Here is a 57,671-nt window from a genome sequence, read left to right on the forward strand (position 1 = left end):
CATTCTGCTCCTTACGTTAATGCGCACCGAGGCAAAACCTTTGTTGTTATGTTAGGTGGTGAGGCGTTAACGAATAGTCATTCTCGTGGCATTCTTAACGATGTGGCTTTGTTGCACTCACTAGGCATTAAAGTGGTATTAGTTTACGGTGCCAGACCTCAAATTGATGACGGCCTGAAAATGGCCGGTATTGCACCGGCTTATCATAATGGTGTGCGCATAACCGACGAAGATACCTTAAAAGTTATTAAGCAAGTTGCCGGAGCAACCCAATTTGATATTACTGCTAGATTGTCGATGAGCTTGGGCAATACCCCAATGCAAAATGCGCAAATTAACTTGGTGAGTGGTAATTTTGTGATTGCTCAACCATTAGGTGTTGATGATGGCGTGGATTTTTGTTTAAGCGGTAAAGTGCGCCGGATTGATACTCAAGGGTTAAAGCGTCAGTTAGACAACAACTGTATTATATTAATGGGACCAATAGCGGCATCTGTTACCGGTGAAAGCTTTAATTTAACTGCTGAAGAGGTTGCCACTCAGGTCGCGATAAAATTGAAAGCCGATAAAATTATCGGGTTCAGTGAAACCAATGGCTTGCTTGATGAACACGGCAACGCCATTGCTGAATTAATGCCAAATCAAGCGACGGCGCATTTGGAAGCAATGGAGCAAAATGGTTCTGCTTGCACAGGAACGACAGCCTTTATTAAAGCCAGTATTGATGCATGTAAAAATGGTGTACCTCGTTGTCATTTGGTGAGTTATCTAGATGATGGTGCGTTGCTACAAGAACTATTCTCGCGTGAAGGGATTGGTACTCAAATAGTGACTGAAAGCGCCGAGCGATTACGTCGTGCCACTATTGGCGATATTGGTGGCGTGTTGAATCTGATCCGTCCTTTAGAAGAGCAAGGCATTTTGGTTAGACGTTCGCGTGAACAACTTGAAATGGAAATTGAGCAATTTATGCTGATTGAGCGTGACAATCTGGTTATTGGTTGTGCGGCTTTATATCCATTTGAAGAAGATAATGCAGGTGAATTTGCCTGTTTAGTGGTTCATCCTGATTATCGTGATGCTGACCGTGGAAGTGTGTTACTGAATAACATTATCGGCCAAGCTAGAGTGCGCGGTTACAGTCGTTTATTTGCATTAACGACTCGTAGTATCCATTGGTTTTTAGAGCATGGGTTTAATATTGTTGAAGTTGAGGCATTGCCGAACAAGAAGAAGCAATTATATAACTATCAACGTCGCTCAAAAATTTTGGCACTTGATTTGTAAGTTTGAGCCTGAGTTAATAACACGCTTTATAATGCCGGATATTCCGGCATTTTTTGTGCTTGATTAATAACTGATGAAGATGCGTGTTGACATAATATGTCGAAGCTGGCAGTTTAATCATCAATAACTATCTTATTGGATTATTCCGTTATGCACACTGTTTTCTTGAGTACTTTAGGCACGACAGCGTTATATAGCTTAGTTGGCTTGCTTGTTGGTCTGTTACTAATAGTAACCATAGTCTTGATGAAACCTATGCCAAAGAATGCAAAGTATGCGGCAATGGGGATTCTGACTGCGGTATTAGGCTTATTTACTCTAACGTTATATCAGTCATATAACAGTCAAATCCATTGGGACGAACAAACAATTGTGTTTGATGTGCCCTTATATGGCCAGTCTTTAAGTTCTGAAGATATTTTCTTACAGCAAGCTTACCTTGCTGATTTAAATCAACAAACCGAATTGCAGCCTAAGTGGCGCTCCAATGGTATAGGCTTGCCAGGGTATTCATTAGGTTGGTTTAAGTTGAACAATGGAGACAAAGCATTATTGTCAGTCACCGAGCAACAACAAGTGATTGTAATACCGACTAACCAAGGCTACTCAATCATGGTCAGTGTTGAGCAACCTCAGAATGCACTAGAAAAGTTACACGCAGCTGATTCTATGTAGCTTTTTGTCGTATTGAGCGTTGTTGTAGCATGTCGCCTACAAACACCACTAACGCTAACCAAATAAAGCCAAAGGTAATGCCTTTTTCAATATCAAAGGGTTCGTTAAACAGGCTTACCGCCAAAATAAACATAATACTTGGGCCGATGTATTGGAAAAATCCCAACACTGATAACGGAATGCGTACAGCGGCCCCTGCAAAGCATAACAGTGGCACAGTAGTGATAATACCTGCGGCAATTAAAGTGAGGTTGAGGCTAGTAGAATTAACCAACATGCTGCTAGTTGATGATTCAAGAGTCATCAGTAAATAAATGATTGCGATAGGGAACAGTAAGGCTGTTTCAACTAACAACCCAGTTTTAGCATCAATATTAACTTTTTTACGCATCAAGCCGTAAAAGCCAAAGCTAGCGGCTAATGCTAATGAAACTAACGGAATAGAACCAAAAGAAATCAGCTGAATTAACACCCCCACAAAGGCTAGAGTTACTGCTATCCATTGGAGCTTTCTGAGTTTTTCACCCAAAAACACCATGCCTAAAAGCACATTGAATATTGGGTTAATGAAGTAGCCTAAACTAGCATCTAACATATGATCATTATTAATTGCCCAAATGAAAATGAGCCAATTTGCGGCAATCAGTAGTGATGTAACGATTAATACGCCAATTTGCTTAGGACGTTTGAGTACTTGACGTAAGCGGCCAAAACCGCCAATAAAGCGCATCAACACCAGCATAAAAATGAATGACCAAATAACCCGATGCATCAAAATTTCAAAAGGAGATACTTGGGTCAGCAATTTGAAATAAAGCGGAGCAATGCCCCAAATGACATATGCACATACGGCAAGCAGCATACCTTTGCGGTATTCTAAATCAGGCATAGTAGGTCACAGATTCTCAATAAAAAAATGAGTTGCGATTGTAGGCTTCACAGGTCAGTGACTCAAGCTATATTCGGTATTTTGTTTAAAACGTCGCTGTAAACTTTTGAGGTGAATTATCCCACCATGTATGTGCCTGTACCAAACGCGATGTGGGTGCCTTGCTCATTATGCAGCTCCATACGACAGACTGATACTCTATTACCAGAGCGAATCACACTGCCTGTGCCTGTAAACACTTCGCCACGGCCAGGTCTTAAGTAGTCGATACGCATATCAATGGTGCCTAAAGTGGTCAGGCGTTGTTGTAATTCTTCAATTTTCCAGTCATCTTTACTGGCCACTAAACCTGCAAATACGGTTAAACCACCAACAACATCGAGTAGTGTTGCAGTCACGCCGCCATGTAAAATATTGTGGTGAATATTGCCTATAAGCTCAGGTTTCATGTTGATCACCACTTCAACCCCGTTAATGTCATAACGTTTAATATCTAATCCTAATAGATTGTGAAACGGTACATGGTTATCAAATATATCAGCCACTTGTTGTAATATTTTTTGTTGAACTGCGGTTGTCATATTTCACCTTATCATCCTGATATTAGAGTATTGAATCTAACGTTAATTGAAGCAGGCTTCAACCATAGTGTTTTATCATCGAGGTATTAAGTGGTATCACTTCATTAGACTGTTTACACTGTCATTTCATAAATCCTCGTCCCCATCATTTCATGAATTCCCGAACCCCGTCATTTCATGAATGCTCGAACGTCGTCATTTCAGCAATGATCCTGGGCTGAAATCTGCTGTTGGTTGTTAAATTGTAAAAAACAGACCCTCGATAAAAGATCTCGAGGGTGATGGTACTCGAGATGACAGTTGGGGTTATGCTCATTTCAAAAAGGTACAGACCTAATCATTTCATGAATTCCCGTCCCCCATCATTTCATGAACTCCCGAGCGTCGTTATTTCATGAATTCCCGAACGTCGTCATTTCAGCAATGCTCCTGGGCTGAAATCTGCTGTTAGCTGTTAAGTCGAAAAAACAGACCCTCGATAAAAGATCTCGAGGGTGACGGTAGATGGGGTACTCGAGGTGACCGTAGGCTCACAAGAGGATCGCGTAATAATGGTTCCAAGAAGAAGCCTCATTTCAGTAACCTAAGAACATTCACCACATCATGAATACCAGAACACCGTCATTTCATGAATGCTCGAACGTCGTCATTTCAGCAATGCTCCTGGGCTGAAATCTGCTGTTAGTTGTTAAGTCGAAAAACCAGACCCTCGATAAAAGATCTCGAGGGTGACGGTAGATGGGGTACTCGAGGGTGACGGCTGGGGATATGCTCATTTCATGAATGCTCGAACGTCGTCATTTCAGCAATGCTTCTGGGTTGAAATCTTTCGTTGAGAATACTTTTGCCAAGACTTATGAGTATGGGTGCTTTAGAATAGCCTATTCACTTTTTCACTCATTGACGGATAAGCTGTTTTTTCTGATGACATTACAATCGCCGCAGACACCTCAACAAGATTTACTTGCCAGCCAGTTACAGCAAGTGTTTGGATATCGTGATTTTCGCGAGGGTCAACGAGAGGTTATTGAGCAAGCATTGGCAGGGCAAGACACCTTGGTGATCATGCCGACTGGTGGTGGTAAAAGTATGTGTTATCAGCTCCCTGCTTTACTTATGTCAGGGGTAACCATTGTTGTTTCGCCGTTAATTTCTTTAATGAAAGATCAGGTCGACAGCTTAAAACAAAGTGGTGTTAATGCTGCTTATCTAAACTCGTCTTTACCCCGTGAAGAAAGCGCTGCTATTTTACGCCAACTGCATCAAGGCTTGATCAAGCTGTTATATGTGTCGCCTGAAAGGTTACTTAGAGCTGATTTTATTGAACGCATGCACGAACTGCCTATTGGCTTATTTGCCGTAGATGAAGCGCATTGTATTAGCCAGTGGGGGCATGATTTTCGCCCAGAATATGCAGCATTAGGGATGTTAAAACAGCAATTTCCGCATATTCCATTAATGGCACTGACCGCGACAGCTGATCAAGCCACTCGGCAAAGCATTTGTGAGCGATTAAATATTACACCATATGTTTTATTATCCAGTTTTGACCGCCCAAATATTCGCTATACCGTTGCGGAAAAATTGAATGCCGCGAATCAGTTACGTCAATATTTACAATTGCAAAATGGCACCAGTGGCATTATTTATTGCAGCAGTCGCCGCAGGGTAGATGAAGTTGCTGAAAGGCTAAGATTACAGGGTTTTAATGCCCAAGCTTATCATGCTGGTATGAGCCAAGAAGACCGAGCCGATATTCAAGACAAATTTCTTAAAGATCGGGTAGACATTGTGGTGGCCACAGTGGCTTTTGGTATGGGAATTAATAAATCGAATGTACGCTTTGTGGTGCATTATGATATCCCTAAAAGCATAGAGGCTTATTACCAAGAAACCGGTCGAGCAGGCCGAGACGGTCTAGATGCCGAAGCATATATGTTGTTTGACCCCGCCGATATTGGTCGGGTGCGGCATTTAATTGAGCAGTCTGAACCAGGGCCACAACAACAAGTTGAGTTTCATAAATTACATACCATGGCAGCCTTTGCCGAGGCACAAACGTGTCGTCGCCAAGTGTTACTGCATTATTTTGACGAAAGTGCCTCTGAGCCTTGTGGTAACTGTGATATATGCCTAGACCCGCCTAAGCGCTATAACGGCACAGAGGATGCTCAAAAGGTTTTATCTTGTGTTTATCGGCTACAACAACGTTTTGGTATGCATCATGTTATTGACGTGTTGAGAGGCTCTAAAGCCGCCAATGTTGTTGATAGAGGCCATGATAAATTATCAACATGGGGCATAGGTGCCGATAAATCAGCTGAATATTGGCTCAGTGTACTCAGGCAACTAATCCACTTAGGGTTAGCAAGCCAAGATATTACCCGTGGTTCGAGTATTCGCTTAAACCCATCTGCAAGACCTATTCTTAAAGCAGAAATGGCATTAATGCTTGCTGAGCCAAGAATTAAGTTACTTGATGTCAAACGTAAAAGTAGTTCTCGTGTGGTGCAACAGTACGATAGAAAGCTGTTTGCTAGGCTGAAACTACTTAGGCGTGAACTTGCAGAAGAGCATGATATTCCACCTTATTTAGTCTTTAATGATGCAACACTTGCCGAAATGTCAGCCATGCTGCCCACTAGCCCCGGAGAAATGTTAGCGGTAAATGGCGTAGGCCAAATTAAGCTAGACCGATTTGGTGGTGAATTTTTAGATGAAATTAGTGATTACCTCGCCAAAGGCTAACTGGATCTATTTTTTTGCTTTTGATAGTGGGTCAAAATATTTAATTCAGCGCGTTTCACTAATGATTGTAAGTTATCGGGTTGCTGTAAAGTTGCTACACCAAAATTTAACGGTGTATTTTGGTAACTTTTAATAATATCGCTTAATTGCTCCAATACTTTCTTAGCGCCGTTTTCTGTTGCGAATGGCAATATAATCGCCATTTTTCCAGTGTCCAGACGCCAAATGTGATCTTGTTCACGTAAGGATTTTTGTATTTTTGTTTGCATCAATCCTAAATCAACTGTGCGAATATGACGAGTATTGAGCAATAGGAGTGTTAAAGGATATTGGCTGTATTTTGCTTGTGTTAATGCCGCCTCAATTTGCATCATCGGATCAGTCATATCTGCGATGGTACTTTCCAGCTTGGGTTTGCGGTTAATAAAAACCATGTACGACGCTAATAAAGCCAGTACCCCGACACTCAGCAAAGCAATATTTTGCGCTTTGTAAGATAGCGTATCTTTTTCAACTGAGTGCTGATTAGTGTTTGGTGCTGAACGGCTAGCATTAAAAAAAGCAAGTTGAGCATCGGCCATCATTTCATGTGCTTTTTGGCTTGCATCAAACTTTAACGTTTGCTGCCGAAATGCTTGTTCATAGTTGTTATTTTGCACATAAAAATCACTGAGTACCTGATGAAAGTCGACTAAGTCATGATACTGTCGCTCAAGATTCGCCTTGGTGATAATGCTATTCATTAACGCAAACGCTTGATCTTGTTTATTTTGTTTAAAATAAATCATTGCCAAGGTACGGTTTGCACGCATTAAGTTGGTATTCTCGTCAATACTGCTAAAGTGATTAATGCTTTTGGTAATGGCTTGTAGTGCTTTATCTAAATGCCCTAAATGCATCTCAATAAACGCTTCTTGAGCGTTAAAGTGAGCAACATACAGTAAATTATGGGTTTCTATTTCAATTTCTTGAGACTTTCTTAAATATTGTTCTGCAGCCTCAAGGTCGCCTAAGGTTAAAGATATTCTTGCCAAGAAATGGGCGATCATTACCCCTACAGTACCATTAGACTGTGAGTCATCTTCTGCCTTTTTGGCATACTCAAATGCGCTGGCAGTATTGCCTGAAGAATACATTAAGTTACTGGTTATTAGGTTTAAATAGGATTTTGGTGCTAAAAACCAGGAGGAAGGCTGTGCTTTGGCGGTAGGGTACAATGCCGTTGCTAGGCGCATCCCCTCAGCAGCTTGGGTAAAATGGCCTAAATCACTATCTCTTATGGCCTTAGTCATCAATGCCAATAACAGGGCTTGGGGTTGGTCATATTGTTGTGCTAATTGAATCGCTTCTTCGTTGGCGAAGTGGCTTAATAATGACTGTCCCTTCTGCTGTAATGCTCTGGCTTCACATTCTACAAAATAGGCTTTGGCATGGTCCAACTGCAATTTTACGGCTTGTTGAGCTCCTTGTTTTGCAATCGATAACGCTGAATCAACATCACCAAGATTAATGTTATTGAGACAACTTATGAATGATAATTGCAACCTATAACTATCAGACAATGGATTGTTCACATGTGCTGATTCAAGTTGTTCAATGAGTTGTTGTGCACTTTTAGCATATTGTGGCGATAACCAAGCAATAAAACTGAGCTTTTCAGCAAGGGTTTTAGCTTGGTAAACCTCTTCAGGTAGCGTAAAACGCTCTGTGTAGGCGTGAACTTTGCTAGTGAGACTAATATTGATTATCCCAAAAAATAACGCTAATACTGGATAAGCATATCGACCATATCGCAACAAGTTCATGACGTCCTATATAAGTATCTGAAATAAAAAACATACATTTTGAGTATACCGATGTTGCTTTGGTTTTGGCATTAAATAAATGTATCAATTATGATTGAGTTACCATCAGGTGTTGAGTTTTTACTCTACACCGACTGTCGAATAATTTAAATGATTATTCATTATAATTAACCTGCATATTACTCAACTAGGTAAAAAGAGGGTTGACACTGAGGCGCTACCAAGGTAATTATTAACCACAGACAAGTTTGATACTTTCAAATATAAGAATAGATATTTAAAAATAATGAATAGAATTTATGTACTACTAGGCCTCCTTCTCCTCATTCGCAATTTTTGCGCGGAGCCTGTTGTGCTACACATGAAATAATATTTTCATCAGTCACAAACCCCGCGCACTATGTCGCGGGGTTTTTTGTTTATATGCATTAAAGAATTGTTTCTAATGCTAATTTGGTTGAAAAACCAACAGTAATAATGGAGTTAAGTCAATGTCGGACAGAGTCATAATTTTTGATACCACATTACGAGATGGTGAACAGGCACTTGCAGCCAGTTTGACTGTAAAAGAAAAACTTCAAATTGCATTGGCATTAGAGCGTCTAGGTGTTGATGTCATGGAAGTGGGGTTTCCTGTTTCTTCTCCAGGTGACTTCGAATCAGTGCAAACGATTGCTAAAACCATCAAAAACAGCCGTGTTTGTGCATTATCGCGTGCTTTAGAGAAAGACATTGATGCTGCGGCGCAAGCATTATCAGTCGCTGACCAATTTAGAATTCACACTTTTATTTCAACCTCTACAATTCATGTTGAAAGCAAGTTAAAGCGCAGCTTTGACGATGTATTAGATATGGCAGTGGGCGCAGTTAAATATGCTCGTCGTTTTACCGATGATGTTGAGTTTTCTTGTGAAGATGCGGGTCGTACCCCTATAGATAATTTATGTCGTATGGTGGAGTCGGCCATTAAAGCCGGTGCCAGAACCATTAATATTCCAGATACTGTTGGTTATACCGTGCCAAGTGAGTTTGGTGGCATTATTCAAACCTTATTTAATCGAGTTCCTAACATCGACCAAGCTGTCATCTCAGTGCATTGTCATGACGATTTAGGTTTATCTGTTGCCAATTCTATTGCCGCTGTTGAAATGGGTGCGCGCCAAGTTGAATGTACCATTAACGGTATTGGTGAGCGTGCAGGTAATTGTTCTCTTGAAGAAATTGCCATGATTTTATCTACTCGTAAGGGGCTTTTAGATTTAGAGTGCGGCATTAATGCTAAAGAGATTCACCGCACTTCTAGCCTTGTGAGTCAGTTATGTAATATGCCGATTCAGGCCAACAAAGCCATTGTGGGGACGAATGCGTTTTCTCACTCATCAGGTATTCATCAAGACGGCATGTTAAAAGCCAAAAATACTTATGAAATCATGACCCCTGAAAGCATTGGCTTAAATCGTAATAACTTAAACATGACCTCGCGTTCGGGTCGTCATGTGATTAAACACCGTATGGAAGAAATGGGCTATTTAGCCACTGATTACGATATGGATGTGTTATATGAGCAATTTTTAAAACTAGCCGATAAAAAAGGTCAGGTGTTTGATTATGACCTAGAAGCTCTAGTGTTTATGGAGTCTCAATCTCAAGACGATGACCATTATGAGTTACAGCATTTAATGGTGCACTCTGACTCTACTGAAGGCGTGGCTACCGCGACCATTCGCATGACCGTTGATGGTGAGCAACACACTGAAGCTGCGACGGGTAATGGCCCTGTTGATGCTGCTTATAACGCGATTGCCCGTGCAACAGGTCGAGAAATCAATATCACTAATTATAAATTAGGTGCTAAAGGTGAAGGCCAAAACGCATTAGGGCAGGTGGATATTACTGCTAAATATAATGAGCAGAATTTTCATGGTGTTGGCTTAGCAACAGATGTTGTAGAAGCCTCGGCACAAGCCTTAGTGCATGTAATGAACTTAGTTTATCGTGCTGACAAAGTGGCTGATTTTAAAGAACAGATTCATAAAAATAGGGAGTTAGGTGGGGTATGAGTTATAAAGTAGCAGTATTGCCCGGTGACGGTATTGGTCCAGAAGTGATGGCAGAAGCACGTAAAGTGTTAACCGAAGTGGAGCAACGCTTTGGTTTGGATATGCAATTTACTGAATATGATGTGGGTGGAATAGCGATTGATAATCACGGCTGCCCGTTACCTGAATCTACACTAAAAGGCTGTGAAGCCGCAGACGCTATTTTATTTGGTAGCGTAGGTGGGCCCAAGTGGGAAAAGCTGCCGCCAAATGACCAACCAGAGCGTGGGGCGCTGTTGCCTTTACGTGGTCACTTTGAACTATTTTGTAATTTACGCCCAGCAAAATTACACACAGGCTTAGAGCATATGTCGCCATTAAGAAGTGACATATCTGCTCGCGGGTTTGATGTGTTATGTGTGCGTGAGCTAACCGGTGGAATTTATTTTGGTAAACCTAAAGGGCGTCAAGGTGAGGGCGAAGCTGAAGAGGCTTTTGACACCATGCGTTATAGCCGCCGTGAAATTAACCGTATCGCTCGCATTGCATTTGAAGCTGCTCAAGGGCGTAGCAAAAAAGTCACTTCGGTTGATAAAGCTAACGTGCTTGCCTGTTCTGTGTTGTGGCGTGAAGTCGTGGAAGAAGTGGCTAAAGATTTTCCCGATGTCACTTTAGAGCATATTTATATCGACAACGCGACCATGCAGCTTTTACGTCGTCCAGATGAGTTTGACGTTATGTTATGTTCAAATCTATTTGGCGATATTATTTCTGACGAAATTGCCATGCTAACGGGTTCAATGGGGCTGTTATCATCAGCCAGTATGAACAGTACAGGTTTCGGTCTATTTGAGCCAGCTGGTGGCAGCGCACCAGATATTGCAGGCCAAGGTATTGCCAACCCAGTGGCACAAATTTTATCTGCCGCATTAATGTTGCGTCATAGCTTTAAAGAAGAAGACGCTGCAAGCGCGATTGAGCGTGCGGTAAGTAAGGCGTTAGCCGCAGGTTATTTAACAGGTGAGTTATTATCTGCAGATAAGCGAGACCAAGCAAAATCAACCAGTCAAATGGGTGATTATATTGCTAATGCAATTAAAGAGGGTGTGTAAGCAATGTCAGCAAAAACCTTATATGAAAAAGTATGGGATGCCCATGTCGTTGCTAGTCCAGAAGGTGAAGCGCCGATAATTTATGTGGATCGTCATTTAGTGCATGAGGTGACCTCTCCTCAAGCCTTTAGTGGTTTAAAAGTGGCGGGGCGTCAATTACGTGCGCCGCAAAAAACCTTTGCGACCATGGATCATAATACTTCGACTAAAAGCGCTAGCTTAGATGCTCTTAGCCCAATGGCGCGAATTCAGGTAGAAACCCTAGCGCAAAACTGTAAAGATTTTGGCGTGCGTTTATATGATATTCATCACCCAAATCAAGGTATTGTGCATGTAATGGGGCCTGAGTTAGGCATTACATTACCGGGTGCGGTGATTGTATGTGGTGACTCGCATACAGCTACCCACGGTGCGTTTGGCGCGTTAGCATTTGGTATTGGTACCTCAGAAGTTGAGCATGTATTGGCAACCCAAACCTTGCGCCAGTTGAAAGCCAAAACCATGAAAGTTGAAGTTCGTGGACAGGTTACCGACGGCGTTACCGCTAAAGACATCGTATTGGCCATTATTGGTAAGTTAGGTATGGATGGTGGCACAGGCTATGTAGTTGAATTTTGTGGTGAGGCCATTGAGGCTTTATCAATGGAAGGCCGCATGACTTTATGTAATATGGCCATTGAAATGGGGGCTAAAGCCGGTATGGTTGCCCCTGATCAAACCACATTTGAGTACTTAAAAGGTCGTGAGTTTGCGCCTAAAGACGGTGATTGGGAGCAAGCGGTAGACGCTTGGTCACAGCTTAAAACTGATGCGGGAGCGCAATTTGACGCTGAAGTTGTGTTAGAAGCTAAAGACATTGCGCCGCAGTTAACGTGGGGGACTAACCCCGGTCAAGTGGTCGCCATTGATGCTGAAGTGCCTCATCCAGAAAATGAGCCAAACGCCACTGAGCGCAATAGCATGATTAAGGCTCTTGAGTATATTGGCCTGCAATCTGGCACCAAAATGACCGATATTAGTATTAATAAAGTGTTTATTGGCTCTTGTACTAATTCACGCATAGAAGATTTACGCTCAGCCGCTGCGCAAGCTAAAAACCGCAAAGTGGCCGAGGGGGTTACTGCCATTGTGGTTCCGGGGTCAGGCCAAGTTAAGCTGCAAGCAGAAGCAGAAGGGTTAGATAAAATCTTCATTGATGCTGGCTTTGAATGGCGTTTACCAGGGTGCTCAATGTGTTTAGCCATGAACGATGACCGTTTAGAGGCGGGTGATCGCTGTGCCTCAACCAGTAATCGTAACTTTGAAGGCCGCCAAGGTCGTGGTAGTCGCACTCACTTAGTGAGTCCCGCAATGGCCGCCGCCGCTGCTATAGCGGGTCACTTTGTTGATATTCGTAAACCGTACTAGACCAAGATAGGAGATAAACATGCAAGCATTTACTGCTCATACGGGTTTAGCGGTTGCGATTGATAGCGCTAATATTGATACAGACCAAATTATTCCTAAGCAATTTTTGTCAAAAGTGACTCGCGATGGTTTTGGGGTGCATTTATTTCATGACTGGCGTTATTTAGATGATGCAGGTGATAAGCCCAATCCTGAGTTTGAATTAAACTTACCGCGTTATAAGGGTGCATCAATATTACTGGCACAAGAAAACTTTGGCTGTGGTTCAAGCCGAGAGCATGCGCCTTGGGCATTAGCTGATTTTGGTTTACGGGTCATTATTGCCCCAACCTTTGCGGATATTTTTTACGGTAATTCAATCAATAACGGTTTATTGCCGGTGAAGCTGCCTGCTGAACAGGTACAACAGTTGATGGATGAAGTAGCGGCCAAAGAAGGGGCGCAAATTACCGTTGATTTACAAGCATTAACTGTAACATCACCTCAAGGTTCGGTATTTAGTTTTAGCTTAGCTGAATCAGCAAGACACAAGTTGTTAAACGGGCTTGATGCCATTGGGTTAACCTTGTCTTTTGATGAGCAAATTAGTCAATACGAAGCCAATATTCCCGCTTGGTATGCATAACTAACCTGAGCTGCGCATAACAACTTGCTTTCTAGAGGCTATTTTTACTGATAACTGCGTTAAATTTGTTTGCAATACGACCCCATGGATGGGGGAGGTAGAGCGACGTTGGAACCAAAGCCGAGGCCAGCTATTGACGCACAAATTTGCCTTGTTCTAAGCAAAAATACCTCTCTAGAAATGTATTTGAAAGTAAAAATAATATGAATCAGAATATTAGCTAATCTCTTATACGCAGCTCAGGTTAACTAAAAACAGCTTAACCATAAAAACCTTCTAGCAATAGAAGGTTTTTTTTCAAGTAAAAATAGTGTTGCCAGCTTGGTTGTGTTTTCGCGCGTTTAAAATTAAGGTAGTCAATAACTTGCTTAGGTATAGAGTGTGTTATTAGGCCACGTTAGGTTAAAATAATGGATAAAAAAGATGTAAAGCTACTGGCAATTTTGCAGCAACAAGGGCGTATTTCTATTGCGGACTTGGCTAATAAGGTCAATATGTCAGATACCCCCTGTTTACGCCGCGTCAAAAAACTAGAGCAAGACCAGATTATTCTGGGATACCAAGCGCAGTTAGATCCCCAAAAGCTGGGTTTAAAAGTCAGTGCATATTTATATATTAGATTAAATGATTGCTCGTTTGAGCAAACAGAAGCGTTTGAGTCTGAGGTGGCTAAAGTCGCTAATGTGATGGAATGCGTGTCTGTGTCGGGTGACTATGATTATATGCTAAAAGTGATGGTTGAAGATTTAGCCGCTCTGGATATGCTAATCAAAAAGCAGCTGAAAAGTTTGCCTATGGTGTTTCAGGTTAATGCTAATGTTGTCCTTAAATCAGCATTTACTCGCCCACATTTACCCATTGAATCTTGTTGAAAATAAAAAACCGCCAATAGGCGGCTTTTTGTTTTCAGCCCCTAAACCACGTACTTCACTAGGTGATTACCATCAATAAGGCTTTGCCTGAATATCCACTCATGTTATTTGAACTCTGACTTTCCAAACTCCGTTTGGATTAACATCGCAGGATTCCATCCTGCACCGGCCAAAAGGGTATCAACAGCAATACCCTCTATACTCTTTATTAAAGAAATTGGCCCTGCCGCCCCTGACGAAAAATGCTGAAAAGCGCATAATTTTCGATGGGGATCGATCCAGCTTTAAACTTCGTTGGTATCTGCCTTCGGTCATTGTCGAAAAGCTCTACCGCTTCCGATAGGTATCTGAAGTAAATGGATTTACAAATGTCACGGTGGCAGGGATGCCAAGGAGTGACCGTGGCCTAACGTAAGCTAACTTGGCATCCCTGCCAAGCTCACGAACTTTTCTCGATGCCCTCAATTCACATTGAATCTGAAAGTTTTTACGTCTAATTAGATGTAAATAAGGTCAAATCGAAGAGGCGAAAATTTCAGGTGTAAGCGCGGCGGTGACTACTGACCACCATGGATGGTGGGAATGTCAAAATTTGTCTGGAACAAATTTGACCATGACATGGCGAAGTTTCACGGTGTGAAACGCTTTGAGCGAGAGGCATGGATGCCGAACTGGCTGTTTAACATGGATGTTATTCGTCATGGCCGAGCTTTTAGGGACGAACTTGCAGCGTGTCACGGTCGTGCTTGCACGATAGCCTGCGGCAGGCAATTGATTAGATTGAAGTTATGGACTTTTGGTCAAACTTGACTGTTCAAGCGAAGACTTGTTCACGTTACAGTAGACAACGCCCCCTTTTAGAGGGCTAAATTAAAGCCACCTTCTTCAGAAGGTGGATTCTTTACAAAAAAAGCAGGTGAATTAACTACCAGATTCCATTGACTCAATAAACTTGTTCGATTCAGCAATCGACTTGTTCATTTCGTTAATTAAGTTTGAAATATCAGTTTGTAAGCTTGAAAACTCCCCTTTAATGGCACCAACAGCTTGTGCATTTAGGTTATGTTTTAAGTACAGCATATTGTCTTTCATTGCCGTTAAAATAGGCGGCATTTTGGCTTCTGCGCGACGCATGCTTTTCACTAATGAATTATAAGAACGTTGGGTTTCTTTTAATTTATTGCTGCTGTTACGGCGCAAGCTGGCTTTGCTGATTTCATTAATCTCATCTTGCCACTCTTCAAAAAGTGCTTCTGCAACATCTTCAACTTTAGTGATGCGGCTACTGACTTCATCAGCTGCCGATTGTGCTGATTCGTATTCATCTTTGGCTTTATTGTAAGCATCTTCTAAGTCGCCACCATCAAAGGCAAGCAAAGCTTGCATTTCTTCTAGGGCTGAGCTGAATTGCTCTTGGGCTTCTTCTTGGGACTCTTTAGCATCTTGTACACGGTCAACCATAATATCACGTTTATGGTAGCCCACTTTCTCCATGGCGCCGTAATAAGCACTTTGACAACCCACTAAGGCCAATGTGCCTGCTAGCAGTGTTGCAGTAATCCATTTTTGCATGGGGTTTTCTCCTAGCTTGCTGATTCTGTTTTTGAGGTAAACTTGGCTGCATCAATAATGCACCATAGGTGAATAATTCCGCCAATAATCAATGGAATAACTAAAAAATATAAAAAGTAACAGGTGCCAACGATACAAAAAAATAAAAATGCGGCTAATAGTCGTCCTTGTAACAACTGTCCAAGCCCCGGCCAAATAACGCTAGCGACGGCAGCCAAAACATTGCCTGCTGAACCTTGTTGCGACATAAACTCGTTCCTTTGTTTTTTATTTGTTATAACATTGTACGAAGTTGAAATGTGATTACAATGAATATCTTATTAAGAGTTGTACCTTAAGGATGAATATGGCCCGTAACCTCGATTTATCATCGCTAAAAAACTTCTTTATTGGGGTATGGCAATTCTTGCTGCATTTAAAGCAACGACTCGTTGAAGACCAAATTAATATCCGTGCAGGACATTTAACCTATGTGACTTTGTTGTCGTTAGTGCCTATGGTGGCGGTAACCATGTCGATGTTGTCAGCATTTCCTGTTTTTAAGGGGATTCGTGTTCATATTGAAAGTTTTGTGTATGACAACTTTTTGCCTGCCGCTGGTGATACCGTTCAGGTTTATATTAATGAGTTTGTTAATAATGCCTCCAAGGGCACCTTTGTGGGGATTATCGCGTTAGTTTTTGTGGCTATTATGCTGATCTCGGCTATTGATAAATCGTTAAATAGCATTTGGCGCGTTACTGAAAAGCGCTCTTATGTGGTGTCGTTTTCGATGTATTGGATGGTGTTAACACTTGGTCCCGTTTTGATGGGAGCGAGTATTGTCGCCTCATCTTATTTAGTGTCTCTCAAACTACTTAGCGATACAGAGCTGTCGGGGCTTGTGCCTTTGGTCGTGTCAAAGTTGCCAATGTTTTTCTCGGTCGCCTCAATTTTGCTGTTGTATATGGTGGTGCCAAACAAGAAGGTGAGGTTTTTTCATGCATTATTGGGCGCAGTAGTTGCGGCAGTGTTGTTTGAGACGGGTAAAAAAGGTTTTGCATTTTACGTGACTCAGTTTCCGAGTTATGAAGCCATATACGGGGCGTTAGCGGTAATTCCTATTTTATTCGTATGGGTTTATGTGTCGTGGATGATTGTGTTGCTGGGCGCAGTGATCACCGCGTCATTACCTGAGTATTTAGACAAACATGTCGCCACATTAATTGATCGAATGAAACATGAATTTGAAGATGAGCCTGAGATTGAAGGTTCTGAAGCGCATGTTGATTCAAAAAAGCAAACCGTTAAGGTGGCTCACTCCACTTCTAAAACGGAATCGGCTGCTGAATCTAAAGCATAGCCGTGCCCGCATATAAATAGTTAACTTTAATGGGCTAATTTTCTGTCGAGTTTAACCCAAAATCGCGACTTTATACTGTGATTATCTACATTAACACAGGATAAATAGTGCTAATATACTTGCCAAAATAAGCAAGGTATCGCGAATATAAAATAAGGATTACAAATGAAAAAATTATTATTGGTAAGTAGTTTGTTGTTGATGACGGCTTGTACTGCTACCCAGTCGGAGTCTGAAGCACCTGTAGTGAATCAAATACCTACCACTATTAATATGGCTGGTTTAGATAATGGTAAAGCGGCTGAAGAACTATACAGCTCATTAATTAAAGCTAATTATCTTGTTGATAAAGTTTCGGCTGATCGCGTTGCAGTACAATTGGGCAACCATCAATTTGTGTTACAACCCAGCATGAATCCAGAAGGCATAGACCGTATTCTTGCTAACCGCTTTTACGCTGTTCATCCTCAATTACATGGTAGTAAAGAGTTATTGGTGATGATTGGACAATTAAACCAAAAGCTTAACTTTGCTAAATTTTTCATTCGTGAAAATGGTGCGGTTATTCAAGTACAAAGTTCAGCCACCTTTGTTAACGAAATTGAATTAGAAGAAATTCGTCGATTTTTAATTTGGACCGATGAGGGTTTACGTCAAGTGGGCTCATCTTTGCCAAAAGGTAGCGAGCAGCTGATTAAGCCTATTCCTGTTATGCAGCACCCTACTGGAGCCTAATCGGTCATGATTGGTCTAATTCAACGGGTAAAACAGGCTAGTGTAACCGTAGACCAACAAGTCATAGGTGAAATTGACCAAGGCTTGTTGGTACTGCTAGGTGTTGAGCGTGAAGATAACCTTGAGAAAATGCAAAAGCTGGCCACTAAAATCAGTAAGTATCGTGTGTTTAGTGATCCGCAAGGCAAAATGAACCTCAGTGTTACCGATGTTGGCGGCAAACTTTTAGTAGTATCGCAGTTTACACTTGCTGCAGACACCGGTAGAGGTTTACGCCCAAGCTTTTCAGGCGCGGCGACACCTGAGCAAGCTAAGTCACTGTATGAAGCATTTGTGGCTTATTGCAAAGACTTAGGCATAGAAACTCAAACGGGTGAGTTTGGGGCTGATATGCAAGTGTCGCTGATTAATGATGGCCCAGTGACATTTAATCTTCAGGTGTAAGCATGATTTCGCAGCCACAGTTGGTAAAGGAACTTGTTAACACCTGGCATCAGACTATTCCGTTAAGTCAATTTATGCAGGTTGATGTTGTGGCGTTTGAAGAGGCTGGCGCTATGTCGCCACTTAATAATAAGCTACAACATGAACCTACTTCAGAACCGCCAAACTCGCCGTTATGGCAGCTAGTGACAACGGCACCGCTTGCGCCCAATATTAACCTTCACCAAACCATGTTTGCTGGCAGTATTTATACCTTAATGACCCTAACAGGTTGGGGAATGATTTGGCTGCAACAGCAACTGAATCAATTAGACGGCAACATTGTACTTGCCGATGCTAAAGTAAAATATCTTGCACCTGTAACAGGGCAGCCTCACGCTAAAGTTATCTGGAATAACCTTGATTTATCGCCGTTAAAAACTGCCAATAAAGTGAAAATACCGCTACAGGTTGAACTGTGGTGTGGAAATACACTTTGTGCCAATTTTTCAGGGGTTTATGTTTCTTTACCTCCAGCCATATAACCCGTTAGAAAATACATCCTTTCTATAAAATAGAATGGTTAAGGCGAAATTATCCACTTTTTATAAAATTTTTTAGTTGTTAGCCTGAACGCATTCCATCAAAGCTGCACCGCAAGTCATGTGCTGACGGTACTAATGGTTAACTTACTAAGGAAATAATATGAACAAGGTATTGATGCTAAAATCGAGTATTTTAGGTGATTCGTCACAGTCAGGAATGTTATTGGATGATTTGGGCAAACTTTATCAGCAAAAAGGGGCGCAAATAACAATCCGAGATTTAGTTGAACAACCTATTCCTATGTTAGATGGTGAGTTAGCCAATGCCCTTAGAGGGGGCGGTGATAATTTATCAACCCGCCAACAACAGGCACTCACTTTATCTAATACTTTGGTTGATGAACTTAAAAGCCATGACACCCTAGTGATTGCCGCGCCTATGTACAACTTTATGATTCCAGTTCAGTTAAAGGCTTGGATTGATTTTATTGCACGTGCAGGTGTGACATTTACCTATACTGACACTGGGCCTAAAGGGTTAGTTACTGGTAAAAAAGCGGTTTTAGTCACTTCTAGAGGCGGTATGCACAAAGAGGCAGGCAGTGATCATCTGATACCTTATTTAACCACCTTATTAACGTTTATCGGCATTACTGATGTAGAAGTGGTTTATGCAGAAGGGCTCAATATGGGCGAACAGCAAGCGGCCTCAGCCATGGCGAATGCTAAGCAGACATTGCAAAAAATCGCCTAACTCATCATCGCATAAAATGATGTTTTTTGTTGCTTTCCATTAACTTACCAAGCTTGCATTGGTTAATGGAAAGCATTATTTATGTTCACTCCTCGCAAGTGATGGATGTTAATGTACACTTAATTATACTGCAGAAATCGTCATAATTAGGTCGTATATGGGTAGTAAGCAAATTTGGTGGGCCGTAATCATTATTGTCACCGCAATAGTGAGTGTTCCCGCGGTGATGTTGGCGAGCCAATATATGTTGAGTGTCGAGCGGGGTAGCCCAATGAGCTACGGTATTGATGGTGCGCATTTGTCGGCGTTAGCATTTAATTGGCAAGATGTTGACTCACAACAACAAACGTTTCCTCTTGATGAGCCAAGTTATACTTACCTTTTTATGGGGTTTTTATCTTGTTCTGAAATTTGCCCGATTAGAATCAACCAACTTCGAGAACTAGAAAGTAAAATCGACAATTCTGCAAAATTGCGAAATCTGCCAATAAAATTCATGTTCATTACCATCGACCCTGATAACGATACCCCTGCCGTGAGGCAGCAAGTAATAGATGATCAATCAGAGCGTTTTTTTAGTGCTGCATTAACTGCACAGGTCTTATTAGCCCTATCACAATACTTATCTGAAAATATTCAAGCACATTCACCTATCCAAAATCATGTAGGCAATCTATATTTAATTGACCCACAGGGAAGTATTAGTCGTATGTACACGTCAAAACAGCTATCGACCGACAAGATGTTAGCCGACCTTCAACAAATCATAAAAGCGAGCTAATGCTAAGGTATAACGAGTATGACCATTCCCAAAAACACCCACATACTGCTTAAAAATGACGGTTACGTTTATCGCATATTATTGCTGCAATCACCTTTATTGTTATTAAGCGGCTTTGTTGGCGCACAAATGCTAACGTTTTCAATTGTAGCGGCGGTAGTCATTGCTATATTGGCTCAAGCGGCTTATAGCTTACTTAAAGGCACACCCTTATTTGGTATTGTGGCGGCAGTCATTATGATGACGGTGTCAGCTATGCTTATCCAAAGCCAAATGGGCATGATTGAAATGCATTTTCATATCTTTGCTTCAATGGCTATTCTGCTGATTTATCAGCGTTGGCAGCCATTATTGGCCTCGTTATTAACCGTTGCTGTACACCATGTTTTATTCACTTATATTCAATTATCCAATGGGATGATGTTTGACACTCCCATCATGATTTTTGCCGGTGAATGTACTTGGGGCATCATGTTAGTTCATGCACTCTTTGCCGCAGCAGAAACCATTATTTTGATTAGAATCTCTCTCTTTATGCGGGCAGATTCTTCAGCCAATTTACGCATTGCCAATGCTATTCAACATATCTCTAGAGAGAAAGATTTATCAATTCGGTTATCTTCAGCTGACACCGAAGCTGAAACGGCATTTAACACTATGTTAGATGAGTTAAGTCAGTTGTTTACTGACTATCGTGATATTGCAAAAAGGATGACGCAAACATCGGAACAACTGCTTAACTTAAGTGAGCTGACTCAAGAGGCGATGGAGCATCAGCAAAATCAAGCTCAGTCTATATCGCAAACCGCCCATAATGTGATTCAAAACTTTATTCAAGTGACGGCAAATAGCCAGCAGTCTGCCACACAAGCTCAAACAGCAGCATCGTCCAGTGTGCAAGATAGACAAAGTGCGCTGTCTATTATGAATGACATGAAGTTACTTGAAACTAATACTACCGAGGTGACAGGCTCGCTAACTGAGTTAACTAAAGATGTTAGCGCTATTACCACCTTATTGCAGGCAATTCGCAGTATTTCAGAGCAAACAAACTTATTGGCACTTAATGCGGCAATTGAAGCGGCTAGGGCTGGCGAAAGTGGTCGAGGTTTTGCGGTGGTTGCCGATGAAGTAAGAGCATTAGCCCAACGTACTAGCCAGTCTACTGATGAAATTGAAACGGTTCTGAGCCGATTAAATAGCAGTATGCTTAAAACGGTTGAGTCAATGGATGAAGGTAAGCAGCGTACATCAGAAAATGTCTCGCATACCAATACTATTGCTTCTGGGTTAGCTGAGCGGGCAAATCAAATTGAGCAAGTCGCCAGTTTAAGTCACCAGATGGCGGAAGAAACTCAACACCAAGAAGGACAGCTAAATCAAATTGGTGAACAAATCAGCGATAATATTAATACTGTGACATTATTGTCTGAGCAAATTACCAAGCTTTCTCATGGGGTGGAAGACATGAAGCAAATTACCCAAGAGTATCAACAAAAAGCGGCGGTTTATGTTGTTTAATCTTGTTTGAATTTAGCCATAAAAAAACCATCTGTTGACGGTTTTTTTATGGCATTAAATCACCTTGTGATTGGTGGTAATACTTAATGCCAGCGTTTAAAAATAAGCGAGGTATTAATGCCACCAAAGGCAAAGTTATTGCTCATAACATAGTCGGTTTCAAGGTGGCGAATGTCATCTTTAATATAATCAAGTTGACCACATTCGGGGTCAATATCATGCAGGTTTAACGTTGGGGCAAACCAGTTTTCATTCATCATTTGAATACTTGCCCACGCCTCTAACGCGCCACAAGCCCCTAGGGTATGTCCGGTATAACTTTTCAAAGATGAAATGGGCATGCTAGGGCCAAAAACCGCATGGGTAGCAGTTGTTTCGGCAATGTCACCGCGATCAGTGGCTGTACCGTGTGCATTAACATAACCTATGTCTGTCGCATCAACATTGGCATCTTTTAACGCCTGACGAATGGCAATTTCCATGGTTTGCGCATTAGGCTGAGTCACATGAAGGCCGTCTGAATTGGTGCCAAAACCAATCAGTTCAGCATAAATATGTGCGCCACGGGCTTGCGCGTGTTCTAGCTCTTCTAGAATCAAGGTGCAAGCGCCTTCACCAATCACTAAACCATCACGGTTTTTATCAAACGGTCGCGGAGTTAATTGTGGAGTTTCATTTTGGGTGCTGGTGGCAAATAAGGTATCAAATACCACAGCTTCAGTAGGGCATAGCTCTTCACCGCCGCCCGCTAACATGACTGTCTGTTTGCCATATTTGATGGCTTCATAGGCGTAACCAATGCCTTGGCTGGCTGAAGTACACGCGCTACTAGTAGTATGAATACGGCCTTTTAAACCAAAAAATACCCCAATATTAACCGCGGTGGTATGCGCCATCATACGAATATAGCTGGTGGCAGTTAAGCCTGACATGGTACCGGTTTTAAGCATGTCGCCAAACCCAACAATGGGGTCGGTACTACCAGTAGATGAGCCATAAGCAACACCGGTTTCTCCAGAGGTTAATACTGGGTGCTCTAAAAGCTGTGCATCTTCTAAGGCAAGCTCACTGGCTCGGGTAGCCATTAATGATACGCGGCCCATTGAGCGGATTTTTTTTCTCGAATAGTGGCTAGGGATAACAAAATCGGTAACTGGGGCGGCTAAACGAGTATTGAGTTCTGGGTATCTATCCCACTCAGGCATGTTGACTACACAATTTTTTTGCGCCAGTAAACGGTGTTTAATGGCTGCCCAGTCATGACCTAAGGCACTGATGCCACCAATGCCAGTGACTACCACGCGACGGGTCATACCATACCTCCATTCACTGAAATAACTTGACGAGTAATATACGCTGCATCTTCAGATAATAAAAAGTGTGCTAAGCCAGCAATCTCATTGGGTTTACCCATGCGCTTCATCGGCACCATTTGGTTAACCATTTCTGTTGGAATATCTGCCACCATGTCGGTTTCGATTAACCCAGGCGCAATGCAGTTAACGGTGATTTTGCGTTTTGCTAACTCAAGAGATAAAGCTTTAGTCGCTCCAATAATACCTGCTTTGGATGCGCTGTAGTTCACTTGACCTCGGTTGCCTGCAATACCAGAAACAGAGGCGAGGGTGATAATTCTGCCGCCTTTGCGGCTTTGTACCATTGGCATAACGGTCGGGTGAATAACGTTGTAAAATCCGTCTAAATTGGTATGAATAACGCTATCCCATTCTTGTTCTGTCATGGCAGGGAAAGCGGTATCTCTATTAATGCCTGCGTTAAGAATTACACCATAATAGGCACCGTTTTCGGCAATATCTTGCTCAATGGCGAGTTTAACTTGTGCGCGGTCGGCCACATCAAATTGCAACATGCTCACAGTGCAACCCAATGCGCTGAGTTCAGCCTTGGTGTTGTTGGCGGCGTCTACATTACTGTGATAGTGCATGGCAATATCATAGCCACTCGCGGCTAACTTAACGGCAATGGCTTTGCCAATACCCCGGCTTGAACCTGTGACTAAAACTCTTTTGTTCACAAACATACTCCGTTTTGTTTAAGTGTTTGGGTTAGCATCATTGATATAGGCTTGGGTATCACTGGGTTGAAACACATTCACATTGGCCTGAGCAATAAGTGTGTCATCAAGGTTAATTTGGCAATCAAATACCGCAAGACCAGAGTCTTCCTGATATAAACGGGCGACATGGGTTTGATAGGTTTTACCTAATTGAAAATGACTATGATGCATAACCAGTTTACGCGTGCCTAATAAAAAACCCACCTTAATGGGCTCAGACTTCATTGTTGCTTCAACCCCCGCTAACGCGGCGATACTTTGAGCCATGTATTCAATACCCACATAATTGGCTACCCCTTGGCTTTGCTTGTCAAAGTAAGCGCTGTTAGTGGTAATGTGAGTTTGAGTCACAAGGCTGTCGACTTGGTGACTGACAATGTTGTCGATTAAAATCATCGGGGCACGGTGCGGTATAAAGGTTTCAATAGGGTTTGCTAATAGCACCGAGCTAGCCGTTAACGGATTTGTCATTTACACAAGTCCTTGATGTTGTTTCATAAAAATTATACTGGCATTACTACCGCCAAAAGCAAACGAGTTGCTCATGGCATAATGTAACATTTGTTTGCATTGGTTAGGTTCAATCAGCGGCAGCGACGGATCATTCGGGTCGGCTTGTTTGTCCCATACTTGTGGTGGCAGCTTATTTTGTGGGTTTAAATCACTGAGGATTAAATAGCAAAATGCGGCTTCTATTGCCCCAGCGGCACCTAACAAGTGGCCGACTAAAGGTTTTGTTGAACTACATGGCGGAATATTTTCGGCAAACACGGCCTGTACAGCGCGGGACTCCATAGCATCATTTTTTGGGGTGGCTGTACCATGTAAGTTAATGTAGTCAATGTCTGTGCTTTGAATGTTAGCATCATCAAGTGCTTGGTTCATTGCATCAATTGCACCCTGTCCGTCTGGGTGAGGGGCTGAGATATGATGGGCATCGGCAGACTCGCCAACCCCAGCCAACATCACTTCGCTTTGGCCTCTTTCAAGGGTAAATAATACCGCACCTTCACCAATATTAATGCCATCACGGTTTTGGCTGAAGGGGTTGCATTGCCCTTTAGACACCGACTCTAATGCGTTAAACCCATTTAAGGTAAGTTGGCATAAACTATCCACGCCTCCAACAATAACCATGTCACAAAGTTGGCTGTTTAACAGTCGTTTGGCGGCGGCAAATACTTTGGCACTTGACGAGCAGGCGGTCGAAATAGTGTAACAAGGGCCGTCTATGTCGAATATCTTTTGTAGATATAAGCTGGTGCTGCCTAATTCTTGCTGAGAGTAGTGGTAACTGTCTGGAAATACGTCATGTTCAGCGCGGTATTTAAGCGCAGCTTCACCTTTGGAAATGCCAGAGGTGCTAGAGCCCAATACTACGCCAATGCGACTGCGGCCATATTGTTGTTTGGCTTGTACTACAGCCTGCTCAATTTGCATCGCTGCAGTATGTAATAATTGATTATTTCTACAAGCAAAATGGTGCATGTGTGGCGGCACAGCTAGCAATTGATCATCTTCAACCACGCCAACTAAACATGACTGGGAAAATAATAAATCATCACGCCATTGCATAGCTGAACTGTCGCCATTTAATAATCTTGTTAATACGGACTCAGGACTATTACCCAGCGGGGTACACAATCCTATTTGTGTAATTGCAATTGCTGTCATGATGTCTGCTTTAGTTTATCCATAGGGCTGGCTGACTTATTGTAACCGTTGAATCTTTATATGCACATTAGCTTGGTTAATATTCATTTCAATGTCGGCCATGAGTGGATCTTGTTTGCTGTAATTGACTTCAATGACTCGTTGGTTGTTGTCAATTAGTTGCCGACATAAGGCATATTCGCATGGTACTTGGCGATATTGGCCGTTTGAAAGGGATTGATTAACTTCCTCAAGTGGCCAATAAGCCAATTGCAGCATCGCCATTAAATACTCTGCCTTAAATTGCTCTCCAAGTAAGCTGCTTTGTTGGCTTAAAATTGTGTCTCCATCGTAAACAATGGTGAACAGCGGCTGCCCTAATGGGGCTAAGCCCACTAAGGTCATAGTCTGGTGATCAATTTGCAGCTCTGTGAGTAATTGATGGGATTTTTCATCATGGGTAAACTCAACGGTTTGGCTGTAGGCATCAGCGGTTATGGCTTGGCTTATAGGCGCTAAACAATAGTCGAGATTGCTGGCAAGTGTGACACAGGTTTGCCGTTGTAACTGCTGGCTACAACCACTTAAACTGACCATCACCACAGTGACAAGTAGCCAACACGCGAGCAAGCTTAATGTGCGAGCGGGTAGCGTTGGTAATGTATTGGCTTGCACTGTAATGGACTTTGTCATTGATAATACTTCTCGTTTTACTGAGCTTAAACTGGGTCGTTGTCTTGGCATAATGCTACAACGGTGTTTAATCGCCGCTCAGACTCTGCCACAAATGGGTTATTGGTGTCCCATGCATAACCGGCCAAGATTGAGCAGATCATTTGCTTAATAGCAGGATTAGCTTGTTGATAAAAAATCACATCCTGAAAACGGCCATCATACCAAGCTTGTACATAGGTTCTGAAGGTATTCACCCCTTTCATTAGTGGTGCAGCATACTCTTCTTGCCAGTTAACGTGTTGACCATCTAGTTGCTTTAGTAAGGTTGCTGCCGCCATCGACGCCGACTGCATGGCAATGGTGACACCAGAAGAAAACACTGGATCTAAAAATTCCCCCGCATTGCCAAGTAAAGCAAATTTATCGGTGGCTAACGTGCTGACATTAGCTGAATAGCCTTTTAAAGTGGCACATTCTTGTACCACTTTGGCATCAGACAATAAGCGGTTAAGTCCGGGTTCTTCATTTACTATGGTCATGAGCTGCTGCTCAAGAGTGCCCTGTAATCTAGCCAATAAATGTGGCTCAGCCACTACGCCTATAGAGCAACGATTATTGCTAAATGGAATGAGCCAATACCAAATGTCTTTATGCTGCGGATGCACACTGATTAAAATTTTATTGCGGTCAAAAGTGCTGTCACTGATGTTGTCTTCAATATGGGTAAAAATAGCGCTGCGTGGAGGCAAGTTGGACGGAATTTCAAGATCAAGTAAGCGGGGTAACACTCTACCAAACCCGCTAGCATCTAAAATAAACTTGGCATTAATTTGATATTGCTGAGCATCTTCGGTGCTAACGCTGATAACAGGTTCATGGGTTAAATCAATGTGATCAACTGTATGGCCGTAATGAATTTCAACTCCTTGCTTTGCGGCTGTGTCAGCTAATATCTTGTCAAACTCACCACGCTGTACTTGAAAGGTTGTGCCAGGGCCTGGGGTAAATTTGTCGGTAAAGTCGAAGGTGGTGTAGTTATTTTGATAACGAAAAGCCGCGCCATTTTTGAATTGAAAACCGGCTTTTTCTACGGCATCTAACATACCTGCTTGCTCAATAAATTGCATGGCGCAGGGCAGTAAGCTTTCACCAATGGAAAAGCGTGGAAAGTGCTGTTTTTCTAGTACCACAACACGTTTACCTTGTTGATGTAATAAGCTTGCTGCAATGGCTCCTGATGGCCCTGCACCAATAATGGCAACGTCAACATCCATATTACTAAAGGTGGAAAGCGAGTGGCTAGACATGATGAGGTTGTTTCCTTGTGATTAAAGTCATAAACGGCGCCAGTAAAAATGTGAAGCCAATACCAAGCAACAGTGTTAAACCAAAAAAGTGAATCGCATTAGTTTGGCTAAACGCTAATAAACCAAAAGCCAATAGGGTTGAACAAGCTGACATTAGCACTGCCATCATCACCCCGTTACTAGCTTGCTTGGCTGCTGCAAAAAATACACTGTAGTCTAGCCCTATGCCTAATACTAAGATAAGCGCTAACGCGTGGAATAAACTTAATGGTGAGCCTAATAACCCTAAACTGCTGATAGTAAGCAAAATGGCCAACGCGGGAATTCCCACTACCGCTAAGGCGACTTTTAACGGATAGGTCATGCTAAAAATAACCCCCGCCACCACTAATACACCGGCTAATAAGGCCAACATTATGTGTCGATAGTGCCCCATTAATTGTGAAATATCACCAACTTTATCAACCACCTGCACATTTGCATTGGCTAATTCTGTTTGGGCTATTTGTTGTTTGAGGGCTTCAAGATTGTTAATGCCCGTGAGCAGCACAATGGCACCTTGCTGTCCCTTATTTGTCGCCGCATTATCGGCTTGAACCCACACACTGTTGAGGTTGTTGCCACCTAAAGCCAGTAAGTCGCTGACGGTTAAATAGTGGTTTTGTGCTGCTTGGTAATGGCTTTTTAGTTCACTACTTAAGGCGCTGTCGTTATCAGCTATTCCCAGTTGCTCAAATATATCAGGCAGTTGCTGCTGATATATTTGCTCTTGAAGCTGATAATTACGCTGCTGTTGTGCAATAGTTGGCAGCATGTTCGCCACACTAAAATATTGTTGAATATACTGTTGTTCAACGGCTTGATCTAGCGTGGCTTGTAGCTGGTGCAAGCCTTGTAAAACAGCCGCTTCAGATGAAGCACTGACTAAAATAAATTGATTATCAGCTCCGCCGCTCAGCCATTGTCTTACTTGGGTTTCTTGTTGAGTAATGTGTTCAGGGCTCTGCTGCAAATTGCGAATATCGTCATTAGAAGTGCTTAAGCTAACGCCAACAATAATGAACACTGCAATAACGCCTACGCTAACAAAGGTAAAACGGGGTGTATGCGCAATACGCTGCAAGGCATGTAAGTATTGTTGTGTCCACTTAAGTGTGGCCGTTTGGGTTAAAGAGCGGTTGGCTAATAATGGGTAGGCTAATATTATGGTGAGGTAAGCGCCGACTAAGCCCGCAGCACAAAATACCGCAACCTGTTGCATACCCGGAAATGGCGTAAAGCCAATGCCAATAAACGCCAATGAACTGCTGCCTAATGCCAGTGTCATTGCCGGTAAAATTGATTGAATAACCTCAGTTGCGTTGCGATTAGGCTGGTGGAGTTTTTCACAGTAAAAGTGAAAACTGTAATCTATTGCGATGCCAATTAAGCTGGTTCCAAACACCAGCGTTAATAAATGAAGCTGCTGAAAAAGGCTTAACGTTGCCACTAAGGCAAACAAAAAACCACTGGATAAGGTTATAAATACCAAGCTAAGTGGCATGAGTGTTCTGAAGCTAATCCACACTAATAACACCACACCAATAAGTGATAGGCTTCCGATGAAACTAATTTCAAATTTAGCTGAGTCAGTGGCTGCTTTAGCATGAAATAGCGCACCCGCTTTTAATATATTGACCTGTGGCGATTGCACGGTTGCTAAAGCTGTTTGCAGCGCATTAAGCTGTGCTTGTTGGGCATTGGGGTTAAAGGCACTTTGTTGTCCTTTAGCCATAATAATCGCCGCGTACTCATCATGTTGCTGATTGAGTAATATGCCTTGTTCTTGGGTTAATGACGAATGAGCGCTTAATGCCTGTAAGTTTGCTGGAAATAATAACAATGGGTCTTGAGTGATCAATTGGCTATTAGCAAACCCGAATGCGCTGTACAGCTGATGTTGAGCTTGGTTTAGTAATTGTTCAAGGTTATTGCTGCTTAATGCCTGTTCTTGTTGTGGGGTCAGTAATTGGAATCGATGTTCAAAATACCACTTACCTAGATCATTTATATTGGTGTCATCGGCGCTGGAGATGTCAATAAATGCCTCGTTAGGGTCTTGTTTTAGGCTCGCCATAATGGATTTTGCACTGTTAATGGCAAGGGATTTATCTGCACTGACAACGGCTAAATAAACTTGGTTTTCTAACCGTTGTTCAACTTGAGTTAGTGCACTGTGGGTTATTGAGTCTTGTTGAATATGTGGCAACATCGCCAATATGTTGCTTTGAATTTTTGCCCCAGATTGCCATAAATTTACCCCATAACCGACAACACAAGTTATTAAGGTTAGCCAAATAACAAATCTCCATTTAGCGCTAATTGTTAATAAAAGCTGGCCAATGCGCTGCATAATTATTTAACCGTTTGTTCTTCGGATGCCAGCTTAAACCAATTGAGGTTTTGCGGAGAAAATGCGCCATGGTCGACGTTGTTAAATATAATGTCGGTGATATCCCCAGTGGTATTTTGTGGCGCTTGTGGCGATAAAATAACAATCCGTTTTAGCTGATGATCACCTTGAATCACCAATTTACCTAGCGCTTGCTGTAGCGGTTCATCTTTAGGCATTAGCCCAAGAGTCCATATATTTGCCTCTGTGGGCGCTTGGTAAAATAAGCTGAAGTTTTGTTGTAGGGCGTTAATTTCACCGGTTAATAATTGCTGCATTAGCTGGGGAATTTTGGCGGCAATAGGATTTGAGTTTGCTGCGGTTAGTGTTTGTTGAATTTGGTTATTCGCGTCAAGGGTGATAAGCCTTTGCCCTTGCATGATCATCGTTGTGGTAAAGGGGCTGCTTTGATGCCAAATCATGCCTTGTGTTGAGCTAAATGCAAATGAACCAGCACTGTTTAGTGGCCTTTTTAATACGGCTAAATAACGGGTTTGGCTAAAGTCACCTTGAGTTTGTTGATTGGATAACGAGACTGTTTCTACCAAGCTAGCTAATTGCTGTTGCTCGGCGGGATAGTCAAATACCGAGTATAATTGGACGAATGACTCTTTTGTGACGTTTTTAGCTGTCTCACTGGCGTTAGCCGAGCTAAGTTGGCTCAGTAATACTAATAAAAAAGCGCCCAATACCAACCACTGACAAATAAATATCAGTTGCTTAATTGGTTTAGCAAACTGGCTTTTTTTGCTTGGCTTTGGTGTTGACTTTAGCTTTGGTGCTGCTGCGGTTGAAGACGAGTCATCAATCATATTTTTACTCATGTTGTGCCAATAATGGCTGTATTTTTTGTTGAAAAACATCAGGGGTAACAAAACATAGCTCTTGGGTTTTCATATCTACTGCCGCTTGAATAGTATAGCCTTTGGTGATCCGTTCACCTGTTGCGGTATCAATAATTTGATAATTGATTTTTAAGCGGTTTTCCCACTCGACTATAGCTGCTTTTACTGTAACTTGTTGGTCAAAAGTGCTGGTTTTGACATATTTAATCTGTGCATCAACCACTGGCCATGCATAGCCAGATGCTTGCATTTGACGATAGTTGTAACCCAGCTTATCAAGCAGTTTGCACCGCGCGACTTCAAAGTATCTTAGGTAGTTTCCGTGCCAAGTTATTCCCATTGAATCGACATCGTGAAAGGGGATAATCATGTCCATTTCAATGGCTAATATGCCTTTCATTAACAAACCTCCCATTCACCTTGTTGAATTTTGGATACCGTTTGACGCAGGATTGACTCTAATGGGCGATCTTCCACTAAAAACTCAAAATCTTCATTTACCTGCGCTAAGGTTTTCGCTAACGACGGGGTTAAGCTACTTTCAAGCAGTTCTTGTTGTTGAATCCGCAGCTGAATACCTTGACTCATGGCCAATAACGCGGCGGCAGCAACCTGCTCTGTTAGCTGTAGCACACGCATACAGTCACGTGCGGCAATGGTGCCCATACTCACTTTGTCTTGGTTATGGCACTCGGTTGAGCGAGAAAACACGCTGGCAGGCATGGTGTTTTTTAGCGCCTCTGCTGTCCAAGCAGATACACCAATTTGTACCGCTTTAAAACCATGGTTAATAGCGCGACGCTCGCCTTGGGCACCTGACAAATTAGCCGGTAAGCCATTGTTAAATTTAGTGTCCATCACTAAGGCCATTTGGCGATCAATTAAGTCGGCAATATTGGCAATGGTGTTTTTCATTGAGTCCATAACAAAGGCAATATGGCCGCCGTAAAAATGTCCACCATGAAGAATGTGTTCACCTTCGCCATCAACAATAGGGTTGTCGTTAGCACTGTTTAATTCAGTTTCAATAAACTGACGCATAAAGGGTAATGCATCTTGCAGTACGCCAATAATATGTGGTGCACAACGAATAGAGTAGCGGTCTTGTAGGCGGTCTGAGTTTCTTGGGTGAGTGTGATGGTTTAAATCTTCTCGTATCCAAGTGGCAATTTGGTTTTGGCCTTGATGGGGTTTTGCGGCAAATAAAATATCATCAAAGTGATTAGAATTGCCTTTTAAGGTCAGTGAAGCCATTGCGGTAATTCTGCTGGATAAGCGGGCTAAATATTGGGCGCGGTCGTAGGCTAAACAAGCCAAAGCGGTCATTACCGCGGTGCCATTCATTAATGCTAACCCTTCTTTAGGGCGCAAGGTTAATGGGCTGATATTTAACGCTTGATACACTTCTGCTGTTGGGCGTCTTTGGCCTTGATACATGACTTCACGCTCACCAATCAGCACTGCCGCAAGATAGGATAATGGCGTTAAGTCACCGCTGGCACCTACCGAACCTTCTTCGGGAATAATTGGGGTGATATCATTATTTAATAACCATTCAATGCGTTGTAAAAGTGCATAGCTAACGCCTGACTTTCCCACTGCCAGCGAGTTTAAGCGACAAGCCATCACTGCCCTGGCTTGTTGTGGACTTAATATGTCACCTAAACCACAGCCATGAAAACGCGATAAATGCAGGGGGAGTTCGTGAACTAATTCTAGGCTAACATTAACCGTACAAGAGTCACCGTACCCAGTAGTGACCCCATAAACCACCCCTTCTTCGTGAAGCAGGCTGTCAATAAAGCGGGCACCTTTTTCAATATACTGCTGATACTCAACACTGTCATTGAGCTTGACCTTCGCCCCTTTGGCTATGGCGACAACTTGTTCAATGTTCAATTGACCTTGAGTAAAATCAATATGGCCTAGTTGAATGGTTTCAGACTGCGAAATTGAATGTGTCATTAACTTAATGTTCCTGCTTTTGGGTAACGGGTTGGCGTAAGCTGTTATCGTCTTCGCGCCAAAAATCATAAAAATTAAACCATTGTAATGGTGCAAGCTCAGCAAAGTAGGCGAGGCGTTCACTGTATTGGGTCATGGCGTCGCGTAAGCGTTCATCGCGGCCTTTGCGTGGTCCTTTTAGGGTTTTTGCTAACGGCTGAACATGCACTTGGTAGCGCCCCTGCTGGCGAATACAAAACATGGTAAATACCGGGCAATCTAATAAGCTTGCCAATATAAATGGCCCTTGTGGAAACGGCGCTGGCTTGCCTAAAAAGGGCAGTTCAACAACTCGGCCTTGGCTGTTTGAAGAGGTTCTGTCGGCGGCAATAACCACCAGTTCACCTTGCTGTACTTTTTGTTGTAATAGCATGGCAGTGCTGGGGTCTAGCTCGTTAACTTGAATAAGGTTTAGTGAACTTTTAGGGTTAAGTTGCTTGAGTACTTTATTAAAGTTTTCAGCGTGTTGGGTAAGTACCATTACATTCACTTTGACTTTCTTCTGGTGAATAGAAATGGCTCGACATAACTCTAAATTACCTAAATGAGACACCAATAATACTGCACCTTTGCCCGTAGCAATTTGTTCGGCTAATAGGTGGCGGTCGGCAAAGTCGACTTCACTGAGTTTGATACGGTCACACCAAGCATCAATACGGTCTAGTGCCGCATTACCAAAGGATAAAAAGTGCTTAAGGCTGTCTTGCCAAGTTAAATTGGTTGATAGTTCTGGATGCTCCGGTTTTTGTTGTTTGACTTGAGCTAGAAATGCCATTGAAGCATGGCGTGAGGCGCTACCGGTTAAAAAGAAATAGCCGATCACCGGATACATAATTGCGCGGCATAACCAATGGCCACCAAATCGATAACTTTCAGCCAGTAATTTTATCCCCCAATAATTGCCGCGTTCTTGCATGGCCGACCAATGTAAGGCTTCATTTTGTTTAAAAAAACGTTGGGGGAGTCGCTTGAGCATGCCAAAAAACAGCTTAGTGTGCATCCAGCTAATACGCACATTGTCATGTAAACCTTGAAAGTGGCTAATGCCATTGGCAGGGTAAATGACTTTAGTTGGCACATGAATAATCGGGGTGCGCTGCCAATGCAGTTTCACCATAATTTCTATATCAAAGTCCATGCGCTCGCCCAGACTTTGGCTTAAAAATAACTGCTCGGTTGCCTTTAGTGGATACACTCTAAAGCCACACATAGAGTCTTGAATATCAAAGCTTAATGTTTCAATCCACACCCAAAAATGAGTAATGTAGCGGCCATAAAGTCGCCCTTTAGGAATGGATTCATCATAAACCGGCTTGCCAGACACTAATGCCTGCGGATTGGCTTTGGCAGTGTTGAGCATTTGCGGTATATCTGCCAAATTATGCTGGCCGTCAGCGTCGACTTGTAACGCATGGCTAAAGCCTGCTTGATATGCTGCCCGCAGCCCTGTCATCACAGCTGCGCCTTTACCACGATTATACGGGTGCTGAATTAACGTCACCCAGCTGAACTTTTTGGCCATGGCTTGCAGCACATATCGGGTGTCGTCTTGGCTACCATCGTCAATGAGATAACAAGGCAAATCAAATTGTGCCAACTCATTAAGAGTATTTTCAATTTCTAAGTGGTGATTATAATTAGGAATGATCAGCGCTGTTTTCATAGGTTAATCACTCAACGCTGGTGCATTAAATGCTATTCGACCAGATGCAAAGCGACGGTCTTCTTCTGCAAATTGGAAGGTGATTTTGGCTTTATCCACATTATTGCTGATGGTTAAATTAACATAAGTATTGGGTAAAATAAGCTGCTGAAATTTCAATACTTCAACATTTTTCACACTGGGATTATAGCCAAAGGCTTGGCACCCTAGTTGTACAGCCCAATCTAATTGGCTAACACCGGGTAACACGGCTTGTTCAGGAAAGTGGCCAGCAAAAAAGGGTAGAGAACCATCAATAAATAGCCTCCAAGTGATGCTCTTTTCATCTTGCTGCTGGCTGATAATTTTCGGTAATACTGATTTAATCATGCTTGTAAAATAACGACACCAAGTCAGCTTGGGTACGTTTTCCTTCAGAATTTTGTACTATGGTATCGGGGTAACGCCACCTTCTAGGCAAGGTTACTCGCTCAAACTGAGTCATTAAATGTTGCTTCATTAAGTTATTAATGAACAGCTTGCCTTGTTGCTCTAGCAGGGCTTTGCCTTCTTGGTTGAGGCAAATGGCAGCCCCTAGCATGTGTCTGGGTTTAGACAGCAAGGTTACTGCAGAATCCGTTACCAATGGATGCGATTGCAGTAATTGCTCCATTTGCACCATAGAAATGCGTTTTTCTTCTATTTTGACAATACGGTCAAGGCGGTTGAGTAGATTAAATTGTGTGTCGCTAAGTAGCTCTATACTGTCATCACAGGTGTACCATTGCTGGTCATCTTGTAAATAAGGAGACTGGATACATAGCGCACCATCTTCGCCTTGTTGTTTGATTTTTACCGCATCGAATACCTGCCAAGGTTGAGACTCGGTGCGCTGTCTGCGGTAGGCAATGCCGCCTGTTTCTGTACTACCAAAAACTTCAATAGGCAGTTGGTTGTAGCATTGTTGGATATCATTCGCCGCTTTAAAACTTAATGGCCCGCCAGAGCTGAAAATTAAACTTGGGTGACGATGCTGCAATTGATTATCTAACGCATCAGGCAAGCGAGAAAGCTGTGCGGGGCTACTCACCAAGCACAAGTTTGGCATAATGGCTAAGTAATAGTTTAAGGTTTCTGGGTATTCAATTTGCTCACTTAAAAAAGGCCGTCCAGCGGCAAGTGGCCATAATATTTTGAACAATAAACCATAAATATGTTGATGCGAAACGGTGGAGACAATGGAGCAATGGGGCAAGCGGTCGGCAAAGGTACTTTCTAAGGTGCTGACTTCAGCATCTAATTGCGCAACAGTTTTGGTAATGGACTTAGGCTGACCACTGCTGCCAGAGGTGAATAATAATAACTCACCAAGTTGTTGGCTTTTAGGCCAGTTGGCTTGAGGTGGAGTGATATCACTGGTGAGCGGCACATAGGTTTTGACTTCGCTTATGGGTTCATCAGCGATTACCGCATCAAAGTGATGATTTAATTCAGCCACGGTACCCGGTTGAGTGTTAGGCGGCAAAATAATGGTTTTTCCGGCTAATAAACCCGCACATAAGCCTGCGGCAAATAGGTCACTGCGTTTAGCGGATAATAGCCAGTGTGTTGCATCTTGTTGTGTTAATTGCTGATGAAGATAGGCAACCTGCGAGCTAAATCGCACACTGTTCATAATATCATGATGATTAAAACTGATTAGCTGGTGGTCATTGGGGCCATTTTGTAGCCAGTTTAGCAATAAATTATTCATGTTTTTTCAACCATAAAGTGCGATATAACCACTCTCCACCTAATAAACAGCCAATCAGCAGATATGCGATAAGACCGTTATAAAGTGTCCATGTTTCAATACTTGTTTCCAGCGCGGTATACAGTGCAATTGTGCCATTGAATATGAAGAGTACACACCATAACTGAGTGACCTTAATTAAATAAGGCGTGGCCTCTGCAGGTAAGTCAGGCTGTTTTAATTTAGCCAGTCGCTCTATCATGCTTGGGCCATAAATCAGCGAGTGAACAAAAAGCCCTAACATACTGATATTAATCACAACAGGGTAAAATAATAGCCAATCATGCTGTTTAGCAACAAAGCTTGCCCCTGTTAACCCTATACCCACCAATAAAGGCAGTAGCATTGATTTAACTTGCTGTTTATTCAAGGTTAACTGCGTAATCAACAAACCACATAACAATAATGCAATCACGCCGTTAGGCAGGTATTGCAGGCCAAAATAGACGGCAAGGGGGTAGCCCATAATTGCCAGTGTAGAGATGACCTGCAGCAACATTCTCATTATTGCTTCATTAATCCATCAATTGCATTAACCACATCATTAACGGTTCTGACTGATTTAAACTCGTCAGGCTGAATTTTTTTACCGGTTAATTGTTGTAGCTTGATGACAAGGTCAACCGCATCAATACTATCTAAATCTAGTTCTTGGTATAACGAGGCTTCTAAGTTAATGTCTTCTCGCTCAACTTCAAACTCGTCGACTAAAATGTCACATAGCATGTCATAAATTTGTTCACGGCTTTGCATATCAACTCCTAGACTCGCTGTGACTCAATAAAGCTAGCTAGACTGGCTACACTATAAAAGTGTGCTTTGGTGGCTTCTGAATTAGCTTCAATTTTTACATCAAACTGTTTTTTAATGGCAAGCCCTAGTTCTAATGCGTCAATTGAATCTAAGCCTAAGCCTTCACCAAATAGTGCTGCGTCGGTATCAATATCTTCAATGGTGATATCTTCTAGATCTAAACAATCAATGATGAGTTGTTTAATTTCGTTATTTAAATTAGTCATTTGCATTTCTTATATATGAGTTTTTATTGTGGAACTGGGTGCTTTAATTGTGCAATATAAAATTGCTCCAGCTTACGGGTCAACTGTCTGACAAGTTTGGTATCACTGGCATCGATTTGACGGTAAGTTTGATAATCTATTGCTTCTCCCACTTCAACAGACATATTAATCGTTTGTCGGGGAATTTCATACCATGGTTGTTGCTTGGTTAACCCTGCAACATCAGTGCGTAATACCACAGGCACGATATTCGTTGCTGTGCGCACTGCAATATTGGCAGCCCCTCTGGCAAAAGGGTTAATAATATTGTTGGGTTGTGTACGAGTGCCTTCAGGAAAAATAATTAAGTTGGTCTTTCGTTCAAGTACTTGGGCACAATCGTCTAATAATAATTGTGCCCCTCTATTAGGAATATAACCTGCGCAAGATAATACTCCGCGCATGAAAGGATTTCGCCATAAAGTTTGTTTAACCACGCATCCCACGTTCGGCATTAGGCTAATTAACACCACCACATCCACTAATGTGGGATGGTTTGCAATGACTACGGTATTCTGTATTTTGCTTAGTGGATTAGGCGACGGAGCGGTGACGTTTATAACCCCTGAAAAAGTGAGCATTTTTACAAATTGGCGGAACATCCAACTGACATAGCGTTGAACACGAGCGATTTTTTGAGGGTAACTTCCTGGCCAAAACCTTAATACTGGTAACACGGTGAGCGAACTAAGCAAACCACCTAAACCAAAGACAATATAACAACAGGTGCCACCAAGCCATCTGGGAATATAAGCGACACCTGCGAGCTTTTTAGCGGGGGTATGGGCGTGAACTTGGTTACTCATTCGTGGTTAACATCCAGTGCCATTGACGCATATTGCCTTGTAAAGATTGGTTGCTTGCAAGGTGATGAATAAACTGGCTTAAGCAAATGTCTGGACTTTGGTCATTGGAGGTGTCTGTACTGATAATAAGACGTGCGACACTATTAGGGTTGGCGTTTGTAGTGGCTTTTACCAGTTGCATACCTAACGCAATGGGTAGCTCTACTTCATTGATATATTGGTTGTAAACGGGCGGAATTGGGTCGTCACTGTAAATAAATAATACTGGCGAAGGGACTGCATCTAATTGAGCGTAAGCTTCTATTAACCCTTGGGGCATACTTTGAGTGCCTGCCGCTATTGAGGTTGAGCTGGCTTTGTTTTTTGCAGTAATACCGAAGATCCCGCTACCGGTATTATGTACCGATTGGCTAAATGCCATGGGTGATAATGGCTGTTTAATCACAATGTCTTCTAATAAGCCAATAGTGCGATTGAGCTCGCCATGTCTTGAGGCAAATATACTACGAGTATTGGTGCTGACTTGGCAGTCTAATGCGACCGATAGCATCATTTTGGTGAGCCGACTGAAGCGACGGCGCTGCATTGCCGGAATTTGGGCTAATTTAGGAGCAACAGTGGTTTGCTCTGTTGTATGATTGGGTTGTTGCCAGGTTAGCCAGCTTTCTTTGGTTTGAAAGTCAGGTGTCCATGCGCTCCAAGATAATATATCAAATGCTAATTGCACTTCATTGCCTCTGCGTTGCTTAGTCTTCCATATCTAAGATGTTAATTCACTAAAACAACATGATAAAAGTTTTTTAAATTAACGGTGCAATTGTACACCAAACTCACTATGGCAATATAGAGTAAAAGCTAAAAAGCGATGATAACGGTTAATTATCATCGCTTTATTTGTCATGCCTTAGTGAGGCCTATGAATGTTAGTTTTTTATCAATGGCTGTAATTTTTTAACCGCATCTTTAATTTTGCGGGTATTTTTAGGCCCCATTCGGATCAATAGCTTTTGCGCATTAGGTAAGGCTTCTAAATTTGGATCGGCAAATTGGTAATTAACCGAAATAGAGGTTAACTCAATAGGGTCTTCAATGATGGGAGCATCTAACACCATTTTGAAAACCTGTTGCATACGCTCATCAAATGGTAGGTCGCTATAGCCGAGTTCATCAAAAGCTTGTTCAAATAATGGGGCTAACTCTTGGTAAGTGTTTGCTAATTGCTGCTTGTCTAAGCCGCTAATAAAGTCAGCATATAAATCATAGCGATGATAGCTGTCAGGATTTAAATAGGTTTTATTAGTAATTTCACTGACGGTGAAATTACTTTCAGGCCCTTTTAATGGGCTGGCTTTACGAATGACTTCACCTTGAGCCAAGTTGTCTACAAAGACCACGAGTTGGCGAGCCATATCTTTTTTGATGATCAGTGGGTCTATTTTCATACCATCAGCAACGGCAAGGGCTTTTTGCTCCATAAAGTCATCAGATTCAGATAGGTCAGGTAGAGGCTCAGCTTCCACAACAGGGGTTTCAGGTTCACCTAATGATACGGTGTCAGAAGGAGCTTCAATGGTCTCTTCAATAATAGGCTCTTCAATAGGAGCTTGCTCAATAGGTTGAGCAGGCACTGGCTCGGGTAGCTGAACCGGAATAGGTTCTACTGGCTCTGGAGGGAGTTCTTGACTGTTGATATAAAAATACGTTGCTGCGGCTATCACCAATACTACAACAATACCGATTAAGGCTGTGTTGGGTGCGGCTTTGGGTTCTGACGTCGGAGTGGCGCGATCTTCTTTGGTAACCTGCATTGCATTTCCTTAGCTAAATTTACCGACAACACTAAATAACCTATAGGCATTATGCTGATTTCAGGCTATTTGTACTCAATACATTGTGCAACAATACTGATGCTTGTCCAGTATTTGCTACAAATATAAATAAAAAATCATCTTTACTCACCACCGACTGAATATTCAGCAATATTAGGGAGTAAAACTGTGATTAGGCTTGTACATATTGTTGTTTATCTCCTAACCAGCGTTGAATAATTGGGGTCACATTATCAGGGGCTTGCTGCTGAATGTGCACGGCTAACTTTTGAATGTTAGGGATAAGGTATTGGTCACGTACTAGGTCGGCTATTTTTAATTCTGCTAAGCCTGTTTGTCGTGTGCCGAGTACTTCGCCTGGACCGCGTATTTCAAGATCTTTTTGTGCAATAACAAAGCCGTCATTACTGTCTCGTAATACCCCTAAGCGTTTGGTGGCCGTTTTTGATAATGGCGCTTTGTAAAGTAGTACACAATGGCTAGCCACTGCGCCTCGTCCTACTCGGCCACGTAATTGATGTAGTTGGGCTAGGCCTAGACGTTCAGGGTTTTCAATAATCATTAAGCTGGCATTGGGCACATCTACGCCCACTTCTATCACCGTTGTGGCGACCAGCAGATGAAGCTCTCCGGCTTTAAACTGCGCCATAATCTGCTGTTTTTCAGCACTTTTCATTCTGCCATGCACTAGGCCGACTTTTAATTCGGGTAATAACTCGGTTAGCTCGGCTGCGGTGTATTCTGCGGCTTGGCATTCTAATACTTCAGACTCTTCAATTAAGGTACATACCCAATAGGCTTGGCGGTTATCGTGCAATGCTGCTTGTCTGACTCGTTCAATAACGTCATTACGGCGATTGTCAGATACTGCTACTGTGCTCACCGGGGTTCGGCCAGGCGGCAATTCGTCAATAATTGAAGTGTCTAGGTCGGCGTAGGCTGTCATGGCTAGCGTTCTGGGAATAGGAGTTGCAGTCATGATCAGCTGATGAGGATGAAACCCTTGATTAATGCCTTTTTCACGTAAGCCTAAACGCTGATGAACACCAAAGCGATGTTGTTCATCAATAATGATGAGTGCCAATCGGTCAAACTTAACCGCTTCTTGAAATATGGCGTGGGTACCAATAACCATTTGAGCCGCCCCTGAGGCGATATCGGCTAATGATTTTTCACGGGCTTTACCTTTGAGTTTGCCAGCAAGCCAACCAACGGTTAACCCAAGTGGCTCAAACCATTGGCTAAAATTAGCGGCATGTTGCTCTGCCAGTAATTCAGTGGGTGCCATCATGGCCACTTGGTAGCCGTTTTCAATAGCTTGTAATGCTGCCATTGCTGCCACTAATGTTTTGCCAGAACCCACATCACCTTGTACTAAGCGCATCATGGGATGGGCTTGGTTAAGGTCTTGGTTAATTTCAGCTACAACCCGTTGTTGAGCGCCCGTGGGTGAGAAAGGTAATTGATTTAAAAAGGGCTCAATAAAGTGGCCTTGTAGAGGTAAGGTCACTGCAGCATCTCGTTGAGACTTCTGCCTTAGCTGTAACATGCTTAGGTTATGGGCCAGTAATTCTTCTTGTATTAAGCGTTGCTGAGCTGGGTGTTGGCCTTGCTCTAATAATTCGGGGTCAACCTGTTTGTCGGGTCGATGTAAAATAGCGAGTGCTTGTGGCAAGGTTAAATTGTTGGGTTGCAAGTTTGTTGGGATAAGTTCTGCTAAGCCGCCTTGTTGCAATTTAGCTAAGGCTTGGTCGGTGAGTTTTATCCAGCTTGCTTGTTTTAGCCCTTCGGTGGTTGGGTAAATTGGCGTCAGTGTTTCACTTAAATCTGCACTTTCACCTTGTTTAATAATTTTATATTCAGGGTGAACGATTTCAAGGTGGTGATTGCCGCGACGAACTTCACCGTAGGCGCGGATAATTTCACCTTGTTGCATAGCATTACGTTGTGCAATGGAGAAATTAAAGAAGCGCAGGGTCATTGGGCCTGTATCGTCACGCACGTTACACACTAACATGCGACGGCGACCTTGAATGATTTGGGTTGACTGGATTTCGGCTTCAATGGTGCCGTAACTGCCCATCCACAAAGAAGAAATAGGGTAGATTTGAGTTCGGTCTTCATAGCGCAATGGTAAATGAAACAGTACGTCTTGCACTGTTTTAATGCCGAGTTTGTGAAGCCTTTCGGCCATTTTAGCCGCCACACCTTTTAGTTCAGTAATGGGGACTTGGTCTAAATGCAACAACGCGTACCGACTCCAATTCAGATACTAGGGTCAACAGAACCTAACACTGTAAATATATACATGTATTGGCCTATATTAGCAAAGTTTCCATCTAAGGCAATGGTGACTAAGGTTAAAGTGCATGTTGAAGCCGTTTCAGTAAAACAAAGCCTCGACGTTCATCGAGGCTTTGACTTTAATTGCAGGCTGTATGATGTTTGCAGCTTACTATGCTGGCATACATTCCTTATTACTGGCTTGGTTGGCGGTGGTTTTGGTTACATTGACCGCACAAATCTTAAATTCAGGAATTTTTGCCACTGGATCGAGGGCGTTGTTTGTCAGCTTATTAGCTGCAGCTTCGACAAAGTGGAACGGCAAAAAGAGTACCCCAACTTGGGCGCGTTTAGTAACAAACGCTTGAATATCAATACTGCCTCTACGGGTTGATAATGTCAGCATATCGCCATTATTAACATTGAGCTGTTCAGCATCAAATACTGAAATCATCACCTTGGGAATGCCCAGTTCATTTAAGCCTTGGGTTTTTCTGGACAAGGTGCCAGTGTGAAATTGCTCCAATAATCGCCCTGTTGATAAGGTGTAGGGATAGTCGTTATCAGGTAGCTCAGCAGGTAAACGGTAGCTCACCGGATGCATTACTGCGATACCTTTGGTGAATGTATGCTGATGCAAAATTGGCGTGCCAGGATGTTGTTCATCTGGGCATGGCCATTGTATGCCTTGGCTAGGTTTACTTGTGCTGACACCTTGCTGGCTTGGGTGAAGCTCAGTAGTTGGCGCTAATCGTGCCCAGCTAATGCCTGCATATTGAGGGGTAACTTGAGTGATTTCGTGCCAAATAGCTTGCTCGTTGGCATATTGCCAGTTGGCGCCCATTAAATTGGCTAATTGTTGGATAATTTGCCAGTCGGCTAATGCTTCTCCCGGTGGTGGGATGACTAGGGCTAACTGCTGTACGCGGCGCTCGGTATTGGTGAAGTGTCCTTGTTTTTCAGCAAAGGCGGCAGCAGGAAGTACGACATCAGCTAATTGGGCGGTTTCGGTTAAAAAGATGTCTTGCACCACTAATAATGGAATTTTGTTTAACGCTTCGAGTACATGGGCTTGGTCTGGGTCACTTAACACTGGGTTTTCGCCCATCACATATAGGGCTTTGACTTCATCATGGCTAATGGCATGCATGACCTCAGTGGCCGTTAAACCAATACTGCTAGATAACGTGCAGCCCCAGTGCTGTTCAAACTTGGCTTGTACTTCTGGTTGGGTGACCTGCTGATACCCAGTGTAGTAGTTTGGTAATGCACCCATATCGCAAGCACCTTGCACGTTGCTTTGGCCGCGCAGTGGGTTAATTCCTGCACCAGCTAAGCCAATATTGCCGCACAGTAATTGTAAATTAGCGATGGCGGTAACATTGTCATGTCCAGAGGTGTGCTGGGTGATCCCCATGGCATAGTAAACGGCGGTTTTTGATGCGGTGCCAATTATCTTAGCCATTTGGGCAATATCATTGGCCTTAACACCAGTAATTTTTGCTGCTGTTTCAAGGCTGTACTGGGGTTGTAGCACTTCTGATTTAACCGCTTCATAGCCTTGGGTTCTTGCAGCGATATAATGACTGTCTTGCCAGTTGTGGCGAATAATTTCAGCCATTATTGCGTTAATGAGTACTACGTCTGTACCGGGTTTATGGCATAAAAACAGGTGTGCGTGGTCAGCAATGGTGACTTTTTTAGGGTCGGCAACCACTAGCTTGGCGCCTTTTTGCACCGCTTGTTTTATTTTAGACGCAATAATGGGGTGTGCATTTTCAGTATCTGAGCCAATAATAAAAATCACATCAGACTCTGCAATACTGGGGATGTCATTGGTCATCGCACCGCTACCTAATGAGGCTTGTAACGCGGATACGGTGGACGAGTGACATAATCTAGCACAATGGTCGATGTTATTGGTGCCCATAACTGAGCGAACAAACTTTTGTAATAGGTAGTTTTCTTCATTGGTGGCTTTAGCTGAAGACAATGCAGCAAAGCTATTATTACCATGGTTTTGGCGAATATCTTTAAGCTTGTTAGCCACAAATTCCAGTGCTTCATGCCAGCTAGTAGGGACTAACTTGCCAGCTTTGCGAATAAGAGGAGTGGTAAGACGTTGCTCGCTTTGTAAAAAGTCAAAACCAAAACGGCCTTTAACACACAACATTCCTTGGTTTACTTCTGAGTCTTGATTCCCTTCTACCCGGACAATTTTTTGGCTTTGCGGGTCGACTTTGACATCAATACGACAGCCCACGCCGCAATAGGTACATATAGTTGATGTTGACTGTAATGCTTGCGTTTGCCCTTGGCGTTTATCGCGGGCATCCACTAACGCTCCGGTAGGACAAACTTGAATACAGTTCCCGCATTGAACACAGTCACTGTCACGCATTGAGGCACTAAAGCCAACCCGAGGGGCTTGGCGATTATCTTGTAATCCGCTGGGTAGTGCCTGATAACTATTGCGCTCAAACTTAATGGCGCAGTGGCCGCTTTGTTGCTCACATACCTCAACACATTTACCACAGCTAATGCACCTATTGGCGTCAAAGTGAATAAAGGGGCTCGACTTATCAACAGCAAAATGTCTTGCCTGTTGGGTGTTTAGCTCGCTTGCATCAATATTATAGTCGGTGGCGTAGTCGCGCAATTTGCAGTCGGTATTGGCTTGGCAAGCACACTCTAAACAGCGCGCAGCTTCTTGCATTGCCGAATCTGGGGTAAAACCTAACTCGACTTCGCTATAGTTTAATAGGCGTTGCAGTGCTGATAGCTCAGGCATTTTTTGCCTATTTTGCTGGGTTTCGTGTGGATATAGGCTGCTGGACAAATCGGTAGTTTTAGCGGCTTTGGTCGCGTTAAAAGGTTTGGCGTGCAATTCACAACTTAGGTGATTATGCAGCAGTTTATCAATGGCGATAGCGGCTTTTCGACCGTCACCAATAGCCGCTACGGCGGTGGCTGGACCTCGGCGGGAGTCGCCAATAACAAATAGTTTTTCAATACCGGCTGACATAGTGTGTTCGCAGCCAATAAAAGTATTCCAGCGGCTCAGGGCGAGCTCGCCAGTGGTTAGGTGACTGTCAGGGTCTTGTAGAAAGCTCAGGTCAGTGGTTTGTGATACTGCGGCAATCACAGTGTCAAATTGCTCGGTAAAGGTTTCGCCTGTGGCTTTGGGTGAGCGACGTCCTGAGGCGTCTGGCTCACCTAATTGCATTTTATTAAACACGACTTGGCTAACGCGACCATTGTTGTCGGCAATGTTTTCTATGGGGTTGGTGAGTAAGTGAAACTTCACTCCTTCAACTTCAGCCTCATGAATTTCGTAAGGCTCTGCTGGCATTTCTTCGCGGGTACGACGGTAAATTAGGGTAACATCGCAACCGTCTCTTACCGCGGTACGAGCACAATCAATTGCGGTATTACCGCCACCAATTACGGCGACTTTTTTACCAATATTGAAGCTTTTGTTGGTGCAATGATCTTTTAGATAGTCGACTCCTAAGTAACAACCGGCTAAATCGCTACCGGGATAGTTCATTGGTACGGCTTTTTGGGCGCCAATGGCTAAGCAGACGGCATCATATTCTTCTGTAAGGGCATTAAGGTGTATGTCTTGCCCTAATACGGTATTGGTTTTAATGTGTAAGCCATTTTCAGTTAGAAGATTGATTTCTTTATCTAAAATGTCTTTAGGTAGGCGATACTCAGGAATGCCATAACGTAGCCAGCCACCGGCTTTAGGCATTGACTCAAAAATACATACTTCATGCCCTTGATTAGATAGGTAATAGCCTGCGCTTAATCCTGCTGGGCCGCTACCGATAATCGCGACTTTTTTACCTGTTGCTGGCAGCCTAGGGACTTGGTAATGCTGCTGGTTTTCTGCATCGGCTAAATCTAAATCTGCCGCATGGCGTTTTAATTGACGTATAGCTACGGGTTCATCAATCAGGCCTCGTCGACATTCAGCTTCACAAAATGCGGGGCAGACTCGGCCAATTGAAAGCGGTAACGGCAAGGTTTGTTTTATCACCTTTACCGCCTCGTGATGATTACCTTGGGCTATGTGGTAAAGGTAACTTTGAATATCGACTCCAGCAGGGCAAGCTTGTTGGCATGGTGCCTCACAATCTGCAAAGTGGTCAGCTAAGATATTGGTTAATGCTTGTTTGCGAACGGCACTGAGTTCAGTGGATTGGGTAATCACCTGCATGCCTTGTTCGATTGGCGTTTCACATGCTCGTACTTGTCTGCAGCTATTGTCATTATTGTTAATTTGTACCATGCACAAATTACAGTGTTGTTTGTGGGAGCTAGTAGCAGTGTTTTCTTGGCTGGGGTCGCAAAGACTGGGGATGATAATGCCCGCTTTATGGGCAGCTTTAAGTAAGTTTAGTTGCGAGTCAACAGATACATTTGTACCGTCAATGTTCAGCGTTATCATCTTGATGGCCTTGTTATTTATTTTTGGGCTTTATATTTTTGGGTACTTTAAACGGGCTAAACCTAGGTACATAAACAGGTTCAGTCCACTTTAGAGGTTATTTTTAAGTATACTCAGGCGATTTAAAAATGACGTAATCTGTACTTAAGATTGTGCTGAATATGCAGCTGTAATCACACTTGTGGTAAAAGTGTGCGCTACGATTTGTTGGTGGATGGGCTTTGTTTGATGAAGGTCAAGTTTGTGTGGCTTAACAACATCTCAGAAGCTTGGAAATCACAACCTTATTGCTGTTCATCAATAACTCTCCCTTTTGAGTTGGCTATTGTGGTGATATCTCTTTGTAGCGACTGTTTTATGTCATTTAACGGAAGACTGTGGCAATCAGATGGCTAATTGCGAGTATTTATAGAGGGTTGCGGCATAAAATGAAAAAAGGTGCCTCATTTCTGATGCACCTTTTTATTCAATAAACAGAGTTTACTGAGTTTGAGCATGAATGCCTATAGCTCATCTTCCCATTTGATTACTGCGCCGCGCACACCATCGACCTTGGCGCTAAATTGCTTTTCAAGCACATGACGTTTGATTTTTAAGGTTGGCGTTAATACGTCGTTTTCAACAGTCCAAGGTTCATTAACTACTACAATAGCATCAACATGTTCATGTGATTCTAAGTTTGGATTAATGCTATCTAAGGTTGCTTTTAATGACGCGCGCACTTCTTCCCGAGGCTGTCTTGCTGCGCCTTCAGAAAGCTGCACAATTGCCACTGGGTGAGGTAATCCTGAGCCAATAACACAAATCAGTTCAATATGTGAGTCTTGTGCTAGCTTACGTTCAATAGGTACTGGAGCGACGTATTTACCTTTAGAGGTTTTGAAATTATCTTTTACCCGGCCAGTAATATTAATATAGCCGTCGGCGTCAATTTCACATAAGTCACCGGTATAGAAGAAGCCATCTTCATCAAATGCGGCAGCCGTCGCTTCTTCTTGTAAGTAATAGCCTTGCATCACTCCGGGGCTTTTCACCATCAGTTCGCCTTGGTCTGTTCGGCGCACTTGGCAGCCTTCAACTGCGCGTCCTACGCTACCAATTTTGTTGGCATTGAACGGGAAGTTAATAATTGAGTAAGCGCTATTTTCGGTCATACCCCAAGCTTCACAAATATTCATACCTATGCTGTGGTACCAATTAAGTAAGCTGGGTGGAATAGGCGCTGAGCCTGAACCTAATAAACGACAATGCTCAAGACCTAAGCCTTTTTGAATTTTACGTTTTACTATACTGCTGATAATCGGCAGTTTTAGTAACAAGTTAAGCTTACTTTCGCCAATTTTGTTGATGATATTGAGGTGGAACAAGGTCCACAATCTCGGGACTGAGAAAAATACCGTTGGACGACAACGCTGTACGTCAGCCACAAAACTATCAAGACTTTCAACAAATGCCACCGAAGAGCCTGAATAGAAAGAAGACCCTTGTATTGCGACTCGCTCGGTAATATGAGCCAGTGGTAAATATGATAGTAATCTATCTGACGGAGTAGTTTGTAAATCGCGAACTACGGCTTCACACGTCCAGCTGTAGTTGGCAAATGTGTGAATAGCCCCTTTAGGCTTACCCGTTGAGCCTGATGTATAAATGAGGGTCATTATGTCATCAGTAGAAGGGAGTGGCGCATCAACTAAGGGCTCACCTAAGCTGAGTAATTGTTGCCATTGATATTGTGACGGCATGGTGTCGTAAGGCATCGCAAGACGCAGTAAATCGCCACCAACACCGGCTTCTTGATCTGCCCAGTAATCTAATTTGCCGGTAAAAATTGCTTTAGTACCGCTATGTTCCAAAACATAGCGAATAGTATCGGCATTGGCTGTTGGGTAAATAGGCACGCTAATATAGCCACCTAGCATTAACGCTAAATCTGTAATAAACCACTCGGCGCAGTTTTTAGATAAAATCGCCACTTTGTCCCCAGGAACAAGCCCTAAATGACGCAGTGCCCCAGCGATTTGTTGAACCTGCTGCTGCACTTCACGCCAAGTAAACTCAACGTATTTACCGTCTATAGGTTGGCGTAAGTAGACAGTGTCACCTTGAGTTTCAACCCAATGCGATAACATTTCAACAGGGGTTTTAATTGCATTATTCATAGGGTTTTTCTCTTAATTATAATTTTTGAAAATACGACTAGTTCAAACATGCGTTTGAACTAGTATGGCGAGTTTTGTGAACTGGCGCAAATAGTTTGAGTTGCCTAGATGTTAATCATTTATCGTTGATTAGAAGATCTGACCAGCTTAAAAACCGTAAATATGTAATAAAAACCAGATTTAATCGCTAGTTTGTTAATTTGGGGTTGCGGCAGTTTGAGGCTGGTTTAGTGCTTTTGGGTGGGGTATGTTGTTAAAAGGTTTTGGATTGGTTTGGTGCTCGTGATTGACCGGTTTGCCTTTAACGAAGCGATATTAATTTTTGGAGTAAAACTTGATAGATAATTCACCAATAAATGTACAGTTTATCTCGATTAAAACTGAAGATTTAGCGATATCGGCGCAGCTAACTTATACCAATATGAGTCGTTATTATGCTCGTTATGGTGTGGATTGGGATGTGAGTAAAATTCTGGCGCAAATTAGCCATTTAGATAATTGGCAAATTTTATTGCAGGGTGAAATTGTTGGGGCATTACGCTTATCATTTGATGCTGAGTGTTGTTATTTACGCGATTTACAAGTGTCACAGCAGCATCAAGGTAAAGGTGTAGGAGGGCATGCGCTGAATTATGTGGCACAGTTTGCACTCGCTTCAGGCGTAAAGCGTATTGAGCTAAAAGTATTTAAGATTAGCCCTGCTTATCCACTTTATTGTCGTTACGGGTTTGAGGTATCTGATGAGGATGAGCGATTTTATTACATGACAAAACCGCTTTAACATTGCCTATAAGTTGGCTTTATAATTATGCTTCTTCTGCATTAGGATCAGGCTCTCGCATGCGCTGCCACCATGACTCATCTGCGGCAATTTGGCCTTGTTGATCAATGGTTGGGTAAGGGATATTTTTGCGTCGGCAGGCTTTTGCATAAACTGGATGGCCCTGTTCAAATAACATTTTTTGGCAATAAGCGTAGTCTAAGGTGCGTTTGCCATACATGCCTGCTTTTTCACGTTGCATTTGAGCTTCATACATAATCAATGCTGAGGCAACTGAAACATTAAGCGATTGCACCATGCCAAGCATTGGGATAATAATGTGCTGATCTGCAATTGCTAGCCCTTCAGGACTAACACCGTCCCGTTCATTTCCCATAATGATTACTGTAGGTTTGGTGTAATCAACCTTACGAAAATCTACCGCAGATTCTGAAAAATTAGTGGCTAAAACTTGCATGTTTTGGCTGTTAAACGCCTGTGCGGCATCATTCATATTATGATGCACTATGGTTTTAACCCATTGTTGACTACCTGAAGCCGTATTACCAGATACGCGCATTTCAATATCGGGCCATACGGCATGAACTTGGTGAATACCTACTGCATCTGCCGTGCGGACAATGGCGGAGATATTTTGCGATTTATGCACAGTGTCTAAGCAGAGGGTTAAATCTGCTTGGCGGTTATCAAGCATTTGATTAATGCGGGCAAAACGTTCTGGGCTCATAATTCGGTATACTTTTGGACGGTGTTTAGTATTGGTTTCAATTATTACAGATAATAAAAAAGGGCGCCAAAGCGCCCCCTTAGAGCATAATTAAAGCTTATAGCTCCATTATTCCGTCCATTTCAACCAATGAACCTTTTGGTAACTCTTTCACGCCAATGGCTGCACGAGCAGGGTAAGGTTGGCTAAAGTAGCGACTCATAATGTCGTTCACGGTGGCAAAGTGAGACAAGTCAGTTAAAAAGATATTCAGTTTTACAATGTCGCTCATCTTCCCGCCAGCGGCTTCACATACTGCCGTAAGGTTTTCAAATACTTGAACAACTTGAGCAGAAAAATCGTCGCTCACCATTTCCATTGTTGCTGGAACTAGTGGGATTTGACCTGATAAATAAACGGTAGAACCGACCTTAACCGCTTGAGAATAGGTGCCAATTGCCTGTGGTGCTTTGTCGGTCGCGATAATTGTTTTTTCTGCCATGATAATGTCTCTTGTTGATTATTATGAATATAAATATTATCTGTTGCGTGATGTTCTTAGCACTTCAGGAAGTACGCGTATACGACGCATAACATTAGCTAAATGAACACGATCTTTAACCGAGATGCGAAGGTTAATTTGGAATACGCGGCCATCACGCTCTTCGGTACTGAGGTTATGAATATTTGACCCAGCAGAAGCAATAATGGAGGTGATTTTAGCCAGTGCGCCTTGGTGGTTAACAATTTCTACTCGCAAGTTAGCTTGGTACTCAACCCCTTCAGTGTTGTCCCAATGAACCGAAATATATTTATCAGGCTCACCTTGGTAACCGCGAATATTGGCGCAGCTTTCCATATGAACAACTAAGCCTTTACCTGGGCTAACATGGGCAATTACTGCATCACCCGGAATAGGGCGACAGCAATTTGCATAGGTTACTAGCATACCTTCTGCACCCCGAATAGGCATTAAGTGACCGTCTTTACTATCAACTGACTCTAGCTTTTGCCCAAGTAATCGTTGGGCAATTACAATGCTCATGGCATTGCCTAAACCAATGTCGGCTAACAAAGAATCTAAGCTATTATGTTTAGTTTCGCTGATAACTTTATCAATTAAGTCTGCTGGAATGTCTTCAATTTTAGTGCTGCCAAGTGCGTGGTTAAGTAAACGACGACCTAACGCGACTGCATTGTCACCTTTAAGGCTTTTTAATACTTGGCGAATTTTGCCGCGGGCTTTACCGGTAACCACAAAGTTTAACCATGCAGCATTGGGTCTGGCACCTTTAGCGGTGATAATTTCAACCGTTTGCCCTGAGATTAATGGTTGACTTAATGGATACGCTTGGCGGTTTACCCTTGCACCCACACAGGTGTTACCCACATCGGTATGTACTTCATAAGCAAAGTCGACCGCAGTGGCATTAACAGGCAGTTCTAAAATTCTGCCTTCTGGTGTGAATACATAAATTTCGTCAGGGAAAAGTTCTGTTTTAACGTTTTCAACAAATTCAAATGAGCTAGACGCACTTTGTTGTAACTCAAGTAAGCTTTGCATCCATTTGCGTGCTCTAACTTGAGTGGTATTTTGTTGCGAAGCATCGGTTTTGTTTTTATACATCCAATGCGCCGCGACCCCTTTATCGGCCATTTGGTCCATTTCTTCGGTACGTATTTGCACTTCAACCGGCACGGCATGGGGGCCAAATAATGAGGTATGTAATGATTGGTAACCATTGGCTTTAGGGATGGCAATATAATCTTTAAATCGGCCAGGGTGGGGTTTATATAACCCGTGCATTGCACCTAATACGCGGTAGCAAGTGTCTATACTATCAACGATAACCCTAAAGGCATAAATATCCATCACCTCTTCAAATTGCAGCTCTTTGTTGCGCATTTTTTGGTAAATGGAATAGAGGTTTTTTTCACGCCCTTTAACGGTGCCTTTAATACCAGCGTCTTCAAGACGGGTTTCAATAGCGCTTTCAATGCTATTGATTAACTCTTTGCGGTTGCCGCGTGCTGAACGAACCACTTCCTTTATCACCCGATAACGCATGGGGTAATAAGCATGAAAGCCTAAATCTTCTAATTCAATCTTGATGTTATGAATACCAAGACGGTTAGCGATAGGGGCGTAAATTTCAAGAGTTTCACGGGCAATACGGCGACGCTTGTCTGGGCGTAATGCCCCAAGGGTGCGCATGTTGTGTGTGCGGTCTGCAAGTTTGATCAGAATGACCCGAATATCTTGCGTCATTGCCATCATCATTTTGCGAAAGTTTTCAGCTTGAGCCTCTTTCTTATCGCGAAATTTGATTTTATCTAGTTTAGATACACCTTCAACTAATTCTGCCACATCAATGCCGAATAACTCAGTGAGCTCTTCTTTGGTGACGGGAGTATCTTCGATGGTGTCATGAAGCAGTGCTGCCATTAACGACTCATAATCAAGGCGCATGTCAGCAAGGATGCGAGCAACCGCAACCGGATGGGTGATGTAAGGCTCGCCACTTGTGCGCATTTGCCCTTCGTGGGCGTCTCGCGCAACCAAATAGGCCTGCTTGAGTAATTCTAGTTGTTCCGGCTCCAAATAATGGGATGCCGATTCCTTCAGACCTTCAAACAGATACAAGTGGCGCTACTCCTTAAATTACGCGACCTTCTGCAATAGCAGCAACAGCGGCTATTTCAGCAGCTTCACGTTCACGGACAGTTTGACGTTCGTCAGCGTCTAAAGTATTCGAGGTGACTAAACCTAATTCGATTTCGCGTAATGCGATAACGGTTGGTTTGTCATTCATCTCTTCAACCATAGGGTCTTTACCTTGCACGGCGATTTGGCGTGCACGACGCGCCGCAACCAAAATCATATCGAAACGGTTACCAATTTGTTCTACAGCGTCTTCTACAGTTACGCGAGCCATGTGTTGAAACTCCAGTGTTATCTTCGAGGAAAAAATGACGCAAAATTGTACACTAAGACAATTAGTTTGCCAATAGATCGTCAAGCATATCATTGTGTGTATGGGTCTGACTAGCCATGGTGAGCCGTTGACTGCGAATGATTGCCTGTAAATCGGTTAAAGCGGTGTCAAAATCATCGTTTACGATGACAAAATCATATTGCTTGTAATGTGACATTTCAGACACTGCTTGCGCCATACGATTGTCAATAACCTCTTGACTGTCTTGGCCTCGGCCAGTCAGTCTGCGAGCTAGCTCATCTTTTGATGGTGGTAAAATAAATACCCCGATCGCTTCTGGCATTAATTTTTTAACTTGTTCGCCACCTTGCCAATCAATATCTAAAAAGACATCAATACCATTGGCTAATGTTTGTTCAATTACCGTGCGTGACGTGCCGTAATAATTACCAAATACTTCTGCCCACTCAAAAAAAGCATTTTCAGCGATTAAGGCTTTGAATTGTTCAACGGTGACAAAATGGTAATGTTGGCCATCTACTTCGCCGGGGCGAGGTTGACGAGTGGTATGAGAGACAGAAACTTGTTTGTCTAGAGGCTTGTCTTTCAATAGTGCCGATATCAACGATGATTTTCCTGCGCCACTGGGGGCTGACACAATAAAAAGGTTTCCACGAGTACTCATATTCTTGCTGTTCTCATATAACGGTTAAGAAAATGCTAGGGTATAAAGACCTTTAGCAGTTAAATTTTGTTCGAGATAGAATCGTTTTAGGCGCGACAAGGAGTATGTAGCCTAGTCACTCTAAGTAAATACTGCTTAACAAAGCATAAAGCGATTATAGCCGAACCCTTCGGGCAGCCTTTGTGGTTCATTTCTACGACGTTATTGGCTTTTAATGTAGGCTAGCTATATGTCAAAGCCTCTGCTTTGATATAAATTCCCACATAGCGCTGTAAAAATCAGCTCGAAAGGCCAGCAGATCCTTATATTATAACTCAACAAAAACAGCCTACATAGTCATAAGAATAGGACAATTTAGTTTTTAAGTGATTAATTAATGAGTATATCAACCAAGATCACAGATTATTTCTGTCAGTGATTGGGGCACTAAAGTTAGCGTTTTTTATGACTCAGTGACCATTTTAGGTGAAGTCAGTATAAGTTTTTCACCAAGGCTCGCTGAGCTAGATAGGTTCAGGGTACAATAAGGCGTACTTTTATATTTTCGTTTAAAAACTCCCGCTGTGATTAACGCTTTTTGGGGAGACGACTTAAGGATTTTCCATGCAGTTGAATACGCTTTGGTGCTATCAAGGCCGCGATAATAATCTCCGTTTTATGGCAATTTTGCTCGCTTGCTATAGTTTGTTAGCATTAGTGAGCCTGATTTTTCCTCATAGTTTATTCATTATATTGGTTCTTGCCGTTTCTAGTGCGGTGACAGGTTTATCAGCATTTAGACGTTTACGAGATGCGTCCAAAGCCAATTATTGGTTATTAGCTGCCGTTATCCCTCATATCATTTTTGGTATGGGGTGTTATTTTATATGGCCGTTGGGCGTTATTGCGGGCTTAGGATTATTTGGCATTGCATTTGGCGTGTTCATTAGTTTTTTTCCAGCGGCTAAAAAACAGGTCTATCAAGAGGGGTACTATGGCCCGCGATTACAAACAAAATCAGAATTAGGCCAAGTTCGGCAGCGCTACGAGCCGCAAGTTTTTGGTGGTCAACCAACAGAAAACGTATCCCATGAGTCAGTCGCTGACACTACAAATAACTTTACTGCAGATGAGCCTTACGCCGCTGTAAGAATGGATGAACTAGCGACCACAGAGATGGTAACACCCCCTAACAATGCCACATTAACAGCCAATAACAGTGAGCCACTAACTCAGCCTTGGCACGCAGACCATCGGTTTGAGGTAGACAAGAATGCGCTGGATACCGGCTCTGTGACTGAGCTACTCAAGTCATGGGGAAATGTGGCTAAAACACATCAACAACAACTGATATTGGGCTTGAAGGTCGTTGGCGGTGTATGTGCTTTGGGGCTCATAATCTGGGGAGTGGTTGCAGTTAAAAACGGGTTTGAAACAGATGACAACCTTGATGCTGCTGCTACTGAAATGAATGAACCTGACCAGTCTCAAAATAGGGTCAGTGCTAAATTACCTGATGGTTTTTGGATAGTCATGCAAGATAATATCCTGATTGTTCGCTGGTTAGGTGAAGTGGGGGATGCTGAAACCCTATGGCGTTTGGATTCAGCTCAAGGCGACAAAAGCTGCAGTTATCTTGAGTTTAATGATGGTAGCCAGTATCGCCCCATGCGAGTGGATTTAAAAGCTGACGAGTCAACCGAAGCGCGTTTTTCACCTTTAGATAACAAATCTATTATTAATCACATCGCAATGCGTGGTAGTTTTACACTTTGCGGATATGACTTTAGCTTAAAGGGCAGTCAAGCAACCTTGCAACAGCATGCCGTATTTGCTGATTTTTTAAGATAAATTTTGATATATGGACTCGTAGAGTTTGCGAAAGAATAAAAATGGAGTGTGTGAGTGAGAGATTTTATTAGGCAGCAAGTTTTGCCTCATTATGGTGTTGATGCAGAAAAAGTCACTATCTCACCGCTTGGAAATGGACATATTAATCAAACTTATTTAGTTCGATCCGCCAATCACGAATTTGTTTTGCAGCAAATTAATACTGACGTTTTTGAACAGCCACAATATCTTATTCAAAATGCAGTGGTAGTGAGCCAGCATTTACAAAAGCAAGTTGAGCAAGGTCATTATCAGTTAGATGTTGTGCATCCTATTGCAACCTTGCAACAATCTTATGCTGTCGATTTGGGTGATAAAGGTTACTGGCGGGCTATTGGTTACTTGTCGAATAGTCATACTATTGAAGTGGTCAGTGAGCCTAAACATGCCAGTGTTGCCGCTAATGCATTTGGCCATTTTGCGGCAGCCTTAAGCTCTCTTAACCCCAACGAAGTTATTGATGTTATTCCAGACTTTTTAAATTTACCTTTTCGTATCGCTCAGCTGCAACAGGCGGTAGAGCAAGATAAGTGTCAACGTTTAGAGGGTTGTCAGCAGTGGGTTGATTTGATACTAACTCAACAATCTTTGTTTGATGAGCTAGCTCAAATTGAGAAACAGTTACCACTGAGAATTTGTCACAATGATACTAAAATTAATAATATGCTGTTTGATAAACGCGATATGTCGAGCATGGCGATTATTGATTTAGATACTTGTATGAAAGGGTATTTAATGTACGACTTTGGCGATATGGTCCGTGCATTCTGTTCGCCAGAAGAAGAGGATTCAACCTCATTAGAGAAAGTCATTGCCAGACCTAACATCATTGCTGCGGCAAGTGAAAGTTACATCAATGCACTGGAAGGAATCATAACTCCATTAGAAAAACGGAGCTTGTGGTTAGGTATTAAGGTGATGGCATTAATGTTAGGCTGCCGATTTTTAACTGACCATATTAACGGCGACGTTTATTTTTCTATTCATCGCGACCACCATAATTTAGACCGCGCGGCAAACCAGCTGACTATTTTTAAAAGCTTGTTAGCCCAAGAGGCTATCTTAAAACCTTTATTCGAGTAGCGCTGATTCAATATGCATATCTCAAAATACCAGTGGATATTATTTGACGCTGATGAAACCTTATTCCACTTTGATGCTTTTGCGGGGTTAAAATTATTATTTTCTCATTATAACGTGCAGTTTTCTGAAGCAGATTATGATCATTATCAAAAGGTGAATAAGCCGCTTTGGGTTGAATATCAAAACGGCACTATTGATGCTAAAACATTACAAACCCAAAGATTTGATGAGTGGGGGCAAAAACTATCAGTGAGCCCTGATGCGTTAAATCATGGTTTTTTAATGGCGATGGCCGACATTTGCCAACCTTTACCGGGGGCAAAATCATTAATTGATTCGCTTAAAGGTAAAGTGAAACTGGGTATTATTACCAATGGTTTTACTCAGCTTCAGCAAGTTAGATTACAGCGTACAGGTTTAAGTAATGCATTCTCACAAGTCATAATTTCTGAAGAAGTGGGTAAAGCAAAGCCTGATAAAGCCATTTTTGATTATGCATTTGAGAAGATGGGCCAGCCAAATAAAGCCAATGTATTAATGGTGGGCGATACCTTGCAATCAGATATTTTAGGTGGGCTAAATGCGGGGGTTGATACCTGCTGGTTAAATAGCGCAAACCTAGTCGCCGATGATGCTATTTTACCGCATTATCAAGTGAATTCACTGTTAGAACTTCAGCAACGTTTATTGGCTGATACACCCGCTTATAAATAAACCTATATGCCTAACATTCCAAGGGCAGTTTACTGCCCTTGGGTTATCAGACTTAGCTGTTATTGGAATAAATCTTCTGCAGGGTTATCGATAAATATTTCACCTGACTGTTGAGCCTCTTTCACATACTCAGTTGGCTCTGTACCCTCAACAAAGTATTCGAATGA

52 protein-coding genes (2 of these 52 cut by a window edge) are annotated in these 57,671 nt (G+C 42.6%); 19 read left to right on the plus strand and 33 right to left on the minus strand.

The genetic code is table 11. The annotated features are described in order from the left end of the window. Both argA and L2672_RS12385 read left to right on the plus strand, forming a co-directional pair. Nucleotides 1–1,287, plus strand: partial view of an amino-acid N-acetyltransferase gene (argA, locus tag L2672_RS12380; protein WP_248996165.1) — the 3' portion only. It extends 33 nt beyond the left edge of the window; only the last 1,287 of its 1,320 coding nucleotides appear in the window; its start codon lies beyond the left edge, outside the window; the stop codon is at nucleotides 1,285–1,287. Nucleotides 1,288–1,542: 255 nt separating this feature from the next. Then, nucleotides 1,543–1,962 (plus strand): PH domain-containing protein, encoded by a 420-nt coding sequence (locus L2672_RS12385; RefSeq protein ID WP_248996166.1) that lies wholly within the window; start codon nucleotides 1,543–1,545, stop codon nucleotides 1,960–1,962. Here L2672_RS12385 and rarD read toward each other — a convergent pair. Together rarD and L2672_RS12395 are read right to left on the minus strand one after the other, a co-directional pair. Then, the gene (rarD, locus tag L2672_RS12390; protein WP_248996167.1) at nucleotides 1,955–2,851 is read right to left on the minus strand and encodes an EamA family transporter RarD; all 897 of its coding nucleotides are present in this window, start codon (nucleotides 2,849–2,851) and stop codon (nucleotides 1,955–1,957) included. The genes L2672_RS12385 and rarD overlap by 8 nt on opposite strands. A 116-nt stretch (nucleotides 2,852–2,967) precedes the next feature. Next, complete coding sequence (locus L2672_RS12395; RefSeq protein ID WP_248996168.1) at nucleotides 2,968–3,432, minus strand: thioesterase family protein; 465 nt, start codon at nucleotides 3,430–3,432, stop codon at nucleotides 2,968–2,970. Nucleotides 3,433–4,356: 924 nt separating this feature from the next. Here L2672_RS12395 and recQ point away from each other — a divergent pair. Further along, nucleotides 4,357–6,180, plus strand: coding sequence for a DNA helicase RecQ (gene recQ, locus L2672_RS12400; protein ID WP_248996169.1), 1,824 nt, complete (start codon nucleotides 4,357–4,359; stop codon nucleotides 6,178–6,180). Here the strand turns inward: recQ and L2672_RS12405 are convergent. After that, the gene (locus tag L2672_RS12405; RefSeq protein ID WP_248996170.1) at nucleotides 6,177–7,985 is read right to left on the minus strand and encodes a tetratricopeptide repeat-containing diguanylate cyclase; all 1,809 of its coding nucleotides are present in this window, start codon (nucleotides 7,983–7,985) and stop codon (nucleotides 6,177–6,179) included. The two genes, recQ and L2672_RS12405, sit on opposite strands and share 4 nt — an antisense overlap. A gap of 491 nt (nucleotides 7,986–8,476) precedes the next feature. Here L2672_RS12405 and leuA point away from each other — a divergent pair, with 491 nt between their 5' ends. The 5 genes from leuA to L2672_RS12430 all read left to right on the plus strand — a co-directional run bounded on the left by leuA (nucleotide 8,477) and on the right by L2672_RS12430 (nucleotide 14,040). Next, entirely contained in the window at nucleotides 8,477–10,045 is a 1,569-nt protein-coding gene (gene leuA / locus L2672_RS12410; protein WP_248996171.1) for a 2-isopropylmalate synthase, read from the plus strand. Further along, nucleotides 10,042–11,136 carry a 3-isopropylmalate dehydrogenase gene (leuB, locus tag L2672_RS12415; protein WP_248996172.1) on the plus strand — a complete coding sequence of 365 codons (1,095 nt, stop codon included), beginning with the start codon at nucleotides 10,042–10,044 and terminating at the stop codon, nucleotides 11,134–11,136. The genes leuA and leuB overlap by 4 nt, the downstream gene beginning before the upstream one ends. Nucleotides 11,137–11,139: 3 nt before the next feature. After that, complete coding sequence (gene leuC, locus L2672_RS12420) at nucleotides 11,140–12,543, plus strand: 3-isopropylmalate dehydratase large subunit (protein ID WP_248996173.1); 1,404 nt, start codon at nucleotides 11,140–11,142, stop codon at nucleotides 12,541–12,543. Nucleotides 12,544–12,562: 19 nt separating this feature from the next. Beyond that, nucleotides 12,563–13,168, plus strand: coding sequence for a 3-isopropylmalate dehydratase small subunit (leuD, locus tag L2672_RS12425; protein ID WP_248996174.1), 606 nt, complete (start codon nucleotides 12,563–12,565; stop codon nucleotides 13,166–13,168). A gap of 410 nt (nucleotides 13,169–13,578) precedes the next feature. Then, nucleotides 13,579–14,040, plus strand: a complete 462-nt coding sequence (locus L2672_RS12430; protein WP_248996175.1) for an Lrp/AsnC family transcriptional regulator — start codon at nucleotides 13,579–13,581, stop codon at nucleotides 14,038–14,040. Between the two features lie 921 nt (nucleotides 14,041–14,961). Here the strand turns inward: L2672_RS12430 and L2672_RS12435 are convergent. Further along, nucleotides 14,962–15,612: a DUF2959 domain-containing protein gene (locus L2672_RS12435; RefSeq protein WP_248996176.1), complete on the minus strand. Its 651-nt coding sequence runs from the start codon at nucleotides 15,610–15,612 to the stop codon at nucleotides 14,962–14,964. Nucleotides 15,613–15,623: 11 nt separating this feature from the next. Then, nucleotides 15,624–15,860, minus strand: coding sequence for a hypothetical protein (locus L2672_RS12440; RefSeq protein WP_248996177.1), 237 nt, complete (start codon nucleotides 15,858–15,860; stop codon nucleotides 15,624–15,626). Between the two features lie 98 nt (nucleotides 15,861–15,958). Between L2672_RS12440 and L2672_RS12445 the strand changes: the two genes are divergently transcribed. The 7 genes from L2672_RS12445 to L2672_RS12475 all read left to right on the plus strand — a co-directional run bounded on the left by L2672_RS12445 (nucleotide 15,959) and on the right by L2672_RS12475 (nucleotide 21,713). After that, the gene (locus L2672_RS12445) at nucleotides 15,959–16,954 is read left to right on the plus strand and encodes a virulence factor BrkB family protein (protein ID WP_248996178.1); all 996 of its coding nucleotides are present in this window, start codon (nucleotides 15,959–15,961) and stop codon (nucleotides 16,952–16,954) included. A 165-nt stretch (nucleotides 16,955–17,119) separates the two neighbouring features. After that, nucleotides 17,120–17,689 (plus strand): hypothetical protein, encoded by a 570-nt coding sequence (locus L2672_RS12450; protein WP_248996179.1) that lies wholly within the window; start codon nucleotides 17,120–17,122, stop codon nucleotides 17,687–17,689. Between the two features lie 6 nt (nucleotides 17,690–17,695). Continuing rightward, complete coding sequence (gene dtd, locus L2672_RS12455; protein WP_248996180.1) at nucleotides 17,696–18,133, plus strand: D-aminoacyl-tRNA deacylase; 438 nt, start codon at nucleotides 17,696–17,698, stop codon at nucleotides 18,131–18,133. 2 nt (nucleotides 18,134–18,135) lie between these two features. Next, nucleotides 18,136–18,657 (plus strand): thioesterase domain-containing protein, encoded by a 522-nt coding sequence (locus tag L2672_RS12460; protein ID WP_248996181.1) that lies wholly within the window; start codon nucleotides 18,136–18,138, stop codon nucleotides 18,655–18,657. Between the two features lie 160 nt (nucleotides 18,658–18,817). After that, nucleotides 18,818–19,411 (plus strand): FMN-dependent NADH-azoreductase, encoded by a 594-nt coding sequence (locus L2672_RS12465; protein WP_248996182.1) that lies wholly within the window; start codon nucleotides 18,818–18,820, stop codon nucleotides 19,409–19,411. A gap of 157 nt (nucleotides 19,412–19,568) precedes the next feature. Further along, nucleotides 19,569–20,192 (plus strand): SCO family protein, encoded by a 624-nt coding sequence (locus tag L2672_RS12470; protein WP_248996183.1) that lies wholly within the window; start codon nucleotides 19,569–19,571, stop codon nucleotides 20,190–20,192. A gap of 18 nt (nucleotides 20,193–20,210) precedes the next feature. Then, on the plus strand, nucleotides 20,211–21,713 hold the full coding sequence (locus L2672_RS12475) for a methyl-accepting chemotaxis protein (protein ID WP_248996184.1): 1,503 nt from the start codon (nucleotides 20,211–20,213) through the stop codon (nucleotides 21,711–21,713). 83 nt (nucleotides 21,714–21,796) lie between these two features. Here L2672_RS12475 and L2672_RS12480 read toward each other — a convergent pair whose 3' ends face one another. The 22 genes from L2672_RS12480 to L2672_RS12585 all read right to left on the minus strand — a co-directional run bounded on the left by L2672_RS12480 (nucleotide 21,797) and on the right by L2672_RS12585 (nucleotide 48,730). Further along, entirely contained in the window at nucleotides 21,797–23,026 is a 1,230-nt protein-coding gene (locus L2672_RS12480) for a beta-ketoacyl-ACP synthase (RefSeq protein WP_248996185.1), read from the minus strand. Further along, nucleotides 23,023–23,748, minus strand: coding sequence for a 3-ketoacyl-ACP reductase FabG2 (locus L2672_RS12485; RefSeq protein WP_248996186.1), 726 nt, complete (start codon nucleotides 23,746–23,748; stop codon nucleotides 23,023–23,025). The genes L2672_RS12480 and L2672_RS12485 overlap by 4 nt, the downstream gene beginning before the upstream one ends. Nucleotides 23,749–23,766: 18 nt before the next feature. Further along, nucleotides 23,767–24,261: a hotdog family protein gene (locus tag L2672_RS12490; protein ID WP_248996187.1), complete on the minus strand. Its 495-nt coding sequence runs from the start codon at nucleotides 24,259–24,261 to the stop codon at nucleotides 23,767–23,769. Then, a complete protein-coding gene (locus tag L2672_RS12495; protein ID WP_248996188.1) occupies nucleotides 24,262–25,464 on the minus strand; it encodes a beta-ketoacyl-[acyl-carrier-protein] synthase family protein in 1,203 nt (400 codons plus the stop codon). A gap of 36 nt (nucleotides 25,465–25,500) precedes the next feature. After that, nucleotides 25,501–26,136: a DUF3261 domain-containing protein gene (locus tag L2672_RS12500; RefSeq protein WP_248996189.1), complete on the minus strand. Its 636-nt coding sequence runs from the start codon at nucleotides 26,134–26,136 to the stop codon at nucleotides 25,501–25,503. A gap of 26 nt (nucleotides 26,137–26,162) precedes the next feature. Next, nucleotides 26,163–27,425 (minus strand): NAD(P)/FAD-dependent oxidoreductase, encoded by a 1,263-nt coding sequence (locus L2672_RS12505; protein ID WP_248996190.1) that lies wholly within the window; start codon nucleotides 27,423–27,425, stop codon nucleotides 26,163–26,165. Then, nucleotides 27,418–29,817 carry an MMPL family transporter gene (locus tag L2672_RS12510; RefSeq protein ID WP_248996191.1) on the minus strand — a complete coding sequence of 800 codons (2,400 nt, stop codon included), beginning with the start codon at nucleotides 29,815–29,817 and terminating at the stop codon, nucleotides 27,418–27,420. The genes L2672_RS12505 and L2672_RS12510 overlap by 8 nt, the downstream gene beginning before the upstream one ends. A gap of 2 nt (nucleotides 29,818–29,819) precedes the next feature. Next, nucleotides 29,820–30,680 (minus strand): outer membrane lipoprotein carrier protein LolA, encoded by an 861-nt coding sequence (locus L2672_RS12515; protein WP_248996192.1) that lies wholly within the window; start codon nucleotides 30,678–30,680, stop codon nucleotides 29,820–29,822. Further along, on the minus strand, nucleotides 30,673–31,101 hold the full coding sequence (locus tag L2672_RS12520; protein WP_248996193.1) for an acyl-CoA thioesterase: 429 nt from the start codon (nucleotides 31,099–31,101) through the stop codon (nucleotides 30,673–30,675). Before L2672_RS12520 ends, L2672_RS12515 begins: the two co-directional genes overlap by 8 nt. After that, nucleotides 31,101–32,666: an HAL/PAL/TAL family ammonia-lyase gene (locus tag L2672_RS12525; RefSeq protein WP_248996194.1), complete on the minus strand. Its 1,566-nt coding sequence runs from the start codon at nucleotides 32,664–32,666 to the stop codon at nucleotides 31,101–31,103. Before L2672_RS12525 ends, L2672_RS12520 begins: the two co-directional genes overlap by 1 nt. A 4-nt stretch (nucleotides 32,667–32,670) precedes the next feature. After that, nucleotides 32,671–34,368: a glycosyltransferase family 2 protein gene (locus tag L2672_RS12530; protein ID WP_248996195.1), complete on the minus strand. Its 1,698-nt coding sequence runs from the start codon at nucleotides 34,366–34,368 to the stop codon at nucleotides 32,671–32,673. Nucleotides 34,369–34,371: 3 nt separating this feature from the next. After that, nucleotides 34,372–34,737 carry an ApeI family dehydratase gene (locus tag L2672_RS12535; protein WP_248996196.1) on the minus strand — a complete coding sequence of 122 codons (366 nt, stop codon included), beginning with the start codon at nucleotides 34,735–34,737 and terminating at the stop codon, nucleotides 34,372–34,374. Continuing rightward, a complete protein-coding gene (locus L2672_RS12540) occupies nucleotides 34,730–36,100 on the minus strand; it encodes an AMP-binding protein (protein ID WP_248996197.1) in 1,371 nt (456 codons plus the stop codon). The genes L2672_RS12535 and L2672_RS12540 overlap by 8 nt, the downstream gene beginning before the upstream one ends. Further along, the gene (locus tag L2672_RS12545) at nucleotides 36,093–36,644 is read right to left on the minus strand and encodes a COG4648 family protein (protein WP_248996198.1); all 552 of its coding nucleotides are present in this window, start codon (nucleotides 36,642–36,644) and stop codon (nucleotides 36,093–36,095) included. The genes L2672_RS12540 and L2672_RS12545 overlap by 8 nt, the downstream gene beginning before the upstream one ends. After that, nucleotides 36,644–36,892 (minus strand): acyl carrier protein, encoded by a 249-nt coding sequence (locus L2672_RS12550; protein WP_248996199.1) that lies wholly within the window; start codon nucleotides 36,890–36,892, stop codon nucleotides 36,644–36,646. The genes L2672_RS12545 and L2672_RS12550 overlap by 1 nt, the downstream gene beginning before the upstream one ends. 8 nt (nucleotides 36,893–36,900) lie before the next feature. After that, complete coding sequence (locus L2672_RS12555) at nucleotides 36,901–37,158, minus strand: phosphopantetheine-binding protein (RefSeq protein WP_248996200.1); 258 nt, start codon at nucleotides 37,156–37,158, stop codon at nucleotides 36,901–36,903. A 23-nt stretch (nucleotides 37,159–37,181) separates the two neighbouring features. Then, nucleotides 37,182–38,003 carry a lysophospholipid acyltransferase family protein gene (locus L2672_RS12560; RefSeq protein ID WP_248996201.1) on the minus strand — a complete coding sequence of 274 codons (822 nt, stop codon included), beginning with the start codon at nucleotides 38,001–38,003 and terminating at the stop codon, nucleotides 37,182–37,184. Beyond that, nucleotides 37,996–38,730 carry a beta-ketoacyl synthase chain length factor gene (locus tag L2672_RS12565; RefSeq protein ID WP_248996202.1) on the minus strand — a complete coding sequence of 245 codons (735 nt, stop codon included), beginning with the start codon at nucleotides 38,728–38,730 and terminating at the stop codon, nucleotides 37,996–37,998. Before L2672_RS12565 ends, L2672_RS12560 begins: the two co-directional genes overlap by 8 nt. Before the next feature lie 196 nt (nucleotides 38,731–38,926). Beyond that, nucleotides 38,927–39,811: a DUF3014 domain-containing protein gene (locus L2672_RS12570; RefSeq protein WP_248996203.1), complete on the minus strand. Its 885-nt coding sequence runs from the start codon at nucleotides 39,809–39,811 to the stop codon at nucleotides 38,927–38,929. Between the two features lie 193 nt (nucleotides 39,812–40,004). Then, nucleotides 40,005–42,080, minus strand: coding sequence for an ATP-dependent DNA helicase RecG (gene recG, locus L2672_RS12575; RefSeq protein ID WP_248996204.1), 2,076 nt, complete (start codon nucleotides 42,078–42,080; stop codon nucleotides 40,005–40,007). Between the two features lie 207 nt (nucleotides 42,081–42,287). Beyond that, on the minus strand, nucleotides 42,288–46,571 hold the full coding sequence (gene fdhF, locus L2672_RS12580; RefSeq protein ID WP_248996205.1) for a formate dehydrogenase subunit alpha: 4,284 nt from the start codon (nucleotides 46,569–46,571) through the stop codon (nucleotides 42,288–42,290). Nucleotides 46,572–47,074: 503 nt separating this feature from the next. Next, entirely contained in the window at nucleotides 47,075–48,730 is a 1,656-nt protein-coding gene (locus L2672_RS12585; RefSeq protein ID WP_248996206.1) for an AMP-binding protein, read from the minus strand. A gap of 334 nt (nucleotides 48,731–49,064) precedes the next feature. Between L2672_RS12585 and L2672_RS12590 the strand changes: the two genes are divergently transcribed. Then, entirely contained in the window at nucleotides 49,065–49,511 is a 447-nt protein-coding gene (locus tag L2672_RS12590) for a GNAT family N-acetyltransferase (RefSeq protein WP_248996207.1), read from the plus strand. Nucleotides 49,512–49,536: 25 nt separating this feature from the next. Here L2672_RS12590 and trmH read toward each other — a convergent pair whose 3' ends face one another. The 5 genes from trmH to gmk all read right to left on the minus strand — a co-directional run bounded on the left by trmH (nucleotide 49,537) and on the right by gmk (nucleotide 53,838). Continuing rightward, complete coding sequence (gene trmH, locus L2672_RS12595; RefSeq protein WP_248996208.1) at nucleotides 49,537–50,238, minus strand: tRNA (guanosine(18)-2'-O)-methyltransferase TrmH; 702 nt, start codon at nucleotides 50,236–50,238, stop codon at nucleotides 49,537–49,539. A gap of 97 nt (nucleotides 50,239–50,335) precedes the next feature. After that, entirely contained in the window at nucleotides 50,336–50,719 is a 384-nt protein-coding gene (locus L2672_RS12600; protein WP_248996209.1) for a RidA family protein, read from the minus strand. A gap of 36 nt (nucleotides 50,720–50,755) precedes the next feature. After that, nucleotides 50,756–52,861 (minus strand): bifunctional GTP diphosphokinase/guanosine-3',5'-bis pyrophosphate 3'-pyrophosphohydrolase, encoded by a 2,106-nt coding sequence (gene spoT / locus L2672_RS12605; RefSeq protein ID WP_248996210.1) that lies wholly within the window; start codon nucleotides 52,859–52,861, stop codon nucleotides 50,756–50,758. Nucleotides 52,862–52,874: 13 nt separating this feature from the next. Beyond that, the gene (rpoZ, locus tag L2672_RS12610; protein ID WP_248996211.1) at nucleotides 52,875–53,153 is read right to left on the minus strand and encodes a DNA-directed RNA polymerase subunit omega; all 279 of its coding nucleotides are present in this window, start codon (nucleotides 53,151–53,153) and stop codon (nucleotides 52,875–52,877) included. Nucleotides 53,154–53,214: 61 nt separating this feature from the next. Next, nucleotides 53,215–53,838, minus strand: coding sequence for a guanylate kinase (gene gmk, locus L2672_RS12615; RefSeq protein WP_248996212.1), 624 nt, complete (start codon nucleotides 53,836–53,838; stop codon nucleotides 53,215–53,217). Between the two features lie 603 nt (nucleotides 53,839–54,441). On the opposite strand from gmk, the gene L2672_RS12620 reads away from it, so the two are divergent. From L2672_RS12620 to yjjG, 3 genes are read left to right on the plus strand one after another with little or no spacing between them, the layout of a single operon-like run. Continuing rightward, entirely contained in the window at nucleotides 54,442–55,668 is a 1,227-nt protein-coding gene (locus L2672_RS12620) for a hypothetical protein (RefSeq protein ID WP_248996213.1), read from the plus strand. A gap of 54 nt (nucleotides 55,669–55,722) precedes the next feature. Next, nucleotides 55,723–56,790 carry a phosphotransferase enzyme family protein gene (locus L2672_RS12625; protein WP_248996214.1) on the plus strand — a complete coding sequence of 356 codons (1,068 nt, stop codon included), beginning with the start codon at nucleotides 55,723–55,725 and terminating at the stop codon, nucleotides 56,788–56,790. A gap of 12 nt (nucleotides 56,791–56,802) precedes the next feature. Continuing rightward, complete coding sequence (gene yjjG / locus L2672_RS12630) at nucleotides 56,803–57,504, plus strand: pyrimidine 5'-nucleotidase (protein WP_248996215.1); 702 nt, start codon at nucleotides 56,803–56,805, stop codon at nucleotides 57,502–57,504. Nucleotides 57,505–57,563: 59 nt separating this feature from the next. On the opposite strand, the gene L2672_RS12635 is transcribed toward yjjG, so the two are convergent. Then, nucleotides 57,564–57,671, minus strand: the 3' portion of a protein-coding gene (locus tag L2672_RS12635; RefSeq protein WP_248996216.1) for a penicillin-binding protein 1A. Its footprint extends 2,475 nt past the window's final position; 108 of the gene's 2,583 nt are visible here — the last part of the coding sequence; its start codon lies beyond the right edge, outside the window — the gene reads right to left on this strand; it ends in the stop codon at nucleotides 57,564–57,566.

The sequence above is a fragment of the Shewanella gaetbuli genome, from assembly GCF_023284065.1.
Classification (GTDB): domain Bacteria; phylum Pseudomonadota; class Gammaproteobacteria; order Enterobacterales; family Shewanellaceae; genus Shewanella; species Shewanella gaetbuli.

What these genes read in the sequence shown, in the direction of transcription:
- L2672_RS12385 (WP_248996166.1), top strand. Translation starts at nt 1,543, where the DNA reads ATGCCAAAGAATGCAAAGTATGCGGCAATGGGGATTCTGACTGCGGTA.
- rarD (WP_248996167.1), bottom strand. Translation starts at nt 2,851, where the DNA reads ATGCCTGATTTAGAATACCGCAAAGGTATGCTGCTTGCCGTATGTGCA.
- L2672_RS12395 (WP_248996168.1), bottom strand. Translation starts at nt 3,432, where the DNA reads ATGACAACCGCAGTTCAACAAAAAATATTACAACAAGTGGCTGATATA.
- recQ (WP_248996169.1), top strand. Translation starts at nt 4,357, where the DNA reads ATGACATTACAATCGCCGCAGACACCTCAACAAGATTTACTTGCCAGC.
- L2672_RS12405 (WP_248996170.1), bottom strand. Translation starts at nt 7,985, where the DNA reads ATGAACTTGTTGCGATATGGTCGATATGCTTATCCAGTATTAGCGTTA.
- leuA (WP_248996171.1), top strand. Translation starts at nt 8,477, where the DNA reads ATGTCGGACAGAGTCATAATTTTTGATACCACATTACGAGATGGTGAA.
- leuB (WP_248996172.1), top strand. Translation starts at nt 10,042, where the DNA reads ATGAGTTATAAAGTAGCAGTATTGCCCGGTGACGGTATTGGTCCAGAA.
- leuC (WP_248996173.1), top strand. Translation starts at nt 11,140, where the DNA reads ATGTCAGCAAAAACCTTATATGAAAAAGTATGGGATGCCCATGTCGTT.
- leuD (WP_248996174.1), top strand. Translation starts at nt 12,563, where the DNA reads ATGCAAGCATTTACTGCTCATACGGGTTTAGCGGTTGCGATTGATAGC.
- L2672_RS12430 (WP_248996175.1), top strand. Translation starts at nt 13,579, where the DNA reads ATGGATAAAAAAGATGTAAAGCTACTGGCAATTTTGCAGCAACAAGGG.
- L2672_RS12435 (WP_248996176.1), bottom strand. Translation starts at nt 15,612, where the DNA reads ATGCAAAAATGGATTACTGCAACACTGCTAGCAGGCACATTGGCCTTA.
- L2672_RS12440 (WP_248996177.1), bottom strand. Translation starts at nt 15,860, where the DNA reads ATGTCGCAACAAGGTTCAGCAGGCAATGTTTTGGCTGCCGTCGCTAGC.
- L2672_RS12445 (WP_248996178.1), top strand. Translation starts at nt 15,959, where the DNA reads ATGGCCCGTAACCTCGATTTATCATCGCTAAAAAACTTCTTTATTGGG.
- L2672_RS12450 (WP_248996179.1), top strand. Translation starts at nt 17,120, where the DNA reads ATGAAAAAATTATTATTGGTAAGTAGTTTGTTGTTGATGACGGCTTGT.
- dtd (WP_248996180.1), top strand. Translation starts at nt 17,696, where the DNA reads ATGATTGGTCTAATTCAACGGGTAAAACAGGCTAGTGTAACCGTAGAC.
- L2672_RS12460 (WP_248996181.1), top strand. Translation starts at nt 18,136, where the DNA reads ATGATTTCGCAGCCACAGTTGGTAAAGGAACTTGTTAACACCTGGCAT.
- L2672_RS12465 (WP_248996182.1), top strand. Translation starts at nt 18,818, where the DNA reads ATGAACAAGGTATTGATGCTAAAATCGAGTATTTTAGGTGATTCGTCA.
- L2672_RS12470 (WP_248996183.1), top strand. Translation starts at nt 19,569, where the DNA reads ATGGGTAGTAAGCAAATTTGGTGGGCCGTAATCATTATTGTCACCGCA.
- L2672_RS12475 (WP_248996184.1), top strand. Translation starts at nt 20,211, where the DNA reads ATGACCATTCCCAAAAACACCCACATACTGCTTAAAAATGACGGTTAC.
- L2672_RS12480 (WP_248996185.1), bottom strand. Translation starts at nt 23,026, where the DNA reads ATGACCCGTCGCGTGGTAGTCACTGGCATTGGTGGCATCAGTGCCTTA.
- L2672_RS12490 (WP_248996187.1), bottom strand. Translation starts at nt 24,261, where the DNA reads ATGACAAATCCGTTAACGGCTAGCTCGGTGCTATTAGCAAACCCTATT.
- L2672_RS12495 (WP_248996188.1), bottom strand. Translation starts at nt 25,464, where the DNA reads ATGACAGCAATTGCAATTACACAAATAGGATTGTGTACCCCGCTGGGT.
- L2672_RS12500 (WP_248996189.1), bottom strand. Translation starts at nt 26,136, where the DNA reads ATGACAAAGTCCATTACAGTGCAAGCCAATACATTACCAACGCTACCC.
- L2672_RS12505 (WP_248996190.1), bottom strand. Translation starts at nt 27,425, where the DNA reads ATGTCTAGCCACTCGCTTTCCACCTTTAGTAATATGGATGTTGACGTT.
- L2672_RS12510 (WP_248996191.1), bottom strand. Translation starts at nt 29,817, where the DNA reads ATGCAGCGCATTGGCCAGCTTTTATTAACAATTAGCGCTAAATGGAGA.
- L2672_RS12515 (WP_248996192.1), bottom strand. Translation starts at nt 30,680, where the DNA reads ATGAGTAAAAATATGATTGATGACTCGTCTTCAACCGCAGCAGCACCA.
- L2672_RS12520 (WP_248996193.1), bottom strand. Translation starts at nt 31,101, where the DNA reads ATGAAAGGCATATTAGCCATTGAAATGGACATGATTATCCCCTTTCAC.
- L2672_RS12525 (WP_248996194.1), bottom strand. Translation starts at nt 32,666, where the DNA reads ATGACACATTCAATTTCGCAGTCTGAAACCATTCAACTAGGCCATATT.
- L2672_RS12530 (WP_248996195.1), bottom strand. Translation starts at nt 34,368, where the DNA reads ATGAAAACAGCGCTGATCATTCCTAATTATAATCACCACTTAGAAATT.
- L2672_RS12535 (WP_248996196.1), bottom strand. Translation starts at nt 34,737, where the DNA reads ATGATTAAATCAGTATTACCGAAAATTATCAGCCAGCAGCAAGATGAA.
- L2672_RS12540 (WP_248996197.1), bottom strand. Translation starts at nt 36,100, where the DNA reads ATGAATAATTTATTGCTAAACTGGCTACAAAATGGCCCCAATGACCAC.
- L2672_RS12545 (WP_248996198.1), bottom strand. Translation starts at nt 36,644, where the DNA reads ATGAGAATGTTGCTGCAGGTCATCTCTACACTGGCAATTATGGGCTAC.
- L2672_RS12550 (WP_248996199.1), bottom strand. Translation starts at nt 36,892, where the DNA reads ATGCAAAGCCGTGAACAAATTTATGACATGCTATGTGACATTTTAGTC.
- L2672_RS12555 (WP_248996200.1), bottom strand. Translation starts at nt 37,158, where the DNA reads ATGACTAATTTAAATAACGAAATTAAACAACTCATCATTGATTGTTTA.
- L2672_RS12560 (WP_248996201.1), bottom strand. Translation starts at nt 38,003, where the DNA reads ATGAGTAACCAAGTTCACGCCCATACCCCCGCTAAAAAGCTCGCAGGT.
- L2672_RS12570 (WP_248996203.1), bottom strand. Translation starts at nt 39,811, where the DNA reads ATGCAGGTTACCAAAGAAGATCGCGCCACTCCGACGTCAGAACCCAAA.
- fdhF (WP_248996205.1), bottom strand. Translation starts at nt 46,571, where the DNA reads ATGATAACGCTGAACATTGACGGTACAAATGTATCTGTTGACTCGCAA.
- L2672_RS12585 (WP_248996206.1), bottom strand. Translation starts at nt 48,730, where the DNA reads ATGAATAATGCAATTAAAACCCCTGTTGAAATGTTATCGCATTGGGTT.
- trmH (WP_248996208.1), bottom strand. Translation starts at nt 50,238, where the DNA reads ATGAGCCCAGAACGTTTTGCCCGCATTAATCAAATGCTTGATAACCGC.
- L2672_RS12600 (WP_248996209.1), bottom strand. Translation starts at nt 50,719, where the DNA reads ATGGCAGAAAAAACAATTATCGCGACCGACAAAGCACCACAGGCAATT.
- rpoZ (WP_248996211.1), bottom strand. Translation starts at nt 53,153, where the DNA reads ATGGCTCGCGTAACTGTAGAAGACGCTGTAGAACAAATTGGTAACCGT.
- gmk (WP_248996212.1), bottom strand. Translation starts at nt 53,838, where the DNA reads ATGAGTACTCGTGGAAACCTTTTTATTGTGTCAGCCCCCAGTGGCGCA.
- L2672_RS12620 (WP_248996213.1), top strand. Translation starts at nt 54,442, where the DNA reads ATGCAGTTGAATACGCTTTGGTGCTATCAAGGCCGCGATAATAATCTC.
- yjjG (WP_248996215.1), top strand. Translation starts at nt 56,803, where the DNA reads ATGCATATCTCAAAATACCAGTGGATATTATTTGACGCTGATGAAACC.